The sequence below is a fragment of the Paraburkholderia sp. GAS33 genome (assembly GCF_050436645.1).
Classification (GTDB): domain Bacteria; phylum Pseudomonadota; class Gammaproteobacteria; order Burkholderiales; family Burkholderiaceae; genus Paraburkholderia; species Paraburkholderia phenazinium_B.
The window spans coordinates 230,112-287,473 of record NZ_JBNDMP010000003.1; the positions used below are offsets into that span (position 1 = coordinate 230,112).

Sequence of the window (57,362 nt, forward strand, 5' to 3'; positions counted from 1 at the left end):
CGCCCAGTCGCGCAGCGCCAGGCGGTTATGGCTCTCGACGATGGCCAACAGCTTGGGCAAATCGGTCTCGAGATGTTCCTTAAGCATGGTGACATAACGCGCTTTGGTCTGCGCGTCGAACTCGGGCGTGGGCTTGAGCGGCACCTGCGGCGCGGCGTCCGAGGCAATCGCCGGTTCGCGGGCTACCGCCGGCTCTACCGCCTCATCTGCGTTCATACCCAACACGTCGAGCGCCGCTTCCAGCTCTCCAAGCGACGTGGGCTTGGGAATGTAACCGGTGAAGCCGCGCTCATCCCATTCGTCAGTTTGCTGCGTGTCGGTAACCGCGCTGAACGCGAACACCGGCAACCCGGGATGATCCCGTCGCAGCGCCACCAGCAGTTCATAACCGTCCATGACCGGCATGTGAATATCGGTCAATACGACGTCAACTTCCGTATGCTCGAGTATCGCGAGCGCCTGGCGGCCATCGCCGGCAAGAATCGGCTCGCATCCCAGCGTCTGCAACTGTTCGACAATCAAGGACTGGTTCAGCGGATTATCCTCGGCGACCAGCACCACCAGACCCAGCAATGTGGGCTGGGGAGCTGCTGAAGGCGCAACGGTCTTCATTGTTTCCCGAGTGGATGCCGGAGCAACGGGTAGAGCGCCGACGCGCCCTGCGCCGTCTTGCGCGCCTGTTGCGGCAAGATCCGCCGCCGCGACAATCGCTGTATGACTGAACTCGCTCACTTCGAGTACTCCCTCGCTGCGCCACGTTGGACGATCAGGTCCACCGCGTGTGATCCACACGGCGTTCACTGGCCGCACCGCGCGCAACGTTGCGATTACGTCGAGTTCATACTCGCCGGTCACCACCAGCACCTCGGGCCGGTTAGTCTGTAACCACTCCTGCGCGGAGCGCGCCGAAGTAACACTGCAGCAGAACCATCCGCAAAGCCCGAGCCACTCGCCGATGAGCTGACCCGACACCGTCTCCTGACACAACACCAGCAAGCTGCCGCGACTCGCAGGCAGGGGCTGCGCGACACGCTCTTCGTCGGATGGAACCGCCATGGGAATCGAGATGCTGAAAGCGCTCCCCACCCCCTTCACGCTTTCGACGGAGATATGTCCGCCCATCAATTCACACAGGCTCGCGCAGATCGACAAGCCGAGTCCCGTCCCACCATACCGGCTGGACGTCGTCGCTTCGCCCTGCACAAACGGGTGAAAAATACGCGACACCATCGGCGGGTCCATACCGATCCCCGAGTCGCAAACCCGGCAACTGAGAATGCGGCGGCCCTGCGTATCGATCAGCACCTCGGCGCCGAGCATGATCTTGCCGGCAGAGGTGAATTTGAAGGCGTTGCTCAACAGGTTGTTGACGATCTGCGCAATGCGGGTCCGGTCACCGCGCAAAGTCTGGATGAGCGTCGGAGAAAGGTGGGAGTAGAAACGAATCGGCCGCCCCGGCGCCATCGGCGCATACGACAGCGCGAGATTTTCGAAGTCGTCGATGGGCCGGAAAGACTCCGTGACCAGCTTCATTTCGCCCGCGTCGATCTTTGAAAAGTCGAGGATATCGTTAACGATGCGGCGCAGCGCGTCGGCCGCGACGCCAAGCGTACGCACGCGCTGCTCGTGCGCCTCCAGACCCGGCGTGCGCACGAACAACTCCAGGTTGCCAAGCAATGCGTTCAGCGGTGTGCGAATCTCATGGCTCATCGACGCAAAGAAATTGGACCGCTCGCGCATCGCCGCTTCGGTGGCGCGCTGCGCGGTGCGCAGTTGCGCCTCGAGCGCATGCTGCGAAGTGATATCGAGGATGGCGCAGAACAGCACGTCTTCACCCGCATAGCGGGCCGGCGCGCAGGTGAACTGCAGAACCTGTGCGCCCGCGCCGTCAATTTCGTCGGGTTGAAGCGGCGCGGCAAACACGACCGTCTGCGCCTCGTCGGCAGCGGGCAACGCGGCCCGGAAGGCCGCGACGATATGCGTGGGCAGCGTATTCGCAGATGGCTCATGCTGGAGCCATTGTGCAGCGAGCGCGTTGCCGCTGAGAATCGAATAGTCGCGTTGCCGGACGATGCACAGGCCAATCGGCGTGGCGCTCACGAGAACATGGTTGATGGCCTCGTTCTCCAGCGCGCGCGTGGCTTCATCGTAAGCAGTGCGCAGCAGGCGCAGTCCCCAAAAATGCGCGGTCAAGGCGATGCCGACCAGCAAAAGCAGCGCGCCACACGCGATCGCCGCGAATTGCCAGCCGAGGATCGCCGCCAACCCGCTCCAGGGAAGATAGGCGATCACCAGACCGAAGCCGGACAGCAGCGGCTCGCGCAGAATCGCGCCGTGGAGCGTGTAGCGATACGTATCGTTCGCCATCTGCGCAGCGTTCGTCTGCAACATGTGCCCGGTTTCCACAGAGACCGGACGTGAGGAAACGACGATGCGCCGATCGTCGGTCAGCAGCATCAGGGTGCCCCTCGGGAAGCGACGCGAGAGATGCTCCACGAGCGCATCGACGGGAATGCTCATGGTCACGAGCATCGTGGGTGTATCGCCCTCGTAGTAGGCGCTGAGCGCGGTCATGACCGGCACGCCCAACTCTGTGTCCACATATGGACCCACCCATACGCGCTGGTCTCTAGCAGGCACGCGCCGGCCGGTCTGCTCCTGCAGCTGTTGCAGGAGCCTGGCGCGGATTAGCGGAACGTCGGACGGCTGCAGCGGCCGCGCGCGGCCGCCTTCCCGACCCTCTACCGACGGCGTGATCACCGCATAGTCGTCAGTCAGCCCGATCAGCATCGCGCGATGATTCAGCTCGAAGGCCCGCTGCGTGGAAAGTGTGGACTGACCCGCTTCATATAGACGCCAGAGCTTGTCGCTGAGCGACGCGCTCCATGCGTCACGCACGGCCTGCGACACGAGCAGATCGAAGTGCGATCCATCCGTGCCTGCATCGCCGCGCGCCACGCCGGTTTGCCGGATCGAAGCCTCGACGCCGGCGGGGAGGCTGCGCACATCGCCAGTCTGTTGGTAGTACTGGATAGTCAGTTCGGTGCGCCGCAGGAATGAAACCTCGCCATGCAACAGCAGCGAGATTTCGGCGACGTATTGGGTGATGAGACCGCGGCGATAGTCGAGCTGCTTGCCGGCGGCCAGCACGGCAGCCAGCGCCGCGGAGACCGCCACGATGACCATCAGCGTAAGTACCGCCGCGAGGTAGTGGTAGCGCTGACGCTGTGCGTTCTTTGCCAGCGAAGCAAAAGCTTCGGCGAGCGACGCATGGGTACGGTCGAGGGTCTTCAGCATCGGGTCACGTCGTTCGCGTCGTTCGCACAGACGGGCTACCGGCGATAACGTTTGCAAGCAGCCGTGTCTGCGGCCATACCGCACTATCCGGCGCAGTGTAGCGCGTTCGACGCATCCGGCAAACGTCGTGTAGTCGGCATAGCGAAACAAACCGCCGGGCACCGTAGCGCCGGATACCGTTTAGTCTGATAGATCGGCGTTACTCCCACCTCGACAAAGGGTTCGGCGCGGATCAGCATAGGTCCGTCAGCGCCCTGGTTGTGCGGGGTGGTTGACCCATGTAAAACGGCGTTTTAGCGGCCCGTCCCTCTTCGGACGGGCTATTTTTTGTTGCCGGGCAGATGCCGGTCGCCGCACTTCAACGCACGTCGCGAACGTCGTGCACGCCACACTGCGTTAGAAGGCGTCGTCGGCGTCCAGCAGTTCGAGCTGCCGGGGGAGTTTCGATGCCGGCCGCTCGAGCGCGAGCAAAGCCGCTTTGCGTTCAAGTCCGCCAGCATATCCGGTGAGCTCGCCCGCGTTCGATATCACGCGATGGCACGGCACGATGATCGACACCGGATTGCGTCCGTTCGCGGCTCCCACTGCGCGTGCACTGCCGATCGGGAGACCGAGCCGCTGCGCGAGCCGCCCATAACTCTCGATCTCGCCAAACGGAATCTTGACGAGTTCGCTCCAGACACTTCGTTGGAATGGCGAACCGGCCATCTGCAGGCGCACGGTGAACTGTTGCCGCTCGCCAGCAAAGTATTCGGCGAGTTGCTCCGCGCTTTCCGCTAATACGCGCGGCGGCTTGCCCATAGATACACCCGTGAATGTATCGGCGTCGCGACCGGTCGCCGTGCCGCTTGCGGTGTCGACGGCGTCCGGCGGGAAGTACTTTTGGCCGACGAAGTACACGCCCGTGAGCGCATCGTCCTCGGCGCGTAGCCACATCGGGCCGAGCAGGCTCTGAATCGTCAAGTAGTGTTTCATGCAGCGTTCACGTAGAAACGGCAATTTGCGAATCCCGACGATCGCACGGGACGCAACGGGCGGCAATAAATACCTGCCGAGGCCACCACCAGAGAGAAGCCGCCGTCAAAGCATGGGGCGGCGCCCGAGGGCGTCGGCTTACAGCAGATTTCACGGTTCAGATTCATAGCATCAATGTAGCGCATTGCCTCGCGTGCTGGTCAACGGCTGCGCGGGGTGGATCGTTTACAGCACAGGTGCCTGCCCACGGGCGGCGGAGCCGCGCGCCGCTCATTCGCGATACCAAGCCCTAACCCGGCTACGCGTCAGGGCCATGACAATCGGGTGGAACGGTTGCACCGCAGCGGGGCACGAAAAATGCATCCGGCGACACAATGAGTCGCGTTAAACTGGCTGACACGACATCCTCGCATCGCGCATAGCAAAGCGCAGCGCGGGTTTCGGCAGTTTGTGGGATGCTATGGGTTTGGCGGTGTGCGGCACATGGTGCACCAGGCTGCCCGTACAATGGCTTGATAAACAACGGAACGAGGACAACTTCGATGCGCACTACCGGGTCTTCCGGGTCAATGGCCCTGCTCACCGAATTCGACGACGCGACGGCGCGCGAACTTCGCTCACTGCGCCTCGAGTCGACAGAAGACGGCAAGGGTATTCTTCTGATCGAAGTGGACGAGCGCAAGCCGGGCATCCACCGCGAAGTGCGTTATGAAATCACGCCGGCGGAACTGATTGCGGCAATTCGCGCGCACGGCGCCGAATTGCCGGGTGAACAACACAATCACCGGACGTAAAACGGAGGTGGCAGCGGTACGGGTGCACGCGAACGCCGTTCACCCACCGCCCAGCCCGCTTGAGAAATTCAGCGTTGAATGACCAGCAACAAACGGCCGTCCGGAGCCTCGGCCCAACCGCGCTCCGCGCCTGCCGTGCCTGACCCGGCAAAGCTTCTCCCGCTTCATCCGCGCCCCACATTACCGGACGCTTGCACGTCTCGGAAATGCGTCCATAATCCTTAAGTTACTTCTTCGCTTCCCGCCGGAAACGGTCGCGGAAGTAAGCCGATGCTACATGACCTCGTGGAGCAGTACGGGCCTGCTCTCGTCTTCGCTAATGTGCTCGCCGCATCGCTAGGGTTGCCCGTGCCCGCGATGCCCTGTCTCGTCCTGTTCGGCGCGATGGCGGCCATGCATCCGGCCACCGTCGGCACGCAGCTCGCGTCGGTGCTGATCCTCGCCATTTTCGCCACGCTGATCGGCGACAGCGCGTGGTACCTCGCCGGCCGCATTTACGGCGGCAACACATTGAAGACGCTGTGCAAGCTGTCTCTCTCGCGCGACACCTGTGTCAAGAAGACCGAGCGCTTCTTCGGCCGCTGGGGCGTGCGCGTGCTGGCCGTGGCGAAGTTCGTGCCGGGCCTGTCGATCGTCTCCATCCCGATGGCCGGTGCGATGGGCACCACGTATCGCACCTTTCTGACTTACGACAGCATCGGCGCCGCGCTCTGGTCTGGAACGGGTCTCATCATAGGCGCCCTGTTCGCGCAGCAAATCGACATGCTGATGGCGGGCGCCGGCCGCCTGGGCAAGATGGCGGGCGTGGTAATCGCCGCATTGCTGCTGCTTTACGCCACCTACCGGTGGATCCGGCGGCGCCAGCTCATCCGCAAACTGGCTACCGCGCGCATGGAGATAGATGAGCTGGGCAACCTGATCGCATCCGGCCAACCGCCGGTGCTGTTCGACATCCGTTCGCGCGAGAAGCGCAAGCTGGATCCGTTTGTGATCCCGGGCACCCAGTTTGCCGACGAGCGCCAGCTCAACGAGATCATCGCGAAGTATCCGCCGAACCAGAAACTCGTCATCTACTGTTCCTGCCCGAATGAGATTTCGGCGGCGTGGATGGCCAAACAACTCAACGAAGCAGGCTTCGCCGACGTGCTGCCGCTGCGCGGCGGTCTCGACGCGTGGCGCGACGCGGGACGGCAACTCGAGCCACTGGAAGAGGAGCCGATGGACGAAGTGCATCCCGGCGTAGCGCCGGCGGTGTAGCACGTCCGGTTCTCCAGCAGTTCGTCTGTCGCCTGCGCTGCCTCGCTGTACCCCATGCTGGATCAAACGACAGAAGGAGTGGTTTGATGGTTGAGATTCAAGAAGCCGAAGGACAACAAGCTGTGGTCGCCGACGCGCCGTTCTCTTCGTTGGCGACACGCGAACATCAGATGTTCCCCGAACTGACGTGGGAAGAAATCAAGCGGCTGAGCAAATTCGGCGAGGTGCAGCACTGGGAACCCGGTCAACTGCTGTTCGAAACCGGTCGTGTCGGACCGGGCATGTTTGTCACGCTCACGGGACGCGTCAAGCTTTTCCAACGCGATGGCCTCGGCCGTGAGCGCCTCGTCTCCGAACGTGGTCCGAAGCAGTTCCTCGCCGAAGTGGGTCAGTTGTCGGGACGCGTCTGCCTCGTCAGCGGCGTGGCATTGGAACCCGTAGATGCCTTGCTGATTCCACCTATCAAACTCCGCGCGTTGATCGTCGCGGAAGCGGAGCTTGGCGAGCGCATCATGCGTGCGCTGATCCTGCGGCGTGTCTCGCTGATCGAAAAGGGCGCTGGCGGCCCGATCCTGATCGGCAAGAGCAACGACTCGCGGCTCGTCTCGCTGCAGGGCTTCTTGTCGCGCAACGGTCATCCGCATTCGGTACTCGACGAACGTGATGAGGAGGCGCTCGGCCTGATCGAGCAGTTCGGTGCAAAGCCTGAAGACCTGCCACTGGTGATCTGCCCGGACGGTACCGTGCTGCGTCATCCGAGCGATCCTCACCTTGCAACCTGCCTCGGCATGCTGCCCGAACTCGACGCTTCACTGATCTACGACGTTGCCATCGTCGGCGCAGGACCGGCAGGACTCGCCACGGCCGTTTATGCGGCTTCGGAAGGCCTCTCGGTGATCGTGCTCGACAGCCGCGCGCCGGGCGGCCAGGCGGGCGCCAGTTCGCGCATCGAAAACTATCTCGGCTTCCCGACCGGCATCAGCGGTCAGGCGCTGGCCGGACGCGCGTTTGTGCAGGCGCAGAAGTTCGGCGCGCACGTCGCCATTCCGGTCAGGGTCAAAGCCCTGCATTGCGAGGAGTCGCCGCACCGGCTCGAGCTCAAGTGCGGTGGCAGCGTGAAGGCGCGCACCATCGTGATTGCCAGCGGCGCGGTGTACCGTCGGCCGGCTATCGAAGGTCTCGAGCGTTTTGACGGCAAGGGCGTCTACTACTGGGCGTCGCCGGTTGAAGCCAAGCTGTGCAAGCGCGAGGAAATCGTGCTGGTGGGCGGCGGCAATTCGGCCGGGCAGGCCATCGTCTATCTCGCCACGCATGCGGCGAAGGTGCACGTGTTGATTCGGCGCAGTGGTTTCGAAGCGACCATGTCGCGCTATCTGATCGACCGGATCCGCTCGCTGCCGAATGTGTTTGTGCATCCTCACACAGAGATCGGTCAGCTCGAAGCTGATGAGGCCGGCCTCGCATCGGTGGTGCTGAAGGAGCCGTTACCAGACGGCACGGATCGGTTCGACACACGTCATCTGTTCCTCTTCACCGGCGCGGATCCCAACACCGAATGGCTGCAAACCTGCGGCGTGCAGCTCGATCCCAAGGGCTTCGTGCTGACCGGTGAAAGAGGCCTGAACTCCACCTGCGATCTCGGCACCACGGTTGACGGCGTATTCGCGATCGGCGATGCACGCGCCGGCTCGACCAAACGCGTGGCAGCAGCAGTCGGTGAAGGGGCGGCTGTAGTGTCGCAGATCCATCAGATGCTGGCGGTGAGCGCAGAGGAGGCGGTGGCACTGGGAGCATGACGCACGACGCTTTCGCGCTAAAGTAGCGGCTATCCGGCTGGGCGACGCATCGTCGGTCAGCCTCACGCCGCTACTACGCCAGCGCGCCACTGCGCGGGCTCCATCCATTCAGCGATCGACCGCGTGAAGACTCTCCCGTTATCCGCCGCCCGCACCCTCCATCTGGCCGCGCAAGGTCTCTTGACCCCGCCGCGCCGCAAAGCCACCAAAGCTGACGTCATCGACGCGATTCGCCGCATGGCGCAGTTGCAGATCGACACGATTCACGTCGTCGCGCGCAGCCCTTACCTCGTCCTGTTCAGCCGCCTCGGTGCGTACACGCCGCAGTGGCTCGACGAGCATCTGGCCGAAGGCAAGCTGTTCGAATACTGGTCGCACGAGGCCTGTCTGTTGCCGATCGAAGACTACGGTCTGCTACGTCACCGCATGCTCGACCCGAGCGGGATGGGCTGGAAATACGCAGGCGAGTGGCACAAGCAGTACCGCAAGGAGATCGACCAGCTGCTCAAGCAGATCCGCGCGAATGGGCCGGTGCGTTCGGCAGATTTCGTCCGCGAGGCCGGTAAGAGTAACGGCTGGTGGGACTGGAAGCCGGAGAAGCGCCACCTCGAAGTGCTGTTTGCCATCGGCGAATTGATGGTGGCTGAGCGGCGCAATTTTCATCGCGTCTATGACCTGACCGAGCGGGTGCTGCCGGGCTGGAACGACAAACGCGATCTGCAACCGGCGGCGGCGGTCGAGCCGGAACTGTTGCGACGCAGTTGCCGGGCGTTAGGCGTGGCGCGCGCCGATTGGGTGGCTGACTACTACCGGCTGCCGCGTCGACCCTATGTCGAAGCCTTGCACGCGCTGGCCGATCAAGGAGAGCTGGTTCCGGTTCGCGTCGAAGGATGGAAGCAGGATACGTACGTGCATCAGGAGTTCGCGCCGCTGATCGACGATGCGGCGAGCGGCAAACTGACCTCGACGGTCACGACCCTGCTGTCGCCGTTCGATCCGGTGGTGTGGGATCGCAAGCGCGCCGCGGCGCTATTCGACTTCGACTATGTGATTGAGTGCTATACGCCCGCCGCCAAACGCAAATACGGCTACTTCGTGCTGCCGATTCTGAACCGCGGCAAGCTGATTGGCCGGGCCGATGCGAAGGCGCATCGCACGAGCGGCATCTTCGAGTTGAAGGCGCTTCATCTGGAACCGGGAGTACGCGTCAGCGGCCGTCTCGCCGCCGATCTCCGGCGCGCCATCCAGCGTTGCGCCGACTGGCATGGCACGCCGGAAGTGCAGATCACGTCGGCGCCGCCCGAGCTGCTCGAAGCGTTAGCAGCGCAGGAAAGTGTGGAAGCCTGAATCGACTGATCAATTTCAGTGATCGAGCTTGACCCGTAATTCGCGCGCCGTTTCCAGCAGGCCTTCATAGCCGGAACGGGCGTGCTCGGGCAAATCCGGGTCGCCCACCAGGGTGCCGAGCGTCTCGATCAGGCTGTACAGCAGACCTCTGGCTGCGCCCGATGCAATGCCGCCCGAACTCACCAACTGATCGACGTGGCTGACAGCTGCGTCAAGGTGTTCGAGATCAGGCCGTTCGCCCGCTTCCTGCTTTTGCGAAACATCACGCGTCATGATGGAGCGTCTCTCAGTTGTGGCGGTGGTGAATGAATCTCTAATGTTGTTATATACCGATCAGGATCGATCGTCCATCCGCCGCACGCCACTCCCGAACGTTCTCACCTTTACGCGTTGATGCATTGGCTTGAGTGCAATCGATTCCCGAAAAGACTCACCTCAAAGAGATGAGGGTGCGCGGTGCGGCTACTCAAGCCTCACCGTGGATCGCAGAGGAATCGGCGGGGAAGCGACGGATCAGGTAGCGGCGCGCCGCGAGAAGAAGCGCCGCGTCAGATCGAACGCTACGAGGTTGCCTGCCACCACGAGTACCAGACCAACGACGGCCAAAACAGTCCAGCGATAGCCCTCGAATACGGTAGAGACCGCTAACGCCACGATCGGAAACAGCACGGTGCAATAGGCGGCACGCTCCGGGCCCATGCGTCCCACCAGCATCAGATAGGCCGTAAATCCGACCACCGAGCCGAACACGGCCAGATACGCCAGCGCACCGAGATACCGCACATCCGGTTCGACGCTGAACGGCAAGCCCGCCAAGGCGCTGCCCACGGTCAGGATGCTGGCGCCGATCAGCATGGCCCAGCTATTGGTGACGAGCGGATGCAGACCCATCGACTGCATCCGGCTCGACAGCAGGCTGCCAGTGGAAAAGCACAACGTGCCGAGCAATGCGACGCCCATCCCGAGCCACGCGGTCTGGTCGCCGAGGTGTCCGGCCATCTGCGGCACGAACAGGCACAGGATGCCCACCAGACCGAGCAGTGCACCCAGGATAACCGTGGGTTGCAGCGGCCGTCCCATGAACAGCCGGCCGTTGATCGAATTCAGCAGCGGCGCGATCGAGAAGATCACGGCAACCAGACCGCTCGGCACGACCTGCTCGGCGTAGTAGAAGCACAGAAAGTTGCAGCAGAACAGCGCCAGGCCCTGCGCCGCGAGATATCGCCAAGCGGCGCGCGGCGGCCAGATCGGCCGGCGCATGATGCGCAGCACTGCGAACAGGATCAGCGCGGCGAGCCCGAAGCGCCAGGCAATCGACACCGGCGGCGGCACCACGCCGAGTTGCCATTTGATGGCGATCCAGGTGGTACCCCAGATCAGAACGGTTAAGGCATAAAGAAACAGGTTCATGGCAACGCTTGCGGGATGAAAATCGGGGATTCGACCACCCGAGTCTGCGCCTGCGGACCAGCCACTACTTGTCCAGGATTGCGCACTTTTTGGCCGTGCGGAGCGGCGACTGCGCCGTCCGCTCTATACTGTAAGCCATGCAATCCGCCACTTCTTCAGCCGTGAATACCGCCATCCAGCCCGGCACCGCGATCGACTCCACCGAGACGCCATTTGGCATCCAGTCGGTGTGTCACACGCTGCGCGACGCCAACGCGACGCTGCAGCGCTTCGCGTGGCTTGGCGACCAGTTGGCGGTGGCGGAGTGGACTCGCGAGACGGAGGAAGCCGAAACCGTCTACGAAAATCCGGGCCATCACACGCTGTCGTGCTATATCGACGGCGGATATCGCACCGAGCGTCAAAAGATGCCGGGGCTGTATGGCGCGCCGACGCGGCTATGCGCGCTGCCCGGCGACCACGAATCGCGCTGGTGGGTGCGCGGCAAGATGCATTTCATGCATCTGTATTTTTTGCCCGAACACTTCACGCAACGCGCCGTGCGGGAGTTGGACCGCGAGCCGCGGGAAGTGACGCTGGCTGACCGCACCTATTTCGAAGACGCGCGCATTGCTACGCTGTGTCAGTCGTTAACCGAGGAAAGATGGGACGACGCCGATGGTCTGCTAAGGACCAATGAAACAGCGCACGAAGTATTGAGCCTGCTGCTGAAGTCGCAAGGCGTGAGCCGTACCGATGCGGAGCTCAGAGGCGGTCTCTCGGTGGCGACGCGCCGGCGGCTACGCGACTACATCGACGCGCATCTCAGCCAGCCGCTCACGTTGGGCGATCTGGCCGATGTGGCCTGTCTGTCGGAATACCACCTGGCGCGTATGTTCCGCACATCGTTCGGTTTGCCGCCGGCTGCGTGGATCGCCCAGCAGCGTATCGAACGGGCTCGGCTGCTGTTGCGCACCACGGCGTTGCCGCTCGCCCAGATCGCGGCGCGCTGCGGTTATGCGAACGCCAGCCACTTTAGCCACCGCTTCCGCGAAGCGGTGGGCGTGGCGCCCGTACTGTTCCGCCAGGCGATGAGCACGGCGGCGTAGCGTCGGCTAAGGCTGGCTACGCCTGGCTTATTGCCTACTTCAAGGCCATCGCCAGCACACGCGCCACGTGCACAGCGTCGACGCCGGCGCCGTCGTAAATCTGATGCCGACAACTGGTGCCGTCGGCCACCATCACCGTATCGGCACCGATCTTGCGCACCGCCGGCAGCAACGACAACTCCGCCATCGCCTGCGAAGTCGCACAGTGCTCAGCTTCGTAACCAAAACTGCCGGCCATCCCGCAGCACGACGACTCGACCGTCGACACCGTCAGCTCCGGAATCCACTTCAGCACGGTTTGCACAGGCGTGAATGCGTCGAAGGCTTTCTGATGGCAATGGCCATGCACGAGGGCCTTTTGTGTCGGTAGCGGTTTGAGGTCGAGCTTCACGCGCCCGGTTTTCTGCTCGCTAACCAGAAACTCTTCGAACAGGAACGCCGACTTCGACAGCCGTTGCGCTTCCTCACCAAAACCATAGTGGAGAAACTCATCGCGCAACGACAGCAGACACGATGGCTCGAGTCCGACAATCGGCACACCGCGATCGACAAACGGCTTGAATGTATCAAGCATGCGCCGCGCTTCCTGCTTCGCCTCGTCCACGAGGCCTGCGGCGAGGAACGTACGCCCGCAACACACCGGCCGCTCGCCCTGGCGGGTGTTGAAGTGCACGGTATAACCGGCAGCCTCCAGCACCTGCTGAGCGGCGCGCGCATTCTCCGGTTCCATGTTGTTGTTGAACGTATCGACGAACAACAGGACTTCTTTCACTTGCGCATTCGAACCCGCCGGACGAGCCGCGCGTGTCGAAGCGGCCCCTGCCAGGAACGACTTGCGAAAACGCGGCAGTGGGCGCTCGGGCGCAAAACCCACCGTGCGCTTGAACCATCCGGACAGCACCGGCACGTTCTCAGCCAACGCCATCAGCCCCGGCACCTTGCTCGCGAACGGCGCATAGCGCGGCATGAACGCGACCAGCCTGTCGCGCACACTCAGACCATGCCGCTTGACGCGCGCCGCCCGTGCCTCGATCTTGAACTTCGCCATATCGACGCCGGTCGGGCAATCGCGTTTGCAGCCCTTGCATGAGACGCACAGGTCGAGCGTTTCCTTGACGTCGTCGCTCGCTAATCCTTCTTCACCGAGTTGTCCTGAGATCGCCAGACGCAATGTATTGGCACGGCCGCGCGTCACGTGCTGCTCATCCTTCGTCACGCGATAACTCGGGCACATGGTGCCCGCGTCGAACTTGCGGCAATGGCCGTTGTTGTTGCACATCTCGACGGCCTTGCCGAGGCCGCCAGCGAGATCGTTGCCGGTACCCGGCAGCGTTTCCTCGCCGGTAAGCGGATCACGATCGACGTTCCACGCGGACCAATCGAGAGCGGTATCCAGCGCCCGTACGCGATAGCCCGGCGCGAAGCGGAAATTGCGCGCGTCGTCCATCTTCGGCGGACGCACGATCTTGTCCGGATTGAAACGGTTGTCAGGGTCGAAGAGCGTCTTGATCTCGCTGAACGCTTCGTTCAGGCGCGGGCCGTATTGCCATGCCACCCATTCGCCACGGCACAGCCCATCGCCGTGCTCGCCCGAATACGCGCCCTTGTATTCCTGCACGAGAGCCGCGGCTTCTTCTGCAATCGCCCGCATCTTGAGCGCGCCGTCCTGCCGCATGTTGAGAATTGGCCGCACGTGCAGCGTACCGACGCTCGCGTGCGCGTACCAGGTGCCTTCCGTACCGTGACGGTGAAACACTTCGGTGAGCTTGCTGGTGTACTCGGCCAGGTGTTCGAGCGGCACCGCGCAGTCTTCGATGAAAGACACCGGCTTGCCGTCGCCCTTCATGCTCATCATGATGTTCAAGCCGGCTTTGCGGACTTCCCACAAGGCTTTCTGCTCGTTGGCATCCGGCATCTGCACGACCGAATCGGGCAAGCCGAGATCGGCCATCAGCTCGGTCAGTTGCTTGAGACCGGCCAGCTGCTCGTCGCGATTTTCGCCGGCGAATTCCACCAGCAGGATCGCTTCGGGACGACCCACCAGCGCTTTCTCGATGACCGGGCGGAAGGCCGGGTTGCTGATCGCCAGATCGATCATCGTGCGGTCGACCAGTTCTACCGCCACCGGCTTCAGCTTGACGATGTGCTGCGTCAGATCCATCGCCTGCCAGAAGGTCGGGAAGTTGACCACGCCGAGCGCCTTGTGCGCGGGCAACGGCGAGAGCCTCAGCGTCAACTGCCGGCTGAACGCGAGCGTCCCCTCAGAGCCGACCAGCAGATGCGCGAGGTTGGCAATGCCATCATCGGTATAGGCGCGTGGATTCTGGCAGTCGAACACGTCGATGTTGTAACCGGCGACGCGCCGCAGCACCTTCGGCACGCGCGCCACGATCTCGTCGCGTTCGCGCGTCGCGATGCGCTTCACGCCTTCGACGATCTCCTGCAAGCGCGCCCCTTGCGGTGCGTCTCTCAGCGACCCGAAGCGCGCTTCGCTGCCGTCGGCGAGGATCGCTTCAATGGCCTCGACGTTGTGCACCATGTTGCCGTATTCGATCGAGCGCGAGCCACACGAGTTGTTACCCGCCATCCCGCCGATCGTGCATTGCGCCGCCGTCGAAACGTCGACTGGAAACCACAATCCATGCGGCTTGAGCCAGGCGTTCAGATGATCGAGCACGACGCCCGGCTCGACCGTCACGGTGCGCGCCTCGGCATCGAACGAGACGACGTTGTTCAGCCACTTGCTGGTGTCGATCACCAGCGCCTCGCCGACCGTCTGCCCACATTGGCTCGTGCCGGCGCCGCGCGCGAGCAGCGGCACCTTTTCGCTGCGCGCCACTTCAAGTGCAATGCGCAGGTCGTCCTGATCGCGCGGCACGACGACGCCGATCGGCGTGATCTGATAGATCGACGCATCCGTCGAGTAACGGCCACGGCTTGCGGAGTCGAACAGCACATCGCCGCGTAGGGCTTCGCGCAATCGCCTGGCGAGCGGCGTTGTCATCCGGGAACTGGACGGCACCAGATGAATCGGTTTGACGAGTAAGGGGGAAGCGGCATTCGTCATAGCGTCAGCCTGAAAAAAACTTTAGAACAGCGTCACACTGATTGGAGCAAGCCCTTCAATGCGACCGCTTGCCGTACCTGCGCTCTGCGGAAAGAACATCCCCGTGTACGAGCCGGCCGTGATCACCATCTCCGGAGTGACCGCAATGCCCCGAACCACTGCACAGTGATTCACGAGCCACGTAAGCAGCCGGCGCGGATCGCCGGCCGGATTTTTGGCGGCCTCGACCACCACGTTGCGCCCCTCGAAGCTGAACCGTAGTGACGGTGCGACAAACGGAAAATCTTCACGATACGGCACGAACTCGCCGACCACCAACGCGCCGTTGTTCTGCAAATCGGCGAGTTGAGCGAGCTTGTCGATGTTCGGCCATGCGGCGTAGCGGCTTGCGACGATTTCTATCGTTGTACCGAACGATCCGATACCCGCCAGCACTTCGGCTTCGCTATAAGGCTCCTGCGCCGGTTCGAAACGGCGGCCGAAACGGAACGCGATTTCCAGCTCGAGTGCGAGCGGCGTGAAGGCGTCGCGCGGCAGCCTGGCGCCGTCTTCGTAGACGTCGGCTGCGGGCAGCGGCGCACCCTGGATCGGTCCTGTTTCGGACTTCGAACCGATCTTCCAGCCGCCGATCTCCGAGCCCGACAAGCGCAGGATCTCGTGCTGGATCGCATAGGCAGCGCCGAAATCGGCCGGTATCTGTTCCGGCGGCAGGCTGTCGAGCGTCTGATGACGTGCTCGCGCTTCGGCGAGGCGCTGGCTCAAGGGGGAGGTATCGGTAAAGTTCATCTTGATTCTTGATGAGTGATTGGTTGGAAATTGCGTGACGCGAGAGCCTGTCACAGACTCAGACATTAAGGCCCGGCGCCGGTTGAGCGCCCGCTGCCGCGCTCTGTCCGAACTTGCTTTCCGGCTGCATGCGGAAGGCCAGTACGACACCGATCCCCATCAACAGCATGCTGCCGAGAAACGGCAGTTCCCAACTACCGAAGCGGTCAATCAGGAACCCGCCCACGACCGGCGAAATGATCGCGGCTAGCGCCGAGCCCGTGTTCATCATGCCGCTAGCAGTGCCTGAATATTCCGGTGCAATGTCCATCGGGATCGCCCACATCGGTCCGATCGTCATTTCCGCAAAGAAGAACCCAGCGGACAGACACGCCATCGAGACGTACAGGTTGTGCGCAAACATCAACGGCACCAGCACGATCAGCGTCAGCAGCATGCAGATGGACACCATCCAGCTACGCGCACGTTTCAGGCTGCCTGTGCGAGTGAAAATCTTGTCCGTGACGATGCCGCCGAGGGTATCGCCGAGCACGCCCGCGAAGAACACTGTCGAGGCAAACAGGGCCGACTTCTGCAGGTCGAGGTGATAACTATGCAGAAAGTATTGGGGGATCCAGCTCAGGAACAGCCACAAGGTCCAGCCATAACAAAAGTAGACGATCGTGACCGGGGCCATGCGACGAAACAGGGCCATCCACGGCACCTTGGCAGCTCTCGGCTTGGGTACCGGAAGCACTTCGAGTTCATCGGACGTGATGCGCGGATGGTCTTTCGGATGCTCGGTGAAGGTCACCGCCCAGACGATCACCCAGAGCAGGCTGAACAGCCCACAGATGTAGAACGACTCACGCCAGCCCCAGGTGGCCATCACCAGAACGATCGCGCCGGGCGCGACCGCATTGCCGATACGCGAGGCCGCGTGTGTGATGCCCTGCGCGAAACCGCGTTTCTCTTTCGCGACCCAACGCGCCATCGCGGCGGTCGCGGCAGGAAACGTCGCGCCCTCACCGAAGCCGAGCAGCAACCGCGCGGCAAGCAGCGATGTGAGGCCGCCGGCGAGACCGGTCAGAATCGTCGCCACCGCCCACACCGCACCGCAGCAGATCAGAGTCCGCTTCGCGCCGAAGCGATCGCTTACCCAGCCACCGATGATCTGAAACACGAGATACGGATACGCAAATGCGGAAAAGACCAGACCGATCTGCGTATGTGAAAGTTGGAACTCCTTACCGAACCCAGCTGCTGCGGTACTGACGTTGACACGGTCAAGATAGGTAATGAAGTACATGATGCAGAGCATCACTAGAACGATACTGCTCGCACTGGTCACACGAAACCGCTTCATCGTCTGTCTCCGTTGCTGCGATCGACGGCGTGCCTGAAACGGCGCGCTGCGTCGTTATTTCCCTGGCGTGCGCTGCGTGGCCGTAGCGCCTTGTGGACCGCTACGGCCGCTAAGACCGTTTACTGCAAGGGGAAGACTCCTCCTCTTCCCCCTTTACTCTTTACCCGTGATGCAGACAGCTCAAGCCGCGGCTTTCAGACCAGCCCGTTGTGCCTCAGCGGTCAACCATTCCATCGCCGCCGGCAACCCGCTCGCCGCAAGCGGCACACCCGCCAGTTTCAGGCCCATCTCGCAACCGGCCAGCGTTGCCAGCAACGTGAGGTCGTTGCAGTCGCCCAGATGGCCGATGCGGAACATACGGCCCTTCATCTTGCCAAGGCCCGTGCCGAGCGACATGTCGAAGCGTTCGTAGATAGTCTTGCGCACCGCGTCGGCGTCTATACCTTCCGGCATCATCACACCCGTCAGCACCGGGCTATACACGGCAGGGTCAGCGCACTGGATCTCGAGACCCCACGCCCGCACGGCGCGGCGACAGGCTTCGGCGAGACGCTCATGGCGCGCGAAGACGTTGTCGAGCCCTTCGTCGAGGATCATCTCGAGCGCTTCCGACAAACCATAAAGCAGGTTCGTGTTCGGCGTGTACGGCCAGTAGCCGGACTTGTTCATCTCGATGATCTCAGTCCAGTCCCAGAAGCTGCGCGGCAGCTTCGCCTGCTTGCCGGCGGCGACGGCCTTCGGCGACACCGCGTTGAAGCTGATGCCCGGCGGCAGCATCAAACCCTTTTGCGAGCCCGACACGGTGACGTCGACGCCCCATTCGTCATGGCGATAGTCGGCGCAGGCCAGACCCGAGATGGTGTCGACCAGCAGCAGGGCCGGGTGACCGGCCGCGTCGATCGCACGGCGCACGGCGGCGATATCGGAAGTGACGCCCGTCGAGGTCTCGTTGTGCACCACGCAGACCGCCTTGATCGCATGCTGCGTGTCTTCGCGCAGACGCGCTTCGATCATTTGCGGCTGCACGCCACGGCGCCAGCCCTCGATACCTGGCAAGCCGAGAAACTCCGGCTTCAGACCGAGGTTTTCCGCCATCTTCTTCCACAGCGTCGCAAAGTGGCCCGTTTCGAACATCAGCACGTGGTCACCGGGGCTCAGCGTATTCGACAGCGCCGCTTCCCATGCACCCGTACCCGAAGCCGGGTAGATCACCACCGGCTGCTGCGTCTTGAAGATCTTCTTGATGCCTTCCAGCACCTTCAACCCGAGCGCGGCGAATTCCGGGCCACGGTGATCGATGGTGGGATAGCTCATCGCCCGCAAGATGCGGTCCGGCACGGGGCTCGGCCCCGGAATCTGCAGGAAGTGACGGCCCGCAGGATGAAAGTCGAGCTTCAGCATGGGTCTTCTCCGATTGAATTTTGCATGCAAAAAACTATATCAGACGATCGATGACTAACCCAAGGCAAACGTGGGTTGCTGACACCAGTGTTTACCCGCTATCTTACCTAAAGGGCCGGCTTCCTATAAAATCGCCTCCAATGATAGTGAGGGTTTTTGTATGCAAAATTCGGAATTTGACGCGGATACCGCCAGCAGCCCGCTGATGCCGAAGGTTGAGCGGCAACGGTTGCATGACACCGTAGTTGAGCACATTCGGCGCTTTATCGTCGAAGGCGTACTGGAGCCGGGCAAGAAGCTTAATGAGCGCGAGCTGTGCGAGACGCTTGGCATTTCGCGCACGCCGTTGCGCGAAGCGCTGAAGGTGCTCGCGGCAGAAGGGCTGATCGAGATCTGGCCGAACCGCGGCGCGTCGGTGTCGAAGATGTCGGAGGCGGAGTTGCGCGAGACCTTTGAGCTGATGAGCGGGCTCGAAGCGTTCTCGGGCGAGCTGGCGGCCGAACGTATCACCGCGGCAGAGCTGGCTGAGATCAAGGCGTTGCATTACGCGATGCTGGCGTGTCGCGCGCAGAACGATCTGGCGGGGTACTACAGCCGCAATCAGGCGATTCACGACAAGATCAACGAAGCGGCCCGCAATGGGGCGTTGCGGCAGACTTATATTTCGGTGAACCGACGGTTGCAGGCGCTGCGGTTTCGGTCGAACTTTCAGATTCCGAAGTGGGATCGCGCGGTTCACGATCACGGCGAGATGCTCGAGGCACTCGAAGCGCGCGACGGTAAAAGGCTGAGCGCGATCTTGCGGCAGCACTTGCTGGACAAGCGCGATGCGGTACTGCAGGTGCAGTCGCAGGAGGATGTGGCGGCTTCGCCGCTGAAGGCTTGAAGAGCTAACTACGGCCCACAGAGCTCATCGCTCAACCACGCGGAGCCCCTCCCGCCCCCGCATTCAGTGCGGCCACCGACCTATGGTAGAAAGCAGGTTCACCACCCCATAACGTGAACTCGCCGAGACCACCCTATGTCCTCCGTTGTGGCCTTCAAACTGGTCCTGTTGTCGCTCATCGCGATGATCGGACTGCAACTGCTCGCAAAGCGCCTGCGCTTGCCACCCGCCGCCGCCTTGTTAATAGGCGGCGCAGCAATGGCCTTCGTTCCCGGCTTGCCCACCGTCACGCTCGATCCCGCTCTCGTGCTGATCGTGTTCCTGCCGCCCCTGCTAATGGACGGCGCCTATTTCTCCGTCTGGGCTGACTTCAAACGCAACCTCGGCGGCATCCTGCTGCTTGCGATCGGCGCAGTTGCCTTCACGACGCTGGTGGTCGGCGTAGTCGCGCATCAGGTCGTGCCGGGCCTGCCGTGGGGTGCCTGTTTTGCACTCGGCGCGATCGTCTCGCCGCCCGATGCGGTCGCCGCCAAAGCGGTGCTCGAGCGCGTCGCGCTGCCGCGTCAGCTGATGGTGCTGTTAGAAGGCGAAAGCCTGCTGAACGATGCCGCCGGTCTCGTCCTGTTTCGCTTCGCTGTCGCCGCGGCGTTGACAGGCACCTTCAGCACCAGCCACGCCGTCGCCAGCTTCGCGATCCTCGCGCTGGGCGGTGTCGCCGTCGGCGGAGCAATCGGCTTCCTCGTCGTGAAGCTGCTTGCCTATCTCGACGACGACTATCTGATGATCACCGCGTCGGTACTCGCCGGGTGGATCACTTATATCGCCGGCGAAATGCTCGATGTCTCCGGTGTCATCGCTACGGTCAGTTGCGGCATGACGCTTGGTTGGTATCAGCACGAGATTTTCTCCGCCGCGGTACGCACGCGCGGCACGGCGTTCTGGCAGGTCGTTATCTTCCTGATGGAAGCGTTGGTGTTCATTCTGATCGGACTGTCACTGCGCGGCGTGATTGTCCGTCTGGGTGGCGTGGGTGATGCACTGATCGCCTTCGCGCCGGCGGTTGCCGCTGTGCTCGCGGCCGTCGTACTCTCGCGCTTCGTGTGGGTGTTCGGCTCAGAAGCGTTGAAGACCGCGTTCTGCACACTCCTGCGACGCAGCGACGCCGCACCCGACTGGCGCTCGGCAACTGTCATGAGCTGGGCCGGGATGCGCGGAGTGGTGACGCTTGCGATCGCCCTGTCCTTACCCGATGAGATGCCCGGCCGCGATCTGATTCTGGTCGCCTCGTTCGCTGTGATTCTGGTGACGGTGCTCGGTCAAGGCACCACCATCGGACCGCTGATCAGATGGGTCAAACCAGCGCATATGGCAGGGCGGGACGAAAACCTTTTGAGCGAGCCGCAAGCCTGGGCGCGCCTCGAGGCCGCGCAACTCTCCGCTATCCAGCCGCTCGTGCACGATGCCCAGGGCAACGTCATTCATCCGCGCCTGCTCGAACAGTACAGCTACCGCGCGCGGATCACCGAAGCGCATCAGCTCGACGCCGCGTACCCCGTCGACGAACGCGCCGCGCACTATGACGTCGTGTTGGCCGCGATTGCCGCCGGGCGCACGGAGTTGTTGCGGATGCATCGATCAGGGTGTATCGATGATGACCTGCTCACTATCCTCGAGCACGATCTTGATTTGCAGGAGATTGCCGCGCAACACGGGCGTGGCTGATTTGAGGTTCCGAATCGAGGTCCCGAAAAACCTCACCTTTGACGTAACACGTGCGATATACGCACTACGCAACGCGCAAAGTCCTGGGTGTGAAATACTTCAAGGTGAGACTTTTCGGGACCACTGCAAGTGTGCGTGAAGACATCGGAGTCATCACACGAGCGTGAAGATCAAGTCCCTGGAAATCCTCACCTTTTCGACGTAGTCACAACACCATTCGAGGTCACATTCAATGCCAACCGTCGCCGTCGCGATCTTCCCCGGTGTGCAAGCGCTCGACGTCGCGGGACCCGTGGATGTCTTTTCGGAAGCCAACCTGTTTCTTCCCGCCGAAGCGCATTACCACGTGACCCTGGTCAGCGCCGAGCCAGGTACGTTGCGCGCCTCCAATGGTATGACGCTGGTCGCAGATCGAACCTTCGAGCAGGCCGAGCAAGGCTTCGACCTGGCGCTGGTGGCCGGCGGCCCCGCGCTGCCCGAGCACGAGCCCGAGCCGCGCCTGACCGCCTGGATTACCACCGTCGCCGCGCGCTGCAAGCGCTACGGGTCGATCTGCACGGGTGCCTTCGCGCTCGGCCACGCAGGCTTGCTGGACGAACGCAGCGTGACCACCCACTGGCAACACGCCGCGCAACTGGCCGCGCAATTTCCTCACGCACGCGTCGACTTCGACCGCATCTATCTGCGTGACGAACAGCTCGTCACGTCCGCGGGCGTGACGGCCGGCATCGATCTCTCGCTTGCGCTCGTCGCCGAGGATCACGGGCCACGCACCGCTCTCGCAGTCGCCAAGCGCCTCGTCGTATTTGCCCAGCGCCAAGGGGGTCAATCGCAGTTCAGTCCGTATCTGACCGCGCCTGCGGATGAAACATCGGCGGTTGCCAAAGTGCAGGCGCACGTCATGGACCATATCGGCGAAAACTTCACGGTGAAACGACTCGCGGACGTCGCGGGTATGAGCGCGCGCAATTTCGCCCGCGTCTTCGTGCAGGAGACCGGCGTGACGCCACATGAATTTGTCGAGCGCGCACGGGTGGACGCGGCGCGCAAACTGCTCGAGAGCAGCCCGGCGGCGCTTAAGGCGATTGCCTACGACTGCGGCTTCGGCACCGCCGACCGCATGCGCATCGTGTTCATGCGGCGCATCGGCGCTACGCCCATGCAGTATCGGGAGCGCTTCCGCTCGGCGTGAACGGCGCGACGCTGCAGACTCACGGTGCATCGTGAGAAAATGCTCAGCCTCACCTCTTGCCTCAGGCGCTCGCCGCCAATCATCATGACCACATCCATTACTCGCGCCATCGTTACTGGCCATACACGTGGCGTCGGAGCTGCGCTTGCCGAACAGCTGTTGTCGCGCGACATAGCCGTGCTGGGACTTTCGCGTTCGCGCAACATAGCACTCGCGCAACGTTTCCCGCACACACTCGAAGAAATCGAAGTCGATCTGGCCGATCCTTCGCGAGTCGCGCAATGGCTCACTGGCGACGCGCTGAGCCGCTTCGTCGAAGGTGCGCACAGCGTGCTGCTCTTCAACAATGCCGGTACGGTGCAGCCGGTGGGTCCCATCGAAACGCAGGACGCGGGCGCAATCGCCAGCGCGGTAGGCCTGAACGTGGCGACGCCATTGATGCTCGCGAGCGCTGTCGCCAAAGTGAGCGTGGCAGCAAGCGACCGGCGGATCGCGCATATCTCGAGCGGTGCGGCGCGCAACGCCTATCCGGGCTGGAGCATCTACTGCGCGACCAAAGCCGCGCTGGATCACCACGCACGCGCAGTCGTTCTCGACACCAATCGCGCACTACGTATCTGCAGCGTCGCGCCGGGCGTGATCGATACCGACATGCAAGCGGAAATTCGCGGCAGCGGCAAAGAGCAATTCCCGTTGCGCGAACGATTCGAAGAACTTAAACGCAACGGCCAGCTGTCTACACCTGCGGCGTGCGCTACCCAGTTGATCGACTTCGTCTTGAGCGATGCGTTTGGAGAAACGCCCGTCGCGGATATCCGCGACTTGACCCAGCGCAGTTGACACTTGCACCGCCTGCGGCGTCCGGCTCCCGAATATCCTCACCATTTCGGCTGCCGGTCCGCGGGCTCGCATCTCAAGCAGTGCGTCTCCGTCAGGCGATTTCTTCACCTTAAGTCACGACATCTCGCGACGCCGTCGCGCTCCCGAAAGTACTCACCTTTGACCTGGCGTCGTCGTTTCGCACCGGGCGTTCTCGCGTGACACGACGTGTCAAGGTCGAGCGAGGCAGCTTCAGATATGGGGACACCCGCACTTTGATTGACGAACCTCCGGGCCGCTCCTAAAGTTCATGGCAAACAGCGCAGCAAGCGTCGCGTTGCAAAGAGCTTGATTGAAGCGCATCAAAGGAGACACCTGTGAACAGTCCCACCAGAAAACCTCTGCGCAGCCAGGCCTGGTTTGGCAAAGCCGATAAGGATGGCTTCATTCACCGCTCGTGGATGAAAAACCAGGGACTGCCACACCATCTGTTCGACGGCCGGCCGGTAATCGGCATCTGCAATACGTGGTCGGAACTCACACCCTGCAATGCCCACTTTCGGGAACTGGCCGAGTACGTCAAGAAGGGCGTCTACGAGGCGGGGGGATTTCCGGTGGAGTTTCCGGTCATGTCGCTGGGCGAGTCGAACCTGCGGCCCACGGCGATGCTGTTTCGCAATCTGGCTTCGATGGATGTCGAAGAGTCGATTCGCGGCAATCCGATCGACGGCGTGATTCTGCTATGCGGCTGCGACAAGACCACGCCTGCGCTGCTGATGGGCGCAGCGTCGTGCAATCTGCCGACCCTTGCCGTCTCGGGCGGTCCGATGCTAAACGGCCGTTATCGCGGCCAGACAATCGGCTCGGGCACCGGCGTGTGGCAAATGTCCGAGCAGGTTCGCGCCGGTACGATGAACATGGAGCAGTTCATTGAGGCAGAAAGCTGCATGAACCGTTCGCGCGGCCACTGCATGACCATGGGCACAGCCTCGACCATGGCCAGCATGGTCGAGGCGCTCGGCATGGGATTGCCGCACAACGCCGCCATTCCCGCCGTCGATGCGCGCCGCCAGGTCCTGGCTCACATGGCGGGGCGCCGCATCGTGGAGATGGTCAACGAAGACCTCACGATGGACAAAATCCTGACGCGTGCGGCTTTTGAAAACGCGATTCGCGCCAACGCCGCGATCGGCGGTTCGACCAATGCCGTGGTTCACCTGCTGGCGATTGCCGGACGCATCGGCGTCGACCTGAAGCTGGAAGACTGGGAATACGGCTCCGATGTGCCCTGCCTCGTGAACCTGCAGCCGTCGGGCGAATTCCTGATGGAAGATTTTTATTACGCGGGCGGTTTGCCTGCGGTGCTGCGCGAACTAGGCCACGCGGAGTTGCTTCATCGCGATGCCTTGACCGTGAACGGCCGCACGATCTGGGACAACGTGAGCCAGGCTGAATGCTTCGACCGCAAGGTCATTTTCCCGATTGAGGAACCGTTCAAAGCGAAGGCGGGGATCGCGGTGCTGAAGGGAAACCTGGCGCCCGACGGCGCTGTGATCAAACCGTCGGCGGCAACGGCGGCGCTGCTGCAACATCGAGGCCGCGCGGTGGTATTCGAAAGCGTTGAAGATCTGCACGCACGGATCAACGACGACAACCTCGATATCGACGCCACTTGCGTCATGGTGCTCAAAGGCGCAGGACCGAAGGGCTACCCGGGCTTTGCCGAGGTCGGCAACATGCCGCTGCCGCCCAAGGTGTTGAAGCAGGGCATTACGGACATGGTGCGCATCTCGGATGGCCGCATGAGCGGCACGGCCTACGGCGCGGTGGTCTTGCACGTCGCCCCGGAGGCGGCCGCGGGCGGTACGCTGGCGCTCGTGCAGGACGGCGACATGATCGAACTCGACGTAACGGGACGCCGACTCCATCTCGATGTGGACGACGCCGAGCTGGCGCGTCGCAAGGCGGCCTGGCAAGCGCCGCCGTCACCTGAGCGCGGCTGGTACAAGCTGTACGTGGATAGCGTCCAGCAGGCCAACCTCGGTGCCGATCTGGAATTTCTCGTCGGCTCGAGTGGCGCAGCCGTGCCGCGCGATTCTCATTGAACAGGTGGCTCGACGCCATGGACTCGTCCCGCACCAGCGAACCTCGAATCGCAGGCATCTATCCGATTCTCTACGCGTATTTCGATCGTCACAACCAGCTCGATCGGGAAGCCATGCGCAGACAGATGCAAGCTGTCGTCGGGGCTCGTGCGCCCGGCGTCGCCGTGTTGGGACTGGCGACCGAGGTCAACAAGCTCTCGCGCGTCGAACGCGAGCAGGTCATCCAGTGGGCGATTGAAGATAGCGGCGGCGCGTTGCCGCTCGCGGTGACTGTCAGCGGCACCTCGGTCGAGGCTCAACGCGAACTGGCCCGCTTCGCGCTCGCGCAAGGCGCAAGCTGGCTTATCCTGCAGCCGCCCTCGTTGCCGCCGGGCACCGCGCCTCAACCTGAGACTTTCTATTTCGATTTTTTCGCTGCGGTGATGGACGGCTTCGACGTACCCATGGGCATCCAGAACGCTCCCGAATATCTCGGCGTGGGACTCTCGCCCGATAGTCTCGAACGACTCGCCGTGCGATGTCCGAACTTCCGGCTGCTCAAAGGCGAAGGGCCGTCGATCGTGCTCGCGGAGACCATTGCACGCGTCGGCCATCTGATGCCGGTACTGAACGGGCGCGGCGGCCTGGAGTTGCTCGACAATCTGCACGCCGGCTGCGCCGGCATGATCGTGGCGCCGGACTGCTTCGACTGGCAACAACGTGTCTACGAAGCATTTGCGAACGGCGATGTGGCTCGCGCTGAGACGCTGTATCGCGAGGTGCTGCCCGGCATCGTATTCGTGATGCAGTCGCTCGATACACTGATCTGCTACGGCAAACGGATTGCCGCGTGGCGCATGGGTTTCGAGGTACAGCACGATCGCGACACGAAGTTGCTGCCGAGCCGCTTCGGTCTCGAAGCAGCTCGGCGCTTTGCGCATACGCTCGGGCCGTTGCCGTGAGTGACGGTTGGCCGGGCCGGTTCATGGCGCGCGGCGTGCAGCGTGCGGTGATCCATGAAAACCAACCGCGTCACACAGCGCTCGAGCGTTGGCGGCATCGCTCAAGCCACGCTCCCGAAAAGACTCACCTTTCGCCAGCAGCGCATTGCGACGGAGACTAAAAAGGCCGCTTTGCTGGCACCCAGCAGTCTCGCCGCTTACTGCGCCGCGTCGTGCTGCGACGATTTCGCCGGCCGCCCTGTCTTGACCGTTTCGACGGCCGAAATCGCATCGAGCAATCGTGCAATCGGCACCCCTTCGAGCAGCAGCAGACCCGCGCGCAGCAACTCGCTCTTCTTGACGGCCACGCCCGCATCCAGACACTTCTGCTTGAGCGCTGCAAGTTTTTCGTAGTCCGACTTCGGCATGGTGAAGCTGTCGCGCACCACCTTTTCCTTCTTCAGGCGCTTTGCTTTTTGTTCTGCCGTGACGCTATCTGGCTTCGTTTCTACAGACTTGGCTGGCTTCACACGGGGAGTTTTCGGCGCCGCAGCCTTCGGCTTGGCCGGCTTGGCGGTTTTGGCCGCCCTGGCCGCTCTGGCAGGCACCGCGGGCTTCTCCGGCGCCGCAGCGGGGGCAACAGCGGGCTTGGTTCTGCCGTTTGCGCGACTCGATGCGGGAGTGGCTTTCTTGCTCGGCTTCCTGGTGCTGGGTGCGGCCATGGTTATCTCCGGGTGAGAAATACGCAAAACAGTATATATCGTTTATCCCATTTCTCCATTCACAGGGATGAAGGCCGCTACGGCAACGAAGTTGTCCACAGATTCTGTTTGCAAGGGTGTGCATAACTCGCGGGCAAACCACGCAAGTGGTTGAAACGCATGAGGTTATGAGTCCGGCGTCAGGGATGTGCAACGCGCGCTTCGTCGAGGAGCAAATCAGGTTTGATTTTGATCGGCAAGGTGATAAGCATGCCCAGGAAAATCCTCACCGAAGATCGTCGAAAGGTGAAGGCGACACGAGCTTAAAGCCGCACCTCTTCGTTGCGAGCCTTGGCTCCCGAAAAACCTCACCTTGGAGCGCAGCTGCAATTAATCTGCATTCCCAGGTAAGCCTTTAAACAGCAATTGAGATGTCAACGGGTTGAACTCGCGACATGTTTAACGTCGCTGTGCTTTCTGCGGCAGCCCCCGAATATCCTCACCTTCGTCAATTCGGTCTCAGCCGTTTAACCATTGTTTTCAATTGCGTCAGCCCCAGCCACAGGGCCTGAGCCGGGAATCCGTAACACCGCACACGTCTCGTTACAAACCGAGAGAGCTTGTCATATGCGCTCTTTCTAGAATGCGCATGTGCCGATTTCAACCAAGGCGCCCCACAACAATCCGGAGTTGTCTCATGACGTTCCTAAAATCAAAACCGGTCGAAGACCGCGCGCGCTCCTCCCGTCAACGGGCCTCGTATTCACGCGTGATGGTACGCACGCTGATCGCTGCCGCGGCGCTCGCCGCAACGGCGCCAGCCGCTTTCGCACAGGTCGTGCTCGTACCGGTTCCTGCTCCGGTTCGCGAATATGCTCCGCCGCCCCGCCCTGGATATATGTGGCACCACGGCTACTGGCAGTGGGAACATGGCCGTTATGTGTGGGTTACCGGTGGGTGGGTCACGCAACCGCGTGTTGCCTATGGTGTGTATCCGGCGACGGTGCAACCCGCGCCTGAGCCGCCCCCGCCGCCGCGCGTCGAGCGTCTGTCTGCGGACGCGCTGTTTCCTTTCGACCGGGGTGATGTCAACGACATTCGCCCCGCGGGTCTGCAAGACCTCTCGCAAATCGCGGCACGACTGCGTGCGAATCCTTTCGGTCACGTCGAGGTACGCGGCTATACCGACCGGCTCGGGTCCGATTCCTACAACATGGAGCTATCCAGAAGGCGAGCCGAAGCAGTCAAGGCGGTACTGGTCCAGCAAGGTGTGCCGGCGCAGAAGATTCGCGCCGACGGACTCGGCAGCCAAGACCCCGTGACCCAATGCGGCAATATGGATAACGCGGATCTGGTTCGATGCCTGCAACCGGACCGTCGCGTGGAGATCGTCACGTACGTGCGCGACTAGCCGCACACACGCAGAAAGCCGGCGCAGGGTGCGCCGGCCCATCCATAGCCAAGACTTATCCTTGAGCAGTGTTGGTGGGCACCGCGATCGAGCCATGCGGTCCGCCGCCGGGACCACCCGGACCACCGCCACCGGGGCCGCCCCAACCTGGGCCCGGTCCCCACCAGCAACCGCTCAGGGTTGCCGTCAACGCAGCCAGGGCCGCTACTATCGCTAACTTTCTCATGTGTTTCTCCTTCGTGAGGTATTGCGAGCACGGATACCGTCGCTTCAGAATCCGTGAAATGCAATGCCCAGAACATATCAACCGACGAAGGATCGCGTTTGAGAACGTAGTTACAAAACCGTACAGAAGTTTGTCGCCAGCGTACGCGGGTATTCGCTGAATCACCCTTGTTTACACACGCTTTAGCAAGACATGAGACATCGTTTGCGCAATCCGATGCTTCTACTTCCTGTTGCTCTAAGTAAGCCGATGTAAGCGCTTGAGTTCGTCTCGAGCAACAACACGCGCTGTTCGGGATCTCCTGGAACTCCTCACCTTATAAGCAGCAACTCCTGGAAGTCCTCACCATCCCGAATCCTCTCACCTTAACCAATACATTGACCAGCGAGCGACCAACGTACGACGCCTTCCACCCGCAACGTACTTCCCGTTTGCACAGAGTCGAACGAGCGTAAAGTCCCGCCACAAATAAAACGGCTCTCACGCCACACCTCGTCGTCTGGCGCTACACCAATCCCCGCTCATGCAATAAACTTCGGACTTGAGCGAATGCGCCGGACATCGCGGATCCGCCCCTTTCGCAAACGTAATTTGCGTCGGGAAGACCACCGCGTAGCCGGCCGTCTATTAGAGAGTCGAAGAAGCAGGATGACCGAGCCCGTCTCGCGGGTGCCCCTCGGATTGGACACGACGTCCTCACGTCGCTGGCCTGTCACAGGCCACCCCAATGCATTGAAGCTGACCGCCGCCTGGCATGCCGCCGCGCTGGCCGGTTGTGCGCTCGCGCCATCATCATGGCCGTGGTGGCTTGCGGGCACCGCCATCAACCATGCCGCTGTCACGGCGGCAGGACTATGGCCGCGCTCATCGGTGCTCGGGCCAAACTGGACCCGGTTGCCGGAGGTCGCAGGCAACGCCAACTCCATCGCGCTGACCATCGACGATGGCCCAGACCCCGTCGTCACCCCGCAGGTACTCGATCTGCTCGATCGACATGGCGTTCGCGCCACATTCTTCTGCATCGGTACGCTGGCCCGCCGTTATCCGTCGCTCACCCGCGAGATCGTGGCGCGCGGTCACGCAGTGGAAAATCATTCGCAGACGCACCGTCACACGTTCTCGGTAAAAGGTCCAATCGCACTGGCCCGGGAAGTGGCAACGGCACAACGCACGCTGACCGAACTCACCGGCGAGCGCCCGCTATTCTTCCGTGCGCCGGCGGGTCTGCGCAACGTCCTTCTCGAACCGGTGCTGCAGGCCTTCGATCTGCGCCTCGTGGCCTGGACGAAACGCGGCTTCGACACTCGCGAAACGGATCCCGGACGGGTCCAGCAACGCCTGCTCGACAACCTCGCGGCGCGCGACATCCTTCTCGTGCACGACGGCAATGCCGCGACCGCCGCTAACGGCCAGCCTGTTCTGCTCTCTGTCTTGCCTCATGTGGTTGAAGCGGCCAGGCAACAAGGGCTTCGCTTTATCACATTACGTCAGGCTTTCACTTCCGAGTAAAAAGTTCGCGACGATTCCGGCTTAATGCCAATTTGCTTCGCAGTACGCGTTAAACCTCGTCAGTATCGGCCGAGGCAGATTATTTCTATTCCCGGCCCTATATAATTCGCGCAAAATGCCGTTAACGTACCTATCGATAAACACGCTGTATCCGTGCTGCACATCGTTAGGGTCCGTAACGCGCTGTCTTTTAACGAAATTTGCCAATTCGTTCTGATGGCTAAACCCGAAGCAGTTGCAGCCTCAATATAAGAACACCGATATGCCCGATTTGCGCTGGACCATGCCGGTAGCATACTGGTCCTTCTGGTCCCCCATGTCCGCGACGAAACCCGATACAGGTTTTATTGAGCCGATGGTGCGTCGACGCCTGAGCTCCCTGTCAAAGGCGGCGCTCAAGGTAGCGCACGACTGTACGGACGGGAAACAGGCCATACGCATGGTGTTCGCATCGCGACACGGGGAGTTGCGGCGCACCACCGACATCCTGCGCAACATCACCGCGGCCGAGCAGGTCTCGCCGAACGCCTTCAGCCTGTCTGTCCTGAACGCCATGTCCGGCATCTTCGGCATTGCGCGCGGCGACCGCTCGCCCGCGACGGCCATCTCGGCTGGCCCGGAATCGCTAGGCTATGCGTTGCTCGAAGCCTACGCGCAACACATGCAGCAACCCTCGCCGCCAGTGCTGGTCGTCTATGCCGACGAGCCCGCCGATGCGGTGTACGGCAACGTCGCGGACGAAATCCAGGAAGGCGCCCTCGCAATCCTGGTCGACGCAGACACCGCCCAAGGTCACCTGGAATGCGCCGTCAGCGGAACGGACGAGGCAAACGGGGCTGACCCGCGCCTTTCCACACAAAGCGAGGCGCTTGTCCGCTGCCTCGACTCCCGCCAGCCCGCAGCGTGGCAAAGCGCGAACGTCAGCTGGCAATGGAGATGGCATGACCGCACGGCTTAATTACGGCTGGCGGCTCTTCGCCACGGGCATGAGCTTTGTGGTGTTCGGCATCTGCGGCATGCTGTTCTCGATCCTCGCCTATCCGCTCGTCTGCCTGTGGCCGCATGCCGCCTCCCGTCAACGTGCGGTCACGACGGTGATTCACTATTTCTTTCGGGCACTCGTCGCGGCCCTGAAGTGGACCGGCGTGATGGAACTCGAAGTCGAAGGCGTGGCGAGATTGCGCGCCAGCGGCCCGGCCATCGTCGTGGCCAATCATCCGACGTATCTCGACGTCGTAGTGCTGCTCTCGCTGGTACCGTCGGCCTGCTGCGTGGTGAAGAACGCACACTGGGGTAATCCCTGCTTCTGGGGCATCGTGCGCGCGGCCGCTTATGTGAGCAATGCAGACCCGGTCGAATTTGTCACGGACTGCTCGCGCCAGCTCGCCGCGGGCCATACGATGATCATTTTCCCCGAGGGCTCGCGCAGTCCCGCGCCGAACCGGTTGCACGCGTTTTCACGCGGCTTTGCCTATATTGCGCTGGATGCGGGGGTGCCGATTGTCCCGGTCCTGATGAATTGCAATCCACCAGCTTTTACGAAGGAAATGCGCTGGTACGATGTGCCGCCGCGTCCGTTCCGTATCAGCGTGAACGTGCTCGATCCCGTCGGGGCCGAGCAGCTCGCGATTCAGGATGAACCGCCGTCCCTTGCAGCACGCAGCGTGACCCATGCTATCGAGAAGCACATTACCCAGCACCTGTTCGACTATGGATTCTTTAAAACTGGAAATTAAGCAGCTCCTGATCGAAGCGTTCGATCTGGAACACCTGACGCCCGCGGATATCGACGACGACGCGCCGCTCTTCGAAACGGACGGCGTCGGACTGGATTCGATCGACGCGCTGGAGATCGGCATCGTGCTGCGCAAGCAATACCACCTGGTTATCAGCGCAGATGACCCGCGCATGCGCGATCACTTTCGCTCGGTCAGCAGCCTGGCGGCGCTGATCGCCAGTCAGCAGGATACGGCCGCCGCAGTCGGCGCAACCGCAAGCACAGGGGAATAATCGTGACCGAGGCAGAAATTCTGGAGCGCATTCGCGCCATTTTCAAAGAGAACTTCGCTATTGAGCCGGCACGTGTGACGCCCGAAGCGCATCTGTTCGAAGAACTCGATCTGGACAGCATCGACGCCGTCGACCTCGCGATCAAGCTGCAGGAAATGACAGGCCGCCGTATCAAACCGGAAGAGTTCAAGCAGGTCCGCACGGTCGGCGACGTGATCAGTGCGATCGAATCGCTGCTCGCGGCACAGGACTGATGCTGTCCGTCCCCTCGTGCAAACAGCAGGCCGTCGAAGCTGCCGCGCACGATACCGAGGCTGATGAGGACCTCGCTGCACCGGCGAAGGTCGCCGTGCCTGGCGAGGGAAAAATGCGTGGCAACCGGAGTGGCAAACCCGGCGGGAAATTCAGCGGCCCGCTGAGCATCGCCACCAAGCTCGCTTACCCGCTAGTCATCCTGTGCGCCTGGCACTGGGATGCGCCGCGCTACGTCGGCTGTATGCTGTTCGCTCTGCTCTGGCTGCAACGCTGGGCCGGCACCGGTACATTCGCGAGCTCGCTGCGGCGGCTAACGCCGGTCGACTGGTGCGTCGCCGCGGTGCTCAATGTCGCGTCGGTGGCGATCGTGTGGACCAACAGCGAACTGCTACTGCGGCTCTATCCTTCGCTCGTCAATCTTGGCCTGCTGGTCGCATTCGGCGCCACACTCGTCGACGGCCCGTCGATGGTCGAAAAATTCGCCCGTCTGCACAATCCCGATCCGACTCCGCAAGTGATCCGCTATACCCGTCGCATCACGCAGCTCTGGTGTGTGTTTTTCACGCTGAATAGCGCGTTCTCCGTCTATACCGCATTGTGCTGGCGGCGCGAAGCCTGGTCGCTGTATAACGGTGCGCTCGCCTATGTGCTGATCGGCGTGCTGCTGCTAGCCGAGATCGCGTGGCGCCGCTTCGTCATGCTGCCGAGAGCCGCGGGTTCGGGGGCATCATGATCGCGCTGCATGACCTGCTGGTCTCGGCGCGCGCCGATCACACACCCGTGTGCCGCGACGCCGACACCGTCCTTGATTTCGCTTTCTTCCGGGCCCGCACGTTGCGGCTCGCTGCCGCGCTGCGGGCGCAGCCGGCAAAGCGCTACGCGTTGTGTCTCGACGATCCGTTCGACTTTGCCTGCACGCTCTTCGCGTTGCTCGCGAGCGGCAAAGAGCCGGTCATTCCGGCCAACGCCACGCCGGGGTATCTCGCGGATCTGGCCGATGCCTACGACTGCCTCTTCACGGCGGCCGATCTGGCGACACTGGAACATGAAGCGGCGCGCGAGGATGAGCCAGCTGACACGTGGGCAATCGATCCGTTCGCTCGCCTGACGCTCTTCACGTCGGGCAGTAGCGGCGCGCCGAAGCCCGTTCACAAGACGCTCGCCCAGTTCAACGCCGAAGTCCATACGCTTGAAAAGCAATGGGGAGACATGCTCGGCGAGGCGACGGTTCTTGCGAGCGTTCCGCATCACCACATCTACGGGATTCTGTTTCGCGTGTTCTGGCCGCTGGCGGCCGGACGTGCACTTGATCGCACCGTCAGCACCGACCCGCAGGCGCTCCAGGCACGCATCGCCCAATGCGGCGCGGCAGTCGTCGTGTCCACGCCGGCGCAACTGTCGCGTTGGCCCGATCTGCCGGCCTTCGCGACACTGACGCCGGCGCCGCTCGCGTTCTTCTCGTCGGGCGGCCCACTCGCGGCCGAAACGGCGCGTCAATACGCCGAGCGTTTCGGCGCCGCGCCGCTCGAGGTGTACGGCAGCACCGAAACCGGCGGCATTGCGTGGCGCCAGCAGAACAAGTCGGACGCGTGGCGGGCGATGCCCGGCATTCTGGTCCAGCGTGCCGAAGATGGCGCACTCAGTGTGCGCTCGCCGCACCTCGGCCACGACGAGTGGCACCGCACCGACGACGAAGCCGCCTTCGACAGCGACGGCCGCTTCCGTCTGCTGGGACGCCTTGATCGCGTCATCAAACTCGACGGCAAGCGCCTCTCGCTAGCCGAGCTCGAAGCGCGTATCGCGCAGCATCCGTTCGTCGCGCAAGTTGCGGTGACGCGGCTCACGAACGCCTCGCGTGAACGGGCCGGCGCTGTCGTGGTGCTGACCGAAGCGGGCATCGAAGCATTGCGCACGAGCGGACGCGTGGCGCTTGTGAAAACCTTGCGCCGTCATCTGGCCGCATATTTCGATCTCGTCGTGCTGCCGCGTCACTGGCGCTTTCGCCTCGCCTTGCCGTTCGATGCACGCGGCAAGCTTCCGGCCGCCGCGCTCGCCGCAACCTTCGAGGCGCGCGCGGACGGTGTCGAGGTGCTGGCCGAGGCTCGACAGGGCGACGTGTTCTTCTACGAACTGCACGTGCCACACACGCTGGTCCACTTCGCGGGGCACTTCCCCGGCTTGCCGATTTTGCCCGGTGTCGTACAGGTCGACTGGGCCATCAAGCTCGCTGCAGTCCAGGTGCCCGCTGCGACCAATGTCGCGTCGATAGACCGCCTCAAATTCATGGCGCCGGTGCCACCCGGCGCGCAGCTCAAGCTGACGCTCACGCACGATGCGTCGCGTCAACGGATCCAGTTCAATTATCGTCTTGGAGAGCGCGACTGCGCCTCGGGCGCGATCGTCTACAGGGAGCCTGCATGAGCAACGCTGCCTGCATCGTGATCCCTATCTATAACCACAAGGACGCGATTGGCGCGACTGTGGCGAATCTGGTCGTGCACGGCCTGCCGCTTTACGTCGTCGACGACGGCAGCGACGAGGCGACCCAGCAGGTGCTCGCCGCACTGGCGCAGCAACACGCTGACCAACTCACACTATTGCGTCTGCCGGTAAACGGCGGCAAAGGCGCGGCGGTCATGGCCGGTCTGCGCGCCGCACGCGCGGCAGGCTACACGCATGCCTTGCAAATCGACGCCGACGGTCAGCACGATGCCGCCGACGTACCGCGTTTTCTCGACGCCTCGCAGGCCAACCCGCGCGCGGTGATTCTCGGCCGGCCGGTGTATGACGCGAGCGTGCCGAAATCGCGGCTCTACGGCCGCTATGTGACGCATGTCTGGGTATGGATCGAAACGCTCTCGCTCACAATTCAGGATTCGATGTGCGGGTTCCGCCTGTATCCGCTCGACATTGCTTGCGCGCTGATCGACAAGGTAAAGCTCGGCACGCGCATGGACTTCGACATCGAAATCCTCGTGCGTCTGCACTGGCGCCGCGTCGAATTCATCGCGATTCCAACGCCCGTGACCTATGCGACGGACGGGGTATCCCACTTCGACGTGCTGTGGGACAACGTGCGGATCAGCCGCACGCATACGCGGCTCGTCGCCGGGATGCTGTGCCGTTTGCCGCTACTGCTGCTGCACAAGGTGATGCCGCGGCAAGCCGTTAAGGCCGACGACGACGCCAGCGCGACAAGCGCTACCGGTGCCAACGAACGCAACGATGCCAACGAAGGCCATGCCGCCTGGTGGCGCATGGCCGAACGCGGCAGCCGCCTCGGCATGATGTTGCTCGCGCTCGGTTGCAAGACAATTGGCCCACGGCTCACCGCGTGGTGGCTGCATCCGATCGTCGCGTACTTCCTGCTGACTGGCCGCCCTGCGCGCGAAGCGTCGCGGTGCTACTTCGAGCACCTTGCACAGGCTTCGCCACAGCAAGAAACCCCACATCCGGGATGGCGCTCCGCATACCGCCACATGCTCGCGTTCGCGCAGTCCGGCTTCGACAAACTGACGGCGTGGTCGGGCCGGATCGCACCGGCGGACTTCAATTTCGACGATGCCCGTGCACTGGACGACCTGCTCGCAAGCGGCCGCGGTGCGCTCGTCATCGGCTCGCATCTCGGCAATCTGGAGATGGCCCGCGCGCTTGCGGTACGCGGCGCGCAAACCAAGGTGACAGCAGTCGTCTATACGGAGCACGCGCGCCGTTTCAACAGCGTTCTAGCTTCGGCGAACCGCGAATTCACGCAGCATCTGCTGGAAGTGAACGACTTCGGCCCGGAAACCGCGATGATGATGCAGGAGCGCGTGGCGCGCGGCGAACTGCTGGTGATCGTAGGCGACCGCACGCCTGCCCGCCAGATGGGCCGGACCACGACCGCGCAGTTTCTCGGCGCGAGCGCGCCCTTCGCTCAGGGACCCTACGTGCTCGCGCATGCGCTCGAGTGTCCCGTCTATCTGTTCTTCTGCCTGAAGGAGCGCGGCGGCTACCGCCTGTATTTCGAGCCGTTCGCCGAGCGCATCGAACTGCCGCGCCGCGAACGCGAGCGGCACATTTCCGCGTGGGCCCAACGTTATGCCACACGCCTCGAGCACTATTGCCGCAAGGCGCCCTATCAATGGTTCAACTTTTTCGATTTCTGGGCGCGCCCCAGCGGAGGCGCACATGGCCGAAAATGATCTGACTCGGGACGTGAGACAAGTGACGCGAGCGGAAGCGGGACCCATCACGATCGGCGGCCGGCGGCTGACGATCGAAGAGGTGGTTGCCATTGCACAGCAACGTGCACCGGTCGCTCTGAGCACCGATCCTGCCTGGCGTGAGCGCATCGCGCGCGGCGCCGACTTCCTGCGCCGCCATCTTGCCGCAGGCGCGACCGTCTACGGGGTCAACACCGGCTATGGCGATGCCTGCGTGGTCGATGTGCCGATGGAGCTGGTCGAAGCCCTGCCGCTTCAGCTCACCCGCTATCACGGTTGCGGCATGGGCCGGCACCTCGATGACGACGAGACCCTTGCGGTCATCGCCGCGCGCCTCAATTCGCTTGCCTACGGCTTCTCCGGCGTGCGGCCGGTGCTGCTCGAACGTGTCGCGGATCTGATCAACCATCGCGTGCTGCCGCGTATTCCGGCCGAAGGATCGGTTGGCGCAAGCGGCGATCTCACGCCGCTGTCGTACGTCGCGGCGGCACTCGTGGGCGAGCGCGAGGTGCTGTTCCGCGGCCGCCTGCAGGAGGCGCGGGAAGTGTGGGCCGAACTCGGACACGAGCCGCTCACGCTCGCGCCGAAAGAAGGTCTCGCGCTGATGAACGGCACCGCGGTGATGACGGGACTCGCATGTCTCGCGTTCGCGCGTGCCGCGCATCTGACGCGGCTCGTTGCGCGCCTGACCGCACTGTCGACCATCGCGCTCGACGGCCGCGCCGCGCATTTCGATCCGTTGCTGTTCGAAGCGAAACCGCACGCCGGGCAGGCCGAAGCCGCCGCCTGGATTCGCGACGACCTCACCGGCCGCGATGACACGCCGGGCCACCGTCTGCAGGACCGCTATTCGATCCGTTGCGCGCCGCATGTGATCGGCGTGACGTGTGACGCACTGAGCTGGATGCGCCGCGATATCGAGAACGAGCTGAACAGCGCCAACGACAACCCGTTGATCGATCCGGATAGCGAACGCGTGCTGCACGGCGGCAACTTCTATGGCGGTCACATCGCCTTCGCAATGGACGCGTTGAAGACCGCCGTGGCCAACCTCGCCGATCTGATGGACCGGCAACTGGCCTTGCTTGTCGACGACAAGTTCAACAACGGGCTGCCACGCAACCTCTCCGGTGCAACCTCGGCGCGCGCGCCGATCAATCACGGCTTCAAGGCCGTGCAGATTTCGTCGTCCGCGTGGACGGCCGAAGCGCTCAAGCAGACCATGCCCGCGAGCGTCTTCTCGCGTTCCACCGAAGCGCACAATCAGGACAAGGTCAGCATGGGCACGATCGCCGCGCGCGATTGCCTGCGTGTGCTGGAACTGACCGAGCAGGTCGCCGCGGCGCATACGCTTGCCACCGTGCAGGCGGTCCGTCTGCGTCTGCGGATCAACGATGCGACGTTCGTCCCGCATCCGCTGCAAGCGTTTGTGGAGAGCGTGAGCGCAAGCTCGCCTTTCGTTGACGAAGATCGCGCGCTCGAGGCGGACCTGCGCGCCCTGACCGCGCGTATCGCTGCATGCAAGCTGGTCGAGCACCCTGGCGGAGGCGCGCAATGAGCGATTTATCCAAAGTTCTGACGGCGAGCGCGGCAGTGGAAGTGCCGTTTCACGATGTCGACGCGATGAACGTCTGCTGGCACGGTCACTACCTGAAGTACTTCGAAGCAGGCCGCGCTGCGCTGCTGCGGGCATTCGATTACGACTATCCGGAGATGCAGGCGTCCGGTTATCTATGGCCTGTCGTCGAAGCACATCTGAAATACGTGCGCCCGGCCCTTTACGGCCAGAAACTCGAAGTACGCACGCGACTGCTGGAATACGAAAACCGCCTGAAAATAGGCTATGAAATCGTCGATCTGGCATCCGGCACGCGATTGACGAAAGGCTATACGACGCAGGTCGCGGTCAACGCAGCCACTCAGGAATTGCAGTTCGTCTCGCCGCCTGTCGTCTTCGAAAAGCTGGAGCGCGTATGGGCACGTTAAGACCACGCGTCGCGCAGGTGATGCTGGTAGCGGCGGCGAGCCTCGCTCTGCAGCTCCTGGTGTCACCGGCACGCGCCGCCGCTGCTGCGGCCGCGCCGCCGACCGCCTCCGCAGCCTCGGGCTCGACTCAAAGCACCAATCTCGTATCGCAGATCGCCGCGCAGTTGGGGCGCGCAAATGGCATCCGCGCGCGCTTCACCCAGACGCAAACCCGTGCGGCGCTGAAACAGCCGCTGGTCAGTTCAGGATCTCTGCTGCTGATGCGTGGACGTGGGGTCGTCTGGCACGTCGAGACGCCGTACCAGGCAACCTATCTGATCACCGATGCAGGCGTGAGCGAAGTCAACGCCGCTGGGCAGCGCGTGACGGGAGCCAGCCCTCACGGCGCGTCAGGTCCGCACGGCGTCGCTGAGGTGTCGGGGATGATGCGCGCGATGCTCGGTGGCGATCTTTCGGCGCTCTACTCGCAATTCGACGTGCAAGCAGTGGGCACGTCGGCGCTGTGGCAGATGCAACTCACGCCCAATCAACCGCAGCTCGCCCAGGCGATCAAGGAATTACAGATGAGCGGCGGCAACTATCTGCGCACCTTGCGCATTACGCTCGCGAGCGGCGACGTCACCAGCCTGGACTTCACAGACAGCACGCCGGTGACCGACCTGACGCCCGCCGAGAAGCAGTTGTTCGGAGCGCCGTAGTGGACGTATTGCACACGCGAAGCGCGAAACAGGCATGGGGCATGCGCGCCGCGTGGCTGGTGTTCGCGCTCGCCGCGGCGTTGTACTGCGGCTGGCGCTTCGCCGGCCCGTCGCCGCTGCAGACGAATCTGCTCGCGTTGTTGCCGGCTACAGAGGCGGACCCAGTCGCAGAAGAAGCCGTCGACAAGCTCGCCGCCGCGCTCGGCGACCGCACGGTATTGCTGGTCACGAGTGACAACGCGGCCCATGCGAAGGCTGCCGCAAAGCAGTTGGGCGCGACGCTGTCCGCGACTGGCGCGTTCCGCTCCGTGACGGCGACCTTGCCGCCATTCGATATGTCGCAGATCGGCGCGCTGTACATGCCCTACCGCTTCGGCTTGCTCACACCAGCTGATCGCACGCTGCTGGCCGGCGCACCGCAGAATCTGCATGACATCCTGCAGCGCCGTCTTTACGCACCCGCCGAAGGCGGCCTCGCCACCCAGCTCGGCGACGACCCGTTCGGCTGGCTCGAGCACTGGCTGGACGATTTGCCGCTTGCCACCTCGAATCTGCAAATCGAAGACAGCCTGCTGGTCTCGCATCGCGGCGCGTCGACAAGCGTGCTGGTGATGGCAACACTGCCCGGCTCCGCCTACGAAACGCAGACCCAGCGCGCGGTGCTCGCTGCTGTCGCACGCGGTGAAGCAGAACTGAAGCGGTCGTACCCTGACGTCAAGCTCGCCAGAACCGGTGCCGTGTTCTACGCCCAGGCGGCGCGCAGCGCCTCCGAACATGAGATGCACGCCATCGGCCTCGTATCGATGTGCGGCATCGCTCTGCTGATGCTGTGGATCTTTCGCTCGCCACGGTTGCTGCTGCTCGGTTTCGTTTCGACAGCGCTCGGCATCGTCGGCGCCCTCGCGGTAACGCTGCTCGTCTTCGGGCAACTGCATCTGCTGACGCTCGTCTTCGGCGCGAGCCTGATCGGCGAAGCGGTCGATTACTCGATCCAGTATTTTGTCGTCTATCTGGGCGCGCAACGCGGCTGGGATTCGCAACGCGGCGCACGGGCAGTTGCGCCCGCGCTGAGCGTTGCGCTCGCGACGAGCCTGCTTGGTTACGCGATCCTCGCCTGCGCACCGTTCCCCGCCCTCAAGCAGATTGCGTGCTTTGCGATCGCAGGGATTTCGATCGCCTTCGCTTCGGTCCTGTTGCTGTTGCCGACGCTGCTTACCCGCGCACCGGCTCGCAGCCCGCAATCCGTGTTCAAGGCCGCGGCACGTCTCCTGAAGAAATGGCATGCGCTGATCGGCGGCCGCCGGACTGTGTGGCTGGCTGCGTTGCTGATAATCGCTTCCGCGCCGGGCTGGCTGCAACTGAGAAGCGATGACGACATCCACCTGCTGATCCAGCGCGACCCGACCCTCGTCGCCCAGGAGCGCGAAGTCGCTCGCGCAGTGGGCGTCGACAATACGGCGCAGTTCTTCGTGGTGCGTGGCGAAACGCCGGAGATCGTGCTGGAGCGTGCCGAAGCGCTCGGTACGAAACTCGATGCGCTGACTGGAACGTCGAGTGCGGGGAACTGGCAATCGGTGACGTCATTCGTGCCGTCCGCGCAGCGGCAACAAGCCGATCACGCACTGCTGGCCGCCCACGTGTTCAATGACCCTGCGGCCTTGCGCACGATGCTGCTGCAGGCCGGGTTTCGCGACGAAGTCGTGGATACCTGGCTCGCGGACTACGGGAAATCAGCCCCCTCTGTGCTCACCATCGACAGGTGGCTCGCCGCTCCATGGTCGCAGCCGTTCCGTCATTTGTGGCTCGGCGAAACGCAGACGACACCCCGCGCTTTCGCCGCGGTCGTGATCCCGCAAAGCGTCACAGCGGCTAACGAGCCCGCACTGCTCGACGCCGCGCACGCAGTCCCGGGCGTGAGTTTCGTCGACAAGGCTGCGAGCGTGTCGAAGCTGTTCGGCGAATATCGCGTCGATGCCGCCGTCTGGCTCGCGGGCGCGCTGCTGCTGGTGCTGATCCTGCTGATGGTGCGCTACCGGGCGCGCGGCGGCCTCGCCGTGACGCTGCCGGTGTTGCTGGCGGTTGGCGTCACGCTCGGGGCGTTTGGTTACGCGCACGTCCCGTTCACGCTGTTCAACTGGCTTGCGCTAATGCTCGTGCTCGGCGTAGGCGCAAACTATGCCGTGTTCCTGCGCGAAGGCACCTTGCGCGTCGATGCAGACCCCGGCGCGGTGTGGACCGGCGTGCTGCTGTCGTCGGCAACGACGCTGCTGTCGTTCGGCATGCTCGGCATGAGCTCGATGCCGGCGTTGCGCAGCTTCGGCGCGACGCTGTCGCTGGGCATCATGGTGTCCGTGCTGCTCGCGCCCATTGGCATTCCGTCGAAACAACAAACATCTCGCACTGAGGGAGAGCCGGCGTGAGCACGTCACGTGTTTATCTGCATGCGCTCGGCATGATCAACGCACTCGGCCACGACGTGCCGTCGATCGTCGTGGCGCTCGCTAACGGACAGGCTCCCGGCATGGGTACGCTGCGAACCCGCCTCGGCGAGACCTTCGTCGGGCGCGTCACGAGCGCGTTGGAGCTCGCGCCGCCCGCTGGGCTCGCGTACTACGACTGCCGCAACAACCGTTTGCTCCTGGCCGCGCTCGCGCAGATCCGCCCCGCCATCGAAGCGGCGCGCGAACGATACGGCGCTCGCCGTATCGGCGTGGTGCTCGGCACCAGCACATCGGGCATCAGCGCAGCCGAAGCCGCTCTGACGCAACACGCGGAAACGGGTGAGATGCCTGCCGGCTTCGACTATCGCCAGATGGAAATCGGCACGGCTGCGCCGTTCGCCGCTGCGGCGCTCGGCGTGGAAGGACCGGCGTTTACCGTATCGACGGCCTGCACCTCGGGCGCAAAGGCCGTGATCTCGGCGCGCCGGCTGCTCGAATTGAACCTGTGCGACGCAGTCATAGCCGGCGGTGTCGATTCGCTCTGCGAACTGACAGTTCAGGGTTTCGCCTCGCTCGAATCGACCAGCGTGACACGCATGAATCCACTGAGTCGCAATCGCCGCGGGATCAATATCGGCGAAGGGGCAGCCGTATTTCTGATGAGCCGCGACGAAGGACCGGTCGTGCTCGCGGGCGCCGGCGAATCGAGCGACGCGCATCACATCTCAGCGCCTGATCCGCAAGGCGTCGGCGGTGAACAGGCGTTGCGCGCCGCGCTCGATGATGCTGGTCTTGCGCCGTCGTCGATCGGGTACGTGAACCTGCATGCAACGGCCACTCGCAAGAACGACCAGATGGAAGCGCACCTGATGGCGCGGGTCTTCCCCAACGGTGTCGCGGCCAGCGGCACCAAACCGCTCACCGGCCATCAACTTGGCGCGGCGGGCGCAAACGAACTCGGCTTCGCGTGGCTCACACTCGCGCGCGACGACGTCGCATTGCCGCGTCATCTGTGGGATGGCGAGGCCGATGCAGAACTGCCGGTGCTCGACCTCGTCGAGACAGAACGTTTTTTGCCGCGCCATGCGGGCGCACAATACGTGATGAGCAATTCTTTCGCGTTCGGCGGCAGCAACGTCAGCGTGATACTCGGACGGTGAGCGACGTCATGATCCAGTCCAATCCACCCAGTCAAAACGTCGAAGGCGAAGCGTTTCCGCCTGTCGAGGACATCCTGCCGCACCGCGGGACGATGCGCCTGATCGATGCGGTGCTGGCATGCAACGACGAATCGCTGACGGCCCAGGCACACGTAGAAAGCGACGCGTGGTACGCCAACGCAGACGGCGCGATGCCCGCTTGGATCGGCATCGAACTGATGGCGCAAGCAATCGCGGCGCACGTCGGCTTGCTCGAGATGCGCGCGGGTAACAAGATGCGCCCCGGCGTGCTACTCGGCTCGCACCGCTACGAAGCACACATCCCGGCATTTGCGCGCGACGCGCTGCTGCGGATCGAAGTCAAAGAGCTATTGCGCGGCGAAGAAGGCCACGGCGCCTATGAATGCGTCATCCGGCACGATGATCTCGTGGGTGCCGAAGCCGTCATCAAGGTATTTCGGCCGCGCGATTTTCAGTCATTTATCGAAGAGGGTTTCAGGTCATGAGCAGGCGTGTTCTCGTTACCGGCGCAAGCCGTGGAATTGGCCGCGCGATCGCCTATCAACTGGCCGGCGACGGCTTTGCGGTGACCGTTCACTGCCGTACCGGACGCAGCGAAGCCGAAGCGGTCACCGCGGGCATCGCCGCGCAAGGCGGCACGGCGAGCGTATTGCAGTTCGACGTGCGCGATCGCGCTGCGTGCCGCACCGCCCTCGAAGCGGACGTCGATGCGCATGGCGCCTACTACGGCATCGTCTGCTGCGCAGGCGTGACCCGCGACGCGGCCTTCCCTGCGCTTACCGACGAAGACTGGGACATCGTCATCGAAACCGGTCTCGATGCGTTCTACAACGTCGTGCATCCGCTCACCATGCCGATGGTGCGCGCGCGCCAGGGTGGACGGATCGTAACCGTCGCGTCGGTTTCCGGTGTGACCGGCAATCGCGGCCAGGTCAACTACAGCGCGGCGAAGGCCGGGCTCATAGGGGCGACCAAAGCGCTTGCGGTCGAACTCGCGACCCGCAACATCACCGTCAATAGCGTGGCGCCGGGCCTGATCGACACCGGCATGCTCGACGAACTGCCGCTCGAGCACGCGCTGAAAGCCGTACCGATGAACCGCGTCGGCCAGCCCGTCGAAGTAGCGGCGGTGGTGGGCTTCCTGATGTCCGATGCGGCCTCCTATATTACGCGCCAGGTGATCGGCGTCAACGGCGGGATGGTGTGATGAAGCGCGTCGTCATAACGGGAATGGGTGGCGTGTCCGCATTCGGCAGCCAGTGGGACGACATCGAGGCGGCCTTGAAACGCGGCCAAAATGCCGTGCGGCGCGTGCCGGAGTGGGATTACTTCCAGTCGCTGCACACGCGGCTCGCGGCTCCGTTGCAGGGATTCGTCACGCCCGAGCACTATCCGCGCAAAAAGACCCGCTCGATGGGTCCGGTCTCGAAGTATGCGGTGCGCGCGAGCGAACTGGCGCTGGGCGATGCAGGCCTGCTCGACGAACCGTCTATTAGCGATGGACGCATGGGCGTCGCCTATGGCTCGTCGTCGGGCTCGGTCGACCCGATCCGGGCGTTCGGCAAAATGCTCGACACCGGCTCGATGAGCGACGTGACCTCGAACAGCTATGTGCAGATGATGCCGCACACCACGGCCGTCAACGTCAGCCTGTTCTGGGACCTGAAAGGGCGGATCGTGCCTACGTCGTCGGCTTGCGCGTCGGGCAGCCAGGCGATTGGCTACGCGTATGAAGCGATCGCTCAGGGCAAGCAAACGTTGATGCTGGCGGGCGGCGCGGAAGAACTGTCGGGGCCCGCGGTCGCCGTGTTCGACACGCTCTATGCCACCAGCACCCGCAACGACGAACCGCATCTGACGCCGCGCCCCTTCGACGTGAAGCGCGACGGTCTCGTGGTGGGCGAAGGCGCGGCCACGCTAGTGCTCGAAGAATACGAACACGCAGTGGCGCGCGGTGCGCGCATTCACGCGGAAATTGTCGGTTTCGGCTGCAATTCGGACGGCGCGCACATGACGCAGCCGACCGCCGAAACCATGGCGATCGCCATGACGCTTGCGCTGCAGGACGCTGCCTTGCAGCCCGAAGCAATTGCCTATGTAAACGCGCACGGCACCTCAACAGATCTGGGCGACGTCGCGGAAAGCCGTGCCACCGCGCAGGTCTTCGGCTCACGCATGCCGATCAGTTCGCTGAAAAGCTATATCGGCCATACGCTCGGCGCGTGCGGTGCGATCGAGGCGTGGTGGACCATCGAAATGATGAAGCGCAACTGGTTCGCTCCCACGCTCAATCTCGACAACGTCGATCCGTCCTGTGCGGCACTCGATTACATCGTGGGCGAGGGCCGCACGCTCGAAGCCGAATACGTGATGAGCAACAACTTCGCGTTTGGCGGCATCAATACTTCGCTGATCTTCAGGCGCGCCGGATGAGCCAGGCGACACATACCGCGCGCGGCCTGCGCCGCGTCGTCATCACGGGCATGGGCATCGTGTCCTGTCTCGGCAATACGCTTGACGATGTATCGGCTCGCTTACGAACGGGACGCTCCGGCGTCTCGCGCATCGACGCGTGGCGCGAACGCGGGTTTGGCAGCCAGGTGGCGGGCGTTGCATCGGTAGGCGGCGCGGCGCCCTTCGAACGCAAGCTCGAACGCTTCATGGGCGACACCGCCCGCTTCGCGTGTCACGCAGTACGCAGCGCGCTCGACGATGCCCGGCTCGATCCGGCTGCCCTGCATTCGCCGCAAGCGGGCGCTGTGATCGGCTCGGGCGTCGGGACCATGTCGACCTACGATGTCTCCATGGCGATCGCCACGGCGCGCGGGATAGACCGCGTCCCGCCGTACACGGTGCCGCAATGCATGGGCAGCACGACGTCCGCGAATGTGGCGCACGTGTTTGGGCTTGAGGGCACGACTTACTCGCCGTCGTCGGCCTGCACGACATCGGCGCTCGCGATTGGCCAGGCACTGCAACTGATCCAGACGGGCCGTCAGCAGATCGTTCTCGCGGGCGGAAGCGAAGCGTTGCACGACAACATGACGCTGATGTTCGATGCCATGGGCGCGCTGTCACGAGGCTCCAACGATGACGCCGAACACGCATCGCGTCCCTATGATGTCGCGCGTGACGGCTTCGTGATGGCCTCGGGCGCAGGCGTATTGCTGCTCGAATCGCTCGAGCACGCGCTCGCGCGCGGTGCGCGCATCCAGGCAGAGCTGATCGGCTTCGGTCATTGCACCGACGGCGCCGATATGGTCGCGCCGCGCGCGCCCGGCATTGCGCGTGCGATGCGTGAGGCGCTCGATGAAGCCGACGTGCGTCCCGACTACATCAACACGCACGCCCCTTCGACCCCGCGCGGCGACCTCGAAGAACTGCATGCGTTGCGCGCGGTATTTGGCGGTGAGGTGCCGCCGTTCTCGTCGACCAAAGGATTGACCGGCCATCCGCTCGGCGCCTGCGGTGCGCACGAAGCGATCTACACGTTGCTGATGATGCGGGACGGCTATATCGCAGGGACCCGCGACATCGAAACGATTGATCCTGCCGTAGGGGACATGCCGCTCGTCCGGACGTCGCGCGAAGCGCGCGTCGAGACGGCCATGTCGGTTTCATTCGGGTTCGGCGGCAGCTGCGCGAGCCTGATATTTCGCGCCTGGAACGGCGCATGACGTTTCCGCTGACTTTAACAATTAACAAAGGAAAAACACCATGAGGAATGGTCTCGTGCTCGGGGCACTGGCTGCGGTGGTGATTACGCAAGCCGGATGCGCGACCCAGGTCAGGTCGGTGCCGTTGCAATCGGCCCTGCAGCAGCCCGCTGGAGGAAGCAGCGTTGCTGTGTATTTCGGTTCGCAGGCACATCCCGCCGTACAAACCCAGCTTGGCGAAGCAAAGTACTCGGTGCGCGTGGCCCGCGGTGAAGGCAGCCAGGACGACTCCTGCAGCAGAGCGCTGGCAGAGGCTTTGACGAAGCTGCGCGCCGATGCGCAAGAACATGGCGCGAACGCCGTAGTGGATGTGCAAACGCGCTTCCATACCACCGAGACCAGCTCGGCCACCGATTTCACCTGCGGCGTGAGTCCAAGCGCTGCAGCCGTCGCCGTGCGCGGCAATCTCGTCGTGCTGCAAACCAACTAACCACCTTACCCACCACCGTACTAACTAGAACGAGGAGCCTCCATGAAACGCCATCTCATGCTTGCCGCGTTGTGCGCCACACTGGTTACGTCACACGCATTCGCCCGGGACACCGTCGCCAGCTATCCGGTGGAGGCTGCCATTGCGAGCGAACCGGGCAAAGTCACGCCGGACGTCGCGCTGTACTTCGCCGGTCAGAGCCATCCGGCAGTCGCAAAGTCGTATGGTTCGTTCGCCACGAACAAGAAGACCAATGCGTTCGGCAAGAGCGATCTGCAAGCTTGCCAGCACGTGTTCCTCTCTGCCGTGATCGAACTGCAGAACCGTGCGCGCCAGGAAGGCGGCAATGCGGTCATCAACATCAAGAGCAACTACAAGAACGAACTGACGGAAAGCCCCACCGAATTCACCTGCGGCGCAGGTGCGGTGATCGCCGGCGTAGCGCTGGTGGGCGATGTGGTGACGTTGAAAGGGCGGTAAAAGAAGGTATTAGCGAAGTGTTGGCCGGTGGCGGCAAGCGGAGAAGTGTCCGTTTACCGCCCCGCCTTGGGCAGTGCAGGTGCAGTACAGGTGCGGTGTGCGTCAGCCCGCTTTAACGGCCGCAACGTTGACCAAGGTCTCGCGGCGCTTGCCGGGTTTCGGACGATGCAGGCCGAGCCGCTCAAGCAGACCGAAGTCCGTCGCTCGACTCCACCAGAGGTAAGGCAGCGAAACATTGCGCGTCGTGAAAGCGAAGCCCGCCTGGCGGATCATGTCGAGGTAGCCGTCGGCACTCTTCTGCACATGCATAGGATGACGGAACAACAGGCGGATCACCCAGGACTTGATGTAGGCGTCGGTAGATTCAGCGAACAGCAGCACGCCGCCCGGTCTCAACACCCGGTGGAATTCGGCTAGCGCACGTTCCTGCTCGACGAGGTGATGAAACGTTTGATGGCAGAACACGATATCGACGCTCGCACTGGGCAGCGCAAGCTGCGCGCAATCGCCGTGCAGCACCTCGATGTCGGTCGCACTGCCGGCACTCGTGGCCTTGCAAGCGCGAGCGGCTTCTGCGGCGAGATCGAGCGAAGGTGTATGGTAATCGATGCCGACGATGCGGCTCGGGCGAAACGCTTCGGCTAGCAGACGAAACGAAATGCCCTGTCCGCACCCGACGTCTGCAATAACGGGTGCGTCAGGCAGCGGCGTGTCGATCAGACCCTTCAGGTCGTTGATCGCGACACGCAGGACGTGATGCTCCCAGGTATGGGTGCGCAGGAACCAGATTCCGAAGGCCGTTTCATGCACGAACGGCACGCGGGACAGTTCAGATGACGACATATGTTTCACCTGGCAATTCTGAATTTTGATTGAACGCAAGCCATTGTAATGGCAAGCGGGAGAATAATGGCTCTGGGCCCGTGCGGGCGCAGTTCACTTCACTTTAGATAACCGTTTGAGGAAAGATTGAATTCCCTTCCATCGAGAAACATCGTCGACGTAGCGATCATCGGTGCGGGTCCCGCCGGCGCGGTCGCAGCAGCTTTGCTGAGGAAAGCGGGCCGCTCGGTGCTCGTCCTCGAGCGGCAGCATTTTCCCCGCTTTTCGATTGGCGAAAGCCTGTTGCCGCAAAGCATGGCCTACCTCGAAGAGGCCGGCATGCTCCAGGCGGTCGTGCAGGCAGGCTTCCAGCACAAGAACGGCGCGCATTTCATCTGGCGCGACAAGTCATCTGCGTTCGACTTCCGCGACAAGCATACGCCGGGCTGGGGCACGACATACCAGGTCGAACGCGCTGTGTTCGACGACATTCTGATCCGCTGCGCCGCGGAACAGGGTGCCGACGTGCGCTTCGGACATACGGTCCGGGCCATGCAAACCGGCGACGCGCCAGTGCTGGACGTGGTCGATGAGGAAAACCAGGCATATCAGGTGCAGGCCCGCTTTGTGTTCGACGCCAGCGGGTTTGGCCGCGTGCTGCCGCGCCTGCTGAATCTCGAGGCGCCGACGCGCATGCCGACCCGCGCGGCCATTTTCACGCACGTGCGCGACGGCCTGACGCTCGACGCTACCGATCGCAACAAGATTTGCGTCGCCACGCATCCGGACCGCCGCGACGTCTGGTTCTGGATGATTCCGCTGGCGGGCGGCCGTTCTTCGGTAGGGTGCGTCGCCGAAGCTGAGTTCCTCGACGGTCCCGAGGAAGAGCGCGACGAGAAACTGCGTGCGCTACTGCAACAGGAGCCGACTTTCGCGAGGCTGATCGGCAATGCGCCTTTCCTGATGCCGGTGCGACATATTGGCGGGTACGCGGCGAACGTGGAGCATCTGCACGGGCCGGGTTACGCGCTGCTTGGCAATGCGGGCGAGTTTCTGGACCCGGTGTTCTCTTCCGGTGTGACGATTGCGCTGCGTTCGGCGCATCTGGCAGTGCAGACGCTCGAGCGTCAGCTGAACGGCGAGCAGGTCGACTGGCAGGCCGAGTACGACATACCGCTGCGTAAGGGCATCGATACGTTCCGTGCGTTCGTGGAGCGGTGGTACACGGGCGCGCTGCAGGACATCATCTTTTATCCGCGTCAGACGACTTTGATTCGCCGCATGATCAGTGCGATCCTGGCTGGGTATGCGTGGGATGAATCGAATCCGTATGTCGCCGACCCTGTACGGCGGCTGGATGCGCTACATGAGATCTGCCTGACGCATTAAGGCATTAGGCGGGTACGCGAGAAAAACTCCGGGCACTATTGATTTTTGTCTTTGTACTCGGAGTATTTTCTCGAGTCGCCACGCACCTGGTCGGCGGGATATTTCGCACGGTTGAGGGCCATCTTCTCCAGCACTGCCTGAAAAAGATCCACCTCCATCTTGTCGGCGAGGCGAACGAGGTAGACCAGCACGTCCGCCATTTCGTGGCGAATAGCGGTCAGCTTCGCTTCGTCGATTTCATGTTTGTCCCCCGAAACAAGCCACTGAAACGGTTCAAGCAGCTCGCTCGCCTCGACGCTGAGCGCCGTTGCGAGATTCTTCGGAGTATGGAATTTGTCCCAGTCGCGTTCGTTCACAAACTCACGAACGAGGTCGCGCAATTCTGTTAGGTCACTTCGCGATTCAGGCTTGTTCACGGTAGATCCTGTTCGTATCGCGCCGGCCGGTTCAGCCCTTGCGCCTGCGAGCCTCCTCACAGTCAGGACATTCGCCGTAGACAATCGCAGACGCACTGGCGTAGGCAAACTGGTGCTCGGCCGCCATGGACCGATACGCGGCCTCTATCGTCGCGTCGTAGGCATCACGAATTGTACCGCAGCGATTGCAGACGAGATGATAGTGAGGCTTTCCGCGATTCAACTCGTAAATGACGCGCGAATCACCGAGTAAGGCACTCGTGATCAAACCCATCTCGAGCAGATGCGACAAGGTCCGGTAGACGCTCGCCAGGCTGAATGATTCCGTGTCGGCGGCTAGCCTGCGGTAGATCTGATCCGCAGAAAAATGCTCGACGGGGTTGTCGCGGAACAGGGTTAGGACGGCGACTCGATTGGGTGTCGCGCGTATCCCCGCTCGCGACAGCTCAGCATAGACAGTTCTCATCTCATGGCGCCGAAACAGACGGCGGTATCGTGCACCGCGGATGCTTAAGGTTTGCTTAAGGATGCCACTTAGGTTCGCGAGTTGCCAATGTCGTTGCGGCCGTTCGCTGTCGCGGTTGTCGATAGCGCGTTGACCAGTCGGCCGCGCGCCTCGCCGGAAGACTCGGCAATCTGCCAGGCAAACAAACCCGGCACGAAAATCAGCAGATCGCGAATCCGCCGCGCGCCCGCGAGTGCGAGGCAGGTTGAAGGATCGAGACCGAGTGCGCCGCCGATCAGGATGAACCCGCCTTCCTGCACCCCCAGGCCTCCGGGCACAAAAAAGGCCGCACTGCTAACCGCCTGGATCAGCGATTCGATCACTACCGCCTCGGTGAAGCTCACCTGCGCGCCAAGAAAATGCAGCGCGAGCCAGATCTCCAGCGCGGTCAATACGCACTGCAGTGGTTGCCAGAAGAACAGGTAGCGCAGCACGACGCCACGGCGGCGCCAGATCAGTTTGATCGACTGATCGATCTGCGCCGACTGACCGACGAGCGCGGCCAGCTTGCCGCTGGTTGCACGGTTGAGCACACGTGTGATGCGTTCGAACGGGCTCGCATGCTGCACCAGCGAAAACAGCACCAGTAGCGGTGTGAGCGCGACAATGCCCCATGCCAGATCGGCAGCGAGACGTAGCGTGCCGGATGCCGCTTGCGCGAACAGAAAGCCGATGCCCACCATCGTGAACATCAACTGGCTGATCAGCGTGAGTTGCATATCGACGACGAGACTCGCCGCCGCGGTCGAGCCACGCAAACCGCGCCGCCGCATCATGCGGAACGACACCACCTCGCCGCCGATGCGCGCCACCGGCAACATGCTGTTGACCGATTCGCGGATCCAGACCAGCTGCAACATGCCCGCAACGCTCGGGCGGTTTGCGCCGCGGATGAGGCTTTGCCAGTCACGTGCGTTGGCAAGCATCGGCAGGACATGGGCCAGTCCCGCCAGCACCAACCCCGCGCCTGCGGCACGCATCAGTCCAAGCACTGCCCCCGGGTTGTCATGGACGACAAGCCAGAGCGACGCAATCAAACCCGCCAGTGCAGCAAAACGACCCAGATGCTTCATTACGCTACTCGTCCTGAACCGGCGACAGCAAACCATCGCCGTCCACCTCGAAACTGAAACCTCGCCAGATCACCCGCGTCGAAAAGAAACTCGTCACGAAGATCAGGAACGACACGATGTCCCATAACGGCAGCAGCCACAAGTCGCTATACGCCTGCCGCAACGCATGGTCCGACTGTACCTTCAACGCTAGCCGCGCGAGCAGCGCCGCCGCTACAAGCGGCCACGCCCACGCTGCGCCGCCCGAGAATGCTGTAGCAAGCAATGCAAAAGCGAGTGGATGCATCAACGACGAACCCAGATGGGCAACCGGGGTGATCGTCCGAATCGTCCGGCTCCACCGCAACTCATGCGCAATCAGCTTGGTGACGCTGCTTTCCACGCAGGCGTGCGATACCGTGAACGGCGGGATCACCACCTTCTCGCCGATCATCCGCACCGCTTCGCCGATCGCATGATCTTCCGCGAGGTGATGCACGAACTGCGCGAAGCCGCCGATCTTCTCGAGCGTTTCGCGTCGCATGGCAATGGTCTGTCCAAAGCACGGCCGCGCCATCCCAAACGCCAGGCCCGTCACGACGCCGGGAAGAAACTGATAGTTAGTCGCTTTCGCCGACAGCCGCGGCCAGAAACCCGGATCTGGTTGACCGCGATAGACGCAGGTGACCAGTCCCACGCCAGGCTTCTGCAACTCACCGATCACATTGCGCAGATAGCTGGGGCTTACACTCACGTCGCTGTCCGCAAACACCAGCACATCATGCTGCGCCTCGGGCAGCATGTTGAGGATGTTGCTCATCTTGCGGTTGGGTCCGTACAGGCGCGCATCGGCCACAACCGTTATGTGCGCATCAGGATGCAGCAGACGCAGTTGTTCGACCGTCTGCAGCGCCGGATCTTCCGAGTCGTGCACGCCGAACAGAAATTGCAGCGGACCCGGGTAATCCTGCTGGCAAAAGCTCGACAGATTGCTGAGCAGTGTCCACTCGTCGCCATGCAACGGCTTGACGATGGTGACCGGCGGAAAGCTGGTGGGTTCCGAGGTGGTACGGGCAAAGAAACGTCCAATCAGCGCGCCGGCCAGCACCGTATAAGCGATGCCGAACACGGCGCCTGTCCCACACAGAAACGCCAGCGCCATAAGGATCAGATGCTCCCCGCGCAGCGCACCCTCAACAGCGATCAGTCCGCTCGCGACCAGCAGACCGATCAGGCAGGCAAACCACAGCAGAGACTTCATCGCCGCATCACGCTTCGTGAGCGCGCAGGAAGCGAAAAAACTCCACGCCTTCGCGCAGACGCCGCTTCATCATGTCCCAGCTCAGCAGCATCTCGCGCACGATCTCCCAGATCTTCGAGGGCCGGAAATAGAAGCGCTTGTAGAAGCTCTCGACGTGGTGATAGATCTCTTCACGCGACAGGTGCGGATAGCCGATCGCCGCGAGTTGCACCCCTTCCTTGCTCACCAGGTTAATCACCTTGTTCTCCTGCAGCCAGCCGTTTTCTACCGCCTGGTTGTAGAGCGTCGTGCCCGGATAAGGTGCCGCGAGCGACACCTGGATCGTGTGCGGGTTGATTTCCTTCGCGTACTCGATCGTCTTTTCGATCGTCTCCTGCGTCTCGCCCGGCAGCCCAAGGATGAAGGTGCCGTGAATCTTGATGTCGAGCTTGCGGCAGTCTTCGCTGAAGCGTCGTGCGATGTCCGTGCGCAGGCCCTTCTTGATGTTCAGCAGGATCTGGTCATCGCCCGATTCATAGCCCACCAGCAGCAGACGCAGGCCGTTTTCCTTCATGATCTTCAGCGTCGCATACGGCACGTTGGCCTTTGCGTTGCAGGACCATGTCACGCCGAGCTTGCCCAGCCCGCGTGCGATCTCTTCGACGCGCGGCTTGAAGTCGGTGAAGGTGTCGTCGTCGAACATGATCTCCTTGACTTCAGGCATGTTGTCACGGATCCACTTCACTTCTTCGAGCACGTTCTCTACCGAGCGCGTGCGATAGCGGTGACCGCCCACTGTCTGCGGCCACAGGCAGAACGTGCATTTCGAGCGGCAGCCGCGGCCCGTGTAGATCGACACGTACGGATGCTTCAGATAGCCGATGAAGTAGTTATCAATCTTCAGGTCACGCTTGTAGACAGGCGCCACGAACGGTAGCTCATCCATGTTCTCGAGGATCGGGCGCGCCTCGTTGTGCTCGATCGAACCGTCCGCAGCGCGATAGCTCAGCCCCTGGATCTGCGCGAACGGTTTGCCCGCCGCCACTTCCTGGCAGGTGAAATCGAATTCTTCACGGCAGACGAAATCGATCGCTTCGCTCGCAGTCAACGAGTTGTGCGGATCAACGGCGACCTTTGCCCCCACCATGCCGATCATCACCGACGGTTTGCGCTTCTTCAGATCCTGCGCAAACATCGCGTCAGTGGGAAACGACGGCGTGCTCGTATGAATGATGACGAGCTCATACTGCTGCGCGATATCGAGCGAAGCCTCCAGCGAGAGACCATCCGCCGGCGCGTCGAGCACGCGGCTATCCGGCACCAGCGCCGCGGGCTGCGCGAGCCATGTCGGATACCAGAACGAACGGATCTCACGCTTCGCCTGATAGCGCGACCCCGCGCCGCCATCGAAACCGTCATACGACGGGGCCTGCAAAAACAGCGTTTTCATGAATGATGCTCCGGCAATTTGCGTTGAATCCGATAACTGATCGAATGAGAAAAGTCGCAGCGGCGCGACGGCGCGCTGTGACTTGAATGGGATGCCTTACCGGTCATCGAAAATCTCCATGATCGGTACTCCTGGCCGCGCCACGCGATTGAGGACCGGCATCCGCGCACCGCGCCATACGACGTGGGAGCCGAACACCGCGCCCAGCCATTGCAGCGCGAGCAACATATCGCGCAACGGCACAAGTGGCAGGTCACGCCAGAATGTGCGCGACCAGCGAGCGCTGCGTGCATGCAAAAGAATGCGAGCAATGCAGCCCGTAGCGGTGCCAATCGAGGCCGTGGTCGCCGCGAAAGAATGCGTTGGAGCGGCATCCGCTGCGGTGAGCGAGAGAGTCAGCAGCGTGCTGGCGAATAACCACGGCGTGGTGAACGTGACGAACAGAAACGCGAATCCCAATGGATTCACGGAGCGGATCGTGCGCAGCCAGCGCATCTCGCGCAACCACAGGGTCGTGAAAGCAGGCTCGATCACGTCGGTGGCTACCATCACCGGCGACAACACGGTGTTCAGCCCAAGAGCGCGCGCGTGTTCGGCCAGCCAGTAGTCGTCGGCGAGGCAGTCTTTGAGCGTCTCGAAGCCGCCAATACTCTCAAGCGCCGTGCGCCGCAATGCCAGAGTCGCACCAAAACCAAAGCGGCGCGAGCCGCCCGCATGCGCGACGCGCACCGACGGTGCGAACCATTCGTTGATGAACAGGGCCCCCACCCGCGGCCAGAATCCGCCGACGCTCTGCGCGCGATACAGGCAGGTGACGACTCCCGTATCGATGTTCGCAAGCGGCGCTGTCACGGTGTCGAGGTAGTCGGGCTTGACTGCTATATCGCTATCGGCAAGCACGATCACCTCATGACGCGCCCATTGCACCATGTTGATCAGATTGCTGACCTTAGGATTGCGGCCGTGCACGCGAGAATCGATCACGAGCTTGATGTCGCACTGCGGATACGCGTCCTGCAGACGTCGCACCACGCCGATTGCCGGGTCGACCGGTGAGCAAACACCGAACAGCAACTGAAAGCACGGATGCGCCTGCTCACAGAACGTCACGAGGTTTTCGTACAGACGCGGCTCGGTTCCGCACAGTGGCTTGAGCACGCTCACAGAGGTCCAGCCGACGCGACGCGAGTTCTGGCCTTTGCTGAAAAACGGCATGGCAAAGACGGCGATCAGCGAATAGGAAGTAGCGATCCAGCACAGGGCGAGCAAAAGCCACTGTGAGACAGAAACGGGATGTTCCATCATCGCTAAAAGGATCCGCCCATGAAGCCGCCTCCGCTAACACGTAGCCCACGCAATTGGCCTTCGATTAAACCGAAGGTGCAGGATCACCAGCATCCGCACCGGGCAGACCGGAGAAACCGAAGTGGTGTTGGAATGCGCGTCGGTGACGGTGGCGTAGTCGAGAGACAGCGCCGAGAGGAATGCAGCGCGGGCAATGCGCTTGACGACCAGTACGATGCACACAACGCTCGCCACAGCCACGAGACGAAAGGGCCCGGATGTGAACACAGCTTCGGGAACACCAAATAGGCCAATAGACAGCAGTGCCACCATTTGTATCGCTGCGGCGGCAAGTGACGCTGTCAGCAGGTAGGCACGCAGCATTGCGGTCGTCGCGGGTGTCATGGCGCAGTTCGTCGATACAGGAGGAGGAAATATCGAAGGCGCTTTCATTTTCCTTGTGGCGATCGATCAGCAGATGCACGTGGTTTGGATTCAGGTCGCATCTAATACATACATGCGTTGTGAATCGATACTACCGGTCCAAAGCTGAAGGGAACCTTAAGCAAACGCGCCCGATCTGTTTTAAGTGTCCTACGCTTTCACTGTCCTGACATGATTACTGCAACGTAAACTTAAGCACGCGTTTCGCCGCTTTAGCGATACCGTTGCGCGTAATTCATTCGCAAGCTCCACCACACGAATTCTCCCTGTTGAAGATGACGATTTTGGATTTGCTTCGAATCTTCAGCACAGAACTCCTTAAGCGATTGAGAAAGTACGGAAAGCTTTATGTTGGCTTACGCCTGCGCGCTCAAATGAATCACCACGTTCCGCCAAGCGCCTTGACCAGCAACACGCTTGCATCCATCTGTCGACGCTCGAGGTCGACAGCAGTTCGCTCGTTCGCCAACGCCGTGCTCTGTGCGGTGACAACCTCCAGATAGCCTACGGTTCCGATCCTGTATTGGTCTAACTCAAGCTGCAGGGTCTTTTGGGCCGACGCGACAGCTTCATCCTGCTTACCGGCCTCCTGCTGCAAGATGCGTAGTGACGCCAGGTTGTCTTCGACCTCCTGGAAGGCAGTCAACACGGTCTGACGGTAGTCGGCCGCGCTCGCATCGTATTGCGCCTGAGCCTTCTCGGTCATCGCACGACGCCGGCCGCCGTCGAACAACGTGCCGACCAGCGCCGGCCCAACAGCCCACATGCGCGACGGTGCCGTGAGCCAGTTGGTAAGCGTCGAACTCTCGATGCCGCCAGTGGCCGATAGCACCAGATCGGGGAAGAACGCGGATTCAGCAACGCCGATCTGGTCGTTGGCCGCTGCGACACGCCGCTCCGCGGCGGCGATATCGGGGCGGCGCTGCAGCAGCTCGGAAGGCAGTCCGACAGGAATCGTCGGCGGTGTGAAATTCGCCGCAGCCGGCGGCAGACTGAACGTCGACGCCGGTACGCCGGTCAGCGTGGCGATCGCGTGCTCGTACTGCGCGCGGGCAACACCGAGGTCGATATCCTGTGCCTCGGTCGCCTGCAGTTGCGTCTCGGCCTGGGTGACGTCCGCCTGCGACGATACGCCGACCGCGAAGCGGCTTTTAGTCAGATCGAGCGTCTGGCGATAGTCCGCAATGGTCTGGTCGAGCAACTGCTTCGACGCGTCGAGTCCGCGCAAATTGAAGTAGTCGACGGCGAGTTCGGCGTGCACGCCGAGCCGCACGCTCTCGAGATCAGCGGCGCTCGCTTGCGCG

General features: G+C 62.6%; 53 protein-coding genes (2 of these 53 cut by a window edge). 33 read left to right on the forward strand and 20 right to left on the reverse strand.

Annotation, left to right across the window (positions count from 1 at the left end; all coding sequences use genetic code 11):
• The 3 genes from P3T24_RS11245 to P3T24_RS11255 all read right to left on the reverse strand — a co-directional run.
• Positions 1-3,297, reverse strand: the 5' portion of a protein-coding gene (locus tag P3T24_RS11245) for an ATP-binding protein (protein WP_429434557.1). Its footprint begins 180 nt before the window's first position; the window shows 3,297 of its 3,477 coding nt (coding positions 1-3,297); it begins with the start codon at positions 3,295-3,297; its stop codon lies beyond the left edge, outside the window.
• A gap of 396 nt (positions 3,298-3,693) precedes the next feature.
• A complete protein-coding gene (locus P3T24_RS11250) occupies positions 3,694-4,272 on the reverse strand; it encodes a methylated-DNA--[protein]-cysteine S-methyltransferase (protein ID WP_429434560.1) in 579 nt (192 codons plus the stop codon).
• A complete protein-coding gene (locus tag P3T24_RS11255; RefSeq protein ID WP_429434563.1) occupies positions 4,269-4,457 on the reverse strand; it encodes an Ada metal-binding domain-containing protein in 189 nt (62 codons plus the stop codon). The genes P3T24_RS11250 and P3T24_RS11255 overlap by 4 nt, the downstream gene beginning before the upstream one ends.
• A 357-nt stretch (positions 4,458-4,814) precedes the next feature.
• Here P3T24_RS11255 and P3T24_RS11260 point away from each other — a divergent pair, with 357 nt between their 5' ends.
• The 4 genes from P3T24_RS11260 (at position 4,815) to P3T24_RS11275 (ending at position 9,466) form a co-directional block, all read left to right on the forward strand.
• Positions 4,815-5,066: a hypothetical protein gene (locus P3T24_RS11260; protein WP_074266701.1), complete on the forward strand. Its 252-nt coding sequence runs from the start codon at positions 4,815-4,817 to the stop codon at positions 5,064-5,066.
• A 270-nt stretch (positions 5,067-5,336) separates the two neighbouring features.
• Positions 5,337-6,323, forward strand: coding sequence for a DedA family protein/thiosulfate sulfurtransferase GlpE (locus tag P3T24_RS11265; RefSeq protein WP_429405897.1), 987 nt, complete (start codon positions 5,337-5,339; stop codon positions 6,321-6,323).
• Between the two features lie 86 nt (positions 6,324-6,409).
• Positions 6,410-8,119 (forward strand): FAD-dependent oxidoreductase, encoded by a 1,710-nt coding sequence (locus P3T24_RS11270; RefSeq protein ID WP_074266703.1) that lies wholly within the window; start codon positions 6,410-6,412, stop codon positions 8,117-8,119.
• Between the two features lie 123 nt (positions 8,120-8,242).
• Complete coding sequence (locus P3T24_RS11275; RefSeq protein ID WP_074266704.1) at positions 8,243-9,466, forward strand: winged helix-turn-helix domain-containing protein; 1,224 nt, start codon at positions 8,243-8,245, stop codon at positions 9,464-9,466.
• 15 nt (positions 9,467-9,481) lie between these two features.
• Here P3T24_RS11275 and P3T24_RS11280 read toward each other — a convergent pair whose 3' ends face one another.
• Both P3T24_RS11280 and P3T24_RS11285 read right to left on the reverse strand, forming a co-directional pair.
• On the reverse strand, positions 9,482-9,739 hold the full coding sequence (locus tag P3T24_RS11280; RefSeq protein ID WP_074266705.1) for a hypothetical protein: 258 nt from the start codon (positions 9,737-9,739) through the stop codon (positions 9,482-9,484).
• A 240-nt stretch (positions 9,740-9,979) separates the two neighbouring features.
• Positions 9,980-10,876, reverse strand: a complete 897-nt coding sequence (locus tag P3T24_RS11285) for a DMT family transporter (protein WP_074266706.1) — start codon at positions 10,874-10,876, stop codon at positions 9,980-9,982.
• 137 nt (positions 10,877-11,013) lie between these two features.
• Between P3T24_RS11285 and P3T24_RS11290 the strand changes: the two genes are divergently transcribed.
• On the forward strand, positions 11,014-11,964 hold the full coding sequence (locus P3T24_RS11290; protein ID WP_074266707.1) for a helix-turn-helix domain-containing protein: 951 nt from the start codon (positions 11,014-11,016) through the stop codon (positions 11,962-11,964).
• A gap of 34 nt (positions 11,965-11,998) precedes the next feature.
• Here P3T24_RS11290 and P3T24_RS11295 read toward each other — a convergent pair whose 3' ends face one another.
• From P3T24_RS11295 to P3T24_RS11310, 4 genes are all read right to left on the reverse strand, one after another.
• A complete protein-coding gene (locus tag P3T24_RS11295; RefSeq protein ID WP_429434568.1) occupies positions 11,999-15,031 on the reverse strand; it encodes an FAD-binding and (Fe-S)-binding domain-containing protein in 3,033 nt (1,010 codons plus the stop codon).
• A gap of 21 nt (positions 15,032-15,052) precedes the next feature.
• The gene (locus P3T24_RS11300) at positions 15,053-15,817 is read right to left on the reverse strand and encodes a 2-keto-4-pentenoate hydratase (RefSeq protein WP_429434570.1); all 765 of its coding nucleotides are present in this window, start codon (positions 15,815-15,817) and stop codon (positions 15,053-15,055) included.
• Between the two features lie 58 nt (positions 15,818-15,875).
• Positions 15,876-17,162, reverse strand: a complete 1,287-nt coding sequence (locus P3T24_RS11305; protein ID WP_074266710.1) for an MFS transporter — start codon at positions 17,160-17,162, stop codon at positions 15,876-15,878.
• A 180-nt stretch (positions 17,163-17,342) separates the two neighbouring features.
• Positions 17,343-18,563, reverse strand: coding sequence for a pyridoxal-phosphate-dependent aminotransferase family protein (locus P3T24_RS11310; protein ID WP_074266711.1), 1,221 nt, complete (start codon positions 18,561-18,563; stop codon positions 17,343-17,345).
• Positions 18,564-18,723: 160 nt separating this feature from the next.
• Here P3T24_RS11310 and P3T24_RS11315 point away from each other — a divergent pair, with 160 nt between their 5' ends.
• The 6 genes from P3T24_RS11315 (at position 18,724) to P3T24_RS11340 (ending at position 26,228) form a co-directional block, all read left to right on the forward strand.
• Positions 18,724-19,449 carry a GntR family transcriptional regulator gene (locus P3T24_RS11315; RefSeq protein ID WP_074266712.1) on the forward strand — a complete coding sequence of 242 codons (726 nt, stop codon included), beginning with the start codon at positions 18,724-18,726 and terminating at the stop codon, positions 19,447-19,449.
• A 135-nt stretch (positions 19,450-19,584) separates the two neighbouring features.
• Entirely contained in the window at positions 19,585-21,171 is a 1,587-nt protein-coding gene (locus tag P3T24_RS11320) for a Na+/H+ antiporter (RefSeq protein ID WP_429434573.1), read from the forward strand.
• 232 nt (positions 21,172-21,403) lie between these two features.
• A complete protein-coding gene (locus tag P3T24_RS11325; RefSeq protein WP_429434576.1) occupies positions 21,404-22,363 on the forward strand; it encodes a GlxA family transcriptional regulator in 960 nt (319 codons plus the stop codon).
• A gap of 84 nt (positions 22,364-22,447) precedes the next feature.
• Positions 22,448-23,203, forward strand: coding sequence for an SDR family oxidoreductase (locus P3T24_RS11330; RefSeq protein WP_429434579.1), 756 nt, complete (start codon positions 22,448-22,450; stop codon positions 23,201-23,203).
• A gap of 356 nt (positions 23,204-23,559) precedes the next feature.
• Positions 23,560-25,287: an IlvD/Edd family dehydratase gene (locus tag P3T24_RS11335; protein WP_429434583.1), complete on the forward strand. Its 1,728-nt coding sequence runs from the start codon at positions 23,560-23,562 to the stop codon at positions 25,285-25,287.
• Positions 25,288-25,304: 17 nt separating this feature from the next.
• On the forward strand, positions 25,305-26,228 hold the full coding sequence (locus P3T24_RS11340; RefSeq protein WP_429434586.1) for a dihydrodipicolinate synthase family protein: 924 nt from the start codon (positions 25,305-25,307) through the stop codon (positions 26,226-26,228).
• A 197-nt stretch (positions 26,229-26,425) separates the two neighbouring features.
• On the opposite strand, the gene P3T24_RS11345 is transcribed toward P3T24_RS11340, so the two are convergent.
• Complete coding sequence (locus P3T24_RS11345; RefSeq protein ID WP_429434589.1) at positions 26,426-26,653, reverse strand: hypothetical protein; 228 nt, start codon at positions 26,651-26,653, stop codon at positions 26,426-26,428.
• On the opposite strand from P3T24_RS11345, the gene P3T24_RS11350 reads away from it, so the two are divergent.
• Positions 26,634-26,945 carry a hypothetical protein gene (locus P3T24_RS11350; RefSeq protein ID WP_429434592.1) on the forward strand — a complete coding sequence of 104 codons (312 nt, stop codon included), beginning with the start codon at positions 26,634-26,636 and terminating at the stop codon, positions 26,943-26,945. The two genes, P3T24_RS11345 and P3T24_RS11350, sit on opposite strands and share 20 nt — an antisense overlap.
• Positions 26,946-27,605: 660 nt before the next feature.
• Complete coding sequence (locus P3T24_RS11355; protein ID WP_429405915.1) at positions 27,606-28,319, forward strand: OmpA family protein; 714 nt, start codon at positions 27,606-27,608, stop codon at positions 28,317-28,319.
• Positions 28,320-28,374: 55 nt separating this feature from the next.
• Here P3T24_RS11355 and P3T24_RS11360 read toward each other — a convergent pair whose 3' ends face one another.
• Complete coding sequence (locus P3T24_RS11360) at positions 28,375-28,545, reverse strand: hypothetical protein (protein WP_167379420.1); 171 nt, start codon at positions 28,543-28,545, stop codon at positions 28,375-28,377.
• Between the two features lie 648 nt (positions 28,546-29,193).
• Between P3T24_RS11360 and P3T24_RS11365 the strand changes: the two genes are divergently transcribed.
• From P3T24_RS11365 to P3T24_RS11455, 19 genes are all read left to right on the forward strand, one after another.
• Entirely contained in the window at positions 29,194-30,054 is an 861-nt protein-coding gene (locus P3T24_RS11365) for a polysaccharide deacetylase family protein (RefSeq protein WP_429434594.1), read from the forward strand.
• A gap of 262 nt (positions 30,055-30,316) precedes the next feature.
• Positions 30,317-31,012, forward strand: coding sequence for a beta-ketoacyl synthase chain length factor (locus P3T24_RS11370; RefSeq protein ID WP_429434597.1), 696 nt, complete (start codon positions 30,317-30,319; stop codon positions 31,010-31,012).
• Positions 30,996-31,790 carry a lysophospholipid acyltransferase family protein gene (locus tag P3T24_RS11375; protein ID WP_429434600.1) on the forward strand — a complete coding sequence of 265 codons (795 nt, stop codon included), beginning with the start codon at positions 30,996-30,998 and terminating at the stop codon, positions 31,788-31,790. Before P3T24_RS11370 ends, P3T24_RS11375 begins: the two co-directional genes overlap by 17 nt.
• Positions 31,765-32,064 (forward strand): phosphopantetheine-binding protein, encoded by a 300-nt coding sequence (locus tag P3T24_RS11380; RefSeq protein ID WP_429405922.1) that lies wholly within the window; start codon positions 31,765-31,767, stop codon positions 32,062-32,064. The genes P3T24_RS11375 and P3T24_RS11380 overlap by 26 nt, the downstream gene beginning before the upstream one ends.
• 2 nt (positions 32,065-32,066) lie before the next feature.
• On the forward strand, positions 32,067-32,318 hold the full coding sequence (locus tag P3T24_RS11385) for an acyl carrier protein (protein ID WP_074266724.1): 252 nt from the start codon (positions 32,067-32,069) through the stop codon (positions 32,316-32,318).
• Positions 32,319-32,431: 113 nt separating this feature from the next.
• Positions 32,432-33,052: a hypothetical protein gene (locus P3T24_RS11390; protein ID WP_074269244.1), complete on the forward strand. Its 621-nt coding sequence runs from the start codon at positions 32,432-32,434 to the stop codon at positions 33,050-33,052.
• A complete protein-coding gene (locus P3T24_RS11395; protein ID WP_429434603.1) occupies positions 33,049-34,740 on the forward strand; it encodes an AMP-binding protein in 1,692 nt (563 codons plus the stop codon). Before P3T24_RS11390 ends, P3T24_RS11395 begins: the two co-directional genes overlap by 4 nt.
• On the forward strand, positions 34,737-36,503 hold the full coding sequence (locus tag P3T24_RS11400; protein ID WP_429434605.1) for a glycosyltransferase family 2 protein: 1,767 nt from the start codon (positions 34,737-34,739) through the stop codon (positions 36,501-36,503). The genes P3T24_RS11395 and P3T24_RS11400 overlap by 4 nt, the downstream gene beginning before the upstream one ends.
• A complete protein-coding gene (locus tag P3T24_RS11405) occupies positions 36,490-38,082 on the forward strand; it encodes an HAL/PAL/TAL family ammonia-lyase (protein ID WP_429434608.1) in 1,593 nt (530 codons plus the stop codon). Before P3T24_RS11400 ends, P3T24_RS11405 begins: the two co-directional genes overlap by 14 nt.
• On the forward strand, positions 38,079-38,510 hold the full coding sequence (locus P3T24_RS11410) for an acyl-CoA thioesterase (protein WP_429405931.1): 432 nt from the start codon (positions 38,079-38,081) through the stop codon (positions 38,508-38,510). Before P3T24_RS11405 ends, P3T24_RS11410 begins: the two co-directional genes overlap by 4 nt.
• Complete coding sequence (locus tag P3T24_RS11415; protein ID WP_429434611.1) at positions 38,498-39,208, forward strand: LolA family protein; 711 nt, start codon at positions 38,498-38,500, stop codon at positions 39,206-39,208. Before P3T24_RS11410 ends, P3T24_RS11415 begins: the two co-directional genes overlap by 13 nt.
• Positions 39,208-41,628, forward strand: coding sequence for an MMPL family transporter (locus tag P3T24_RS11420; RefSeq protein ID WP_429434613.1), 2,421 nt, complete (start codon positions 39,208-39,210; stop codon positions 41,626-41,628). The genes P3T24_RS11415 and P3T24_RS11420 overlap by 1 nt, the downstream gene beginning before the upstream one ends.
• Positions 41,625-42,809, forward strand: a complete 1,185-nt coding sequence (locus P3T24_RS11425; RefSeq protein WP_429434616.1) for a beta-ketoacyl-[acyl-carrier-protein] synthase family protein — start codon at positions 41,625-41,627, stop codon at positions 42,807-42,809. The genes P3T24_RS11420 and P3T24_RS11425 overlap by 4 nt, the downstream gene beginning before the upstream one ends.
• 8 nt (positions 42,810-42,817) lie before the next feature.
• On the forward strand, positions 42,818-43,315 hold the full coding sequence (locus P3T24_RS11430; RefSeq protein WP_429434618.1) for a hotdog family protein: 498 nt from the start codon (positions 42,818-42,820) through the stop codon (positions 43,313-43,315).
• Positions 43,312-44,037, forward strand: a complete 726-nt coding sequence (locus P3T24_RS11435; protein WP_074266733.1) for a 3-ketoacyl-ACP reductase FabG2 — start codon at positions 43,312-43,314, stop codon at positions 44,035-44,037. The genes P3T24_RS11430 and P3T24_RS11435 overlap by 4 nt, the downstream gene beginning before the upstream one ends.
• The gene (locus P3T24_RS11440) at positions 44,037-45,263 is read left to right on the forward strand and encodes a beta-ketoacyl-ACP synthase (protein WP_429434620.1); all 1,227 of its coding nucleotides are present in this window, start codon (positions 44,037-44,039) and stop codon (positions 45,261-45,263) included. Before P3T24_RS11435 ends, P3T24_RS11440 begins: the two co-directional genes overlap by 1 nt.
• The gene (locus P3T24_RS11445; protein WP_429434623.1) at positions 45,260-46,507 is read left to right on the forward strand and encodes a beta-ketoacyl-[acyl-carrier-protein] synthase family protein; all 1,248 of its coding nucleotides are present in this window, start codon (positions 45,260-45,262) and stop codon (positions 46,505-46,507) included. Before P3T24_RS11440 ends, P3T24_RS11445 begins: the two co-directional genes overlap by 4 nt.
• 40 nt (positions 46,508-46,547) lie before the next feature.
• Positions 46,548-46,976: a signal peptidase gene (locus P3T24_RS11450; protein WP_429405944.1), complete on the forward strand. Its 429-nt coding sequence runs from the start codon at positions 46,548-46,550 to the stop codon at positions 46,974-46,976.
• Positions 46,977-47,018: 42 nt separating this feature from the next.
• A complete protein-coding gene (locus P3T24_RS11455) occupies positions 47,019-47,456 on the forward strand; it encodes an excinuclease ABC subunit A (protein WP_074266737.1) in 438 nt (145 codons plus the stop codon).
• Between the two features lie 102 nt (positions 47,457-47,558).
• Here P3T24_RS11455 and P3T24_RS11460 read toward each other — a convergent pair whose 3' ends face one another.
• Positions 47,559-48,299 carry a class I SAM-dependent methyltransferase gene (locus P3T24_RS11460; protein ID WP_429434625.1) on the reverse strand — a complete coding sequence of 247 codons (741 nt, stop codon included), beginning with the start codon at positions 48,297-48,299 and terminating at the stop codon, positions 47,559-47,561.
• A 126-nt stretch (positions 48,300-48,425) separates the two neighbouring features.
• Between P3T24_RS11460 and P3T24_RS11465 the strand changes: the two genes are divergently transcribed.
• Positions 48,426-49,667 carry an NAD(P)/FAD-dependent oxidoreductase gene (locus P3T24_RS11465; protein WP_074266739.1) on the forward strand — a complete coding sequence of 414 codons (1,242 nt, stop codon included), beginning with the start codon at positions 48,426-48,428 and terminating at the stop codon, positions 49,665-49,667.
• A gap of 35 nt (positions 49,668-49,702) precedes the next feature.
• Here the strand turns inward: P3T24_RS11465 and P3T24_RS11470 are convergent, their stop codons facing one another.
• The 8 genes from P3T24_RS11470 to P3T24_RS11505 all read right to left on the reverse strand — a co-directional run.
• A complete protein-coding gene (locus P3T24_RS11470) occupies positions 49,703-50,083 on the reverse strand; it encodes a nucleotide pyrophosphohydrolase (RefSeq protein WP_074266740.1) in 381 nt (126 codons plus the stop codon).
• Between the two features lie 31 nt (positions 50,084-50,114).
• A complete protein-coding gene (locus tag P3T24_RS11475; RefSeq protein ID WP_429434628.1) occupies positions 50,115-50,549 on the reverse strand; it encodes a Fur family transcriptional regulator in 435 nt (144 codons plus the stop codon).
• 68 nt (positions 50,550-50,617) lie between these two features.
• The gene (locus P3T24_RS11480; RefSeq protein WP_429434631.1) at positions 50,618-51,661 is read right to left on the reverse strand and encodes a lysylphosphatidylglycerol synthase domain-containing protein; all 1,044 of its coding nucleotides are present in this window, start codon (positions 51,659-51,661) and stop codon (positions 50,618-50,620) included.
• Between the two features lie 4 nt (positions 51,662-51,665).
• Positions 51,666-52,901, reverse strand: a complete 1,236-nt coding sequence (gene hpnI / locus P3T24_RS11485; protein WP_429434633.1) for a bacteriohopanetetrol glucosamine biosynthesis glycosyltransferase HpnI — start codon at positions 52,899-52,901, stop codon at positions 51,666-51,668.
• A gap of 7 nt (positions 52,902-52,908) precedes the next feature.
• Positions 52,909-54,330 (reverse strand): hopanoid biosynthesis associated radical SAM protein HpnJ, encoded by a 1,422-nt coding sequence (hpnJ, locus tag P3T24_RS11490; protein WP_429434636.1) that lies wholly within the window; start codon positions 54,328-54,330, stop codon positions 52,909-52,911.
• 96 nt (positions 54,331-54,426) lie between these two features.
• A complete protein-coding gene (gene hpnI, locus P3T24_RS11495; protein ID WP_429434639.1) occupies positions 54,427-55,635 on the reverse strand; it encodes a bacteriohopanetetrol glucosamine biosynthesis glycosyltransferase HpnI in 1,209 nt (402 codons plus the stop codon).
• Between the two features lie 33 nt (positions 55,636-55,668).
• A complete protein-coding gene (locus P3T24_RS11500) occupies positions 55,669-56,019 on the reverse strand; it encodes a hypothetical protein (protein WP_429289182.1) in 351 nt (116 codons plus the stop codon).
• Positions 56,020-56,437: 418 nt separating this feature from the next.
• A protein-coding gene (locus P3T24_RS11505; RefSeq protein ID WP_429434642.1) for an efflux transporter outer membrane subunit crosses the window boundary here: on the reverse strand, positions 56,438-57,362 show its 3' portion. The gene runs 596 nt beyond the window's last position; 925 of the gene's 1,521 nt are visible here — the last part of the coding sequence; its start codon lies beyond the right edge, outside the window; the stop codon is at positions 56,438-56,440.

What these genes read in the sequence shown, in the direction of transcription:
- P3T24_RS11250 (WP_429434560.1), bottom strand. Translation starts at nt 4,272, where the DNA reads ATGAAACACTACTTGACGATTCAGAGCCTGCTCGGCCCGATGTGGCTA.
- P3T24_RS11255 (WP_429434563.1), bottom strand. Translation starts at nt 4,457, where the DNA reads ATGCGCTACATTGATGCTATGAATCTGAACCGTGAAATCTGCTGTAAG.
- P3T24_RS11260 (WP_074266701.1), top strand. Translation starts at nt 4,815, where the DNA reads ATGCGCACTACCGGGTCTTCCGGGTCAATGGCCCTGCTCACCGAATTC.
- P3T24_RS11265 (WP_429405897.1), top strand. Translation starts at nt 5,337, where the DNA reads ATGCTACATGACCTCGTGGAGCAGTACGGGCCTGCTCTCGTCTTCGCT.
- P3T24_RS11270 (WP_074266703.1), top strand. Translation starts at nt 6,410, where the DNA reads ATGGTTGAGATTCAAGAAGCCGAAGGACAACAAGCTGTGGTCGCCGAC.
- P3T24_RS11280 (WP_074266705.1), bottom strand. Translation starts at nt 9,739, where the DNA reads ATGACGCGTGATGTTTCGCAAAAGCAGGAAGCGGGCGAACGGCCTGAT.
- P3T24_RS11285 (WP_074266706.1), bottom strand. Translation starts at nt 10,876, where the DNA reads ATGAACCTGTTTCTTTATGCCTTAACCGTTCTGATCTGGGGTACCACC.
- P3T24_RS11290 (WP_074266707.1), top strand. Translation starts at nt 11,014, where the DNA reads ATGCAATCCGCCACTTCTTCAGCCGTGAATACCGCCATCCAGCCCGGC.
- P3T24_RS11295 (WP_429434568.1), bottom strand. Translation starts at nt 15,031, where the DNA reads ATGACGAATGCCGCTTCCCCCTTACTCGTCAAACCGATTCATCTGGTG.
- P3T24_RS11300 (WP_429434570.1), bottom strand. Translation starts at nt 15,817, where the DNA reads ATGAACTTTACCGATACCTCCCCCTTGAGCCAGCGCCTCGCCGAAGCG.
- P3T24_RS11305 (WP_074266710.1), bottom strand. Translation starts at nt 17,162, where the DNA reads ATGAAGCGGTTTCGTGTGACCAGTGCGAGCAGTATCGTTCTAGTGATG.
- P3T24_RS11310 (WP_074266711.1), bottom strand. Translation starts at nt 18,563, where the DNA reads ATGCTGAAGCTCGACTTTCATCCTGCGGGCCGTCACTTCCTGCAGATT.
- P3T24_RS11315 (WP_074266712.1), top strand. Translation starts at nt 18,724, where the DNA reads ATGCAAAATTCGGAATTTGACGCGGATACCGCCAGCAGCCCGCTGATG.
- P3T24_RS11320 (WP_429434573.1), top strand. Translation starts at nt 19,585, where the DNA reads ATGTCCTCCGTTGTGGCCTTCAAACTGGTCCTGTTGTCGCTCATCGCG.
- P3T24_RS11325 (WP_429434576.1), top strand. Translation starts at nt 21,404, where the DNA reads ATGCCAACCGTCGCCGTCGCGATCTTCCCCGGTGTGCAAGCGCTCGAC.
- P3T24_RS11330 (WP_429434579.1), top strand. Translation starts at nt 22,448, where the DNA reads ATGACCACATCCATTACTCGCGCCATCGTTACTGGCCATACACGTGGC.
- P3T24_RS11340 (WP_429434586.1), top strand. Translation starts at nt 25,305, where the DNA reads ATGGACTCGTCCCGCACCAGCGAACCTCGAATCGCAGGCATCTATCCG.
- P3T24_RS11350 (WP_429434592.1), top strand. Translation starts at nt 26,634, where the DNA reads ATGGTGAAGCTGTCGCGCACCACCTTTTCCTTCTTCAGGCGCTTTGCT.
- P3T24_RS11355 (WP_429405915.1), top strand. Translation starts at nt 27,606, where the DNA reads ATGACGTTCCTAAAATCAAAACCGGTCGAAGACCGCGCGCGCTCCTCC.
- P3T24_RS11360 (WP_167379420.1), bottom strand. Translation starts at nt 28,545, where the DNA reads ATGAGAAAGTTAGCGATAGTAGCGGCCCTGGCTGCGTTGACGGCAACC.
- P3T24_RS11365 (WP_429434594.1), top strand. Translation starts at nt 29,194, where the DNA reads ATGACCGAGCCCGTCTCGCGGGTGCCCCTCGGATTGGACACGACGTCC.
- P3T24_RS11370 (WP_429434597.1), top strand. Translation starts at nt 30,317, where the DNA reads ATGCCCGATTTGCGCTGGACCATGCCGGTAGCATACTGGTCCTTCTGG.
- P3T24_RS11375 (WP_429434600.1), top strand. Translation starts at nt 30,996, where the DNA reads ATGACCGCACGGCTTAATTACGGCTGGCGGCTCTTCGCCACGGGCATG.
- P3T24_RS11380 (WP_429405922.1), top strand. Translation starts at nt 31,765, where the DNA reads ATGGATTCTTTAAAACTGGAAATTAAGCAGCTCCTGATCGAAGCGTTC.
- P3T24_RS11390 (WP_074269244.1), top strand. Translation starts at nt 32,432, where the DNA reads ATGCGTGGCAACCGGAGTGGCAAACCCGGCGGGAAATTCAGCGGCCCG.
- P3T24_RS11395 (WP_429434603.1), top strand. Translation starts at nt 33,049, where the DNA reads ATGATCGCGCTGCATGACCTGCTGGTCTCGGCGCGCGCCGATCACACA.
- P3T24_RS11400 (WP_429434605.1), top strand. Translation starts at nt 34,737, where the DNA reads ATGAGCAACGCTGCCTGCATCGTGATCCCTATCTATAACCACAAGGAC.
- P3T24_RS11405 (WP_429434608.1), top strand. Translation starts at nt 36,490, where the DNA reads ATGGCCGAAAATGATCTGACTCGGGACGTGAGACAAGTGACGCGAGCG.
- P3T24_RS11410 (WP_429405931.1), top strand. Translation starts at nt 38,079, where the DNA reads ATGAGCGATTTATCCAAAGTTCTGACGGCGAGCGCGGCAGTGGAAGTG.
- P3T24_RS11415 (WP_429434611.1), top strand. Translation starts at nt 38,498, where the DNA reads ATGGGCACGTTAAGACCACGCGTCGCGCAGGTGATGCTGGTAGCGGCG.
- P3T24_RS11430 (WP_429434618.1), top strand. Translation starts at nt 42,818, where the DNA reads ATGATCCAGTCCAATCCACCCAGTCAAAACGTCGAAGGCGAAGCGTTT.
- P3T24_RS11435 (WP_074266733.1), top strand. Translation starts at nt 43,312, where the DNA reads ATGAGCAGGCGTGTTCTCGTTACCGGCGCAAGCCGTGGAATTGGCCGC.
- P3T24_RS11440 (WP_429434620.1), top strand. Translation starts at nt 44,037, where the DNA reads ATGAAGCGCGTCGTCATAACGGGAATGGGTGGCGTGTCCGCATTCGGC.
- P3T24_RS11445 (WP_429434623.1), top strand. Translation starts at nt 45,260, where the DNA reads ATGAGCCAGGCGACACATACCGCGCGCGGCCTGCGCCGCGTCGTCATC.
- P3T24_RS11450 (WP_429405944.1), top strand. Translation starts at nt 46,548, where the DNA reads ATGAGGAATGGTCTCGTGCTCGGGGCACTGGCTGCGGTGGTGATTACG.
- P3T24_RS11455 (WP_074266737.1), top strand. Translation starts at nt 47,019, where the DNA reads ATGAAACGCCATCTCATGCTTGCCGCGTTGTGCGCCACACTGGTTACG.
- P3T24_RS11460 (WP_429434625.1), bottom strand. Translation starts at nt 48,299, where the DNA reads ATGTCGTCATCTGAACTGTCCCGCGTGCCGTTCGTGCATGAAACGGCC.
- P3T24_RS11475 (WP_429434628.1), bottom strand. Translation starts at nt 50,549, where the DNA reads ATGAGAACTGTCTATGCTGAGCTGTCGCGAGCGGGGATACGCGCGACA.
- P3T24_RS11480 (WP_429434631.1), bottom strand. Translation starts at nt 51,661, where the DNA reads ATGAAGCATCTGGGTCGTTTTGCTGCACTGGCGGGTTTGATTGCGTCG.
- hpnI (WP_429434633.1), bottom strand. Translation starts at nt 52,901, where the DNA reads ATGAAGTCTCTGCTGTGGTTTGCCTGCCTGATCGGTCTGCTGGTCGCG.
- hpnJ (WP_429434636.1), bottom strand. Translation starts at nt 54,330, where the DNA reads ATGAAAACGCTGTTTTTGCAGGCCCCGTCGTATGACGGTTTCGATGGC.
- hpnI (WP_429434639.1), bottom strand. Translation starts at nt 55,635, where the DNA reads ATGATGGAACATCCCGTTTCTGTCTCACAGTGGCTTTTGCTCGCCCTG.
- P3T24_RS11500 (WP_429289182.1), bottom strand. Translation starts at nt 56,019, where the DNA reads ATGACACCCGCGACGACCGCAATGCTGCGTGCCTACCTGCTGACAGCG.